Annotated in this window: 50 protein-coding genes (2 of these 50 only partly in view); 22 read left to right on the forward strand and 28 right to left on the reverse strand. The window is 68.1% G+C overall.

Annotated features, from left to right (window positions below):
* Positions 1-96: the beginning of a hypothetical protein gene (locus tag IPG50_10345; protein MBK6692590.1), read on the reverse strand. It extends 576 nt beyond the left edge of the window; 96 of the gene's 672 nt are visible here — the first part of the coding sequence; it begins with the start codon at positions 94-96; its stop codon lies off the left edge, out of view.
* Positions 97-391: 295 nt separating this feature from the next.
* On the opposite strand from IPG50_10345, the gene IPG50_10350 reads away from it, so the two are divergent.
* Positions 392-1,381 carry a hypothetical protein gene (locus IPG50_10350; protein ID MBK6692591.1) on the forward strand — a complete coding sequence of 330 codons (990 nt, stop codon included), beginning with the start codon at positions 392-394 and terminating at the stop codon, positions 1,379-1,381.
* Positions 1,382-1,385: 4 nt separating this feature from the next.
* Here IPG50_10350 and IPG50_10355 read toward each other — a convergent pair whose 3' ends face one another.
* From IPG50_10355 to IPG50_10375, 5 genes are all read right to left on the reverse strand, one after another.
* Positions 1,386-3,056, reverse strand: coding sequence for a hypothetical protein (locus IPG50_10355; GenBank protein MBK6692592.1), 1,671 nt, complete (start codon positions 3,054-3,056; stop codon positions 1,386-1,388).
* A 155-nt stretch (positions 3,057-3,211) separates the two neighbouring features.
* The gene (locus tag IPG50_10360) at positions 3,212-4,126 is read right to left on the reverse strand and encodes a hypothetical protein (protein MBK6692593.1); all 915 of its coding nucleotides are present in this window, start codon (positions 4,124-4,126) and stop codon (positions 3,212-3,214) included.
* Positions 4,127-4,150: 24 nt separating this feature from the next.
* Positions 4,151-5,734, reverse strand: a complete 1,584-nt coding sequence (locus IPG50_10365) for a DUF2088 domain-containing protein (GenBank protein MBK6692594.1) — start codon at positions 5,732-5,734, stop codon at positions 4,151-4,153.
* 52 nt (positions 5,735-5,786) lie between these two features.
* On the reverse strand, positions 5,787-6,494 hold the full coding sequence (locus tag IPG50_10370; protein ID MBK6692595.1) for an HAD-IB family hydrolase: 708 nt from the start codon (positions 6,492-6,494) through the stop codon (positions 5,787-5,789).
* A gap of 113 nt (positions 6,495-6,607) precedes the next feature.
* Complete coding sequence (locus IPG50_10375; protein MBK6692596.1) at positions 6,608-8,917, reverse strand: protein kinase; 2,310 nt, start codon at positions 8,915-8,917, stop codon at positions 6,608-6,610.
* A 91-nt stretch (positions 8,918-9,008) separates the two neighbouring features.
* Between IPG50_10375 and IPG50_10380 the strand changes: the two genes are divergently transcribed.
* Positions 9,009-9,749, forward strand: a complete 741-nt coding sequence (locus tag IPG50_10380) for an arginyltransferase (GenBank protein ID MBK6692597.1) — start codon at positions 9,009-9,011, stop codon at positions 9,747-9,749.
* A 77-nt stretch (positions 9,750-9,826) separates the two neighbouring features.
* A complete protein-coding gene (locus tag IPG50_10385; GenBank protein MBK6692598.1) occupies positions 9,827-10,501 on the forward strand; it encodes an alpha/beta fold hydrolase in 675 nt (224 codons plus the stop codon).
* An 11-nt stretch (positions 10,502-10,512) separates the two neighbouring features.
* Here the strand turns inward: IPG50_10385 and IPG50_10390 are convergent, their stop codons facing one another.
* From IPG50_10390 to IPG50_10400, 3 genes are all read right to left on the reverse strand, one after another.
* Positions 10,513-11,385, reverse strand: a complete 873-nt coding sequence (locus tag IPG50_10390) for a lamin tail domain-containing protein (protein ID MBK6692599.1) — start codon at positions 11,383-11,385, stop codon at positions 10,513-10,515.
* 35 nt (positions 11,386-11,420) lie between these two features.
* The gene (locus IPG50_10395) at positions 11,421-12,152 is read right to left on the reverse strand and encodes an endonuclease/exonuclease/phosphatase family protein (protein ID MBK6692600.1); all 732 of its coding nucleotides are present in this window, start codon (positions 12,150-12,152) and stop codon (positions 11,421-11,423) included.
* Positions 12,153-12,243: 91 nt separating this feature from the next.
* Complete coding sequence (locus IPG50_10400) at positions 12,244-13,779, reverse strand: serine/threonine protein kinase (protein ID MBK6692601.1); 1,536 nt, start codon at positions 13,777-13,779, stop codon at positions 12,244-12,246.
* Between the two features lie 220 nt (positions 13,780-13,999).
* Between IPG50_10400 and IPG50_10405 the strand changes: the two genes are divergently transcribed.
* From IPG50_10405 to IPG50_10415, 3 genes are all read left to right on the forward strand, one after another.
* Positions 14,000-14,716 (forward strand): SDR family NAD(P)-dependent oxidoreductase, encoded by a 717-nt coding sequence (locus IPG50_10405; protein MBK6692602.1) that lies wholly within the window; start codon positions 14,000-14,002, stop codon positions 14,714-14,716.
* A 54-nt stretch (positions 14,717-14,770) separates the two neighbouring features.
* Positions 14,771-15,058: a hypothetical protein gene (locus IPG50_10410; protein MBK6692603.1), complete on the forward strand. Its 288-nt coding sequence runs from the start codon at positions 14,771-14,773 to the stop codon at positions 15,056-15,058.
* Between the two features lie 109 nt (positions 15,059-15,167).
* A complete protein-coding gene (locus tag IPG50_10415) occupies positions 15,168-15,587 on the forward strand; it encodes a GreA/GreB family elongation factor (GenBank protein ID MBK6692604.1) in 420 nt (139 codons plus the stop codon).
* A 26-nt stretch (positions 15,588-15,613) separates the two neighbouring features.
* Here IPG50_10415 and IPG50_10420 read toward each other — a convergent pair whose 3' ends face one another.
* On the reverse strand, positions 15,614-16,192 hold the full coding sequence (locus tag IPG50_10420; GenBank protein MBK6692605.1) for an FKBP-type peptidyl-prolyl cis-trans isomerase: 579 nt from the start codon (positions 16,190-16,192) through the stop codon (positions 15,614-15,616).
* A 51-nt stretch (positions 16,193-16,243) separates the two neighbouring features.
* On the opposite strand from IPG50_10420, the gene IPG50_10425 reads away from it, so the two are divergent.
* Complete coding sequence (locus IPG50_10425; GenBank protein ID MBK6692606.1) at positions 16,244-17,404, forward strand: hypothetical protein; 1,161 nt, start codon at positions 16,244-16,246, stop codon at positions 17,402-17,404.
* Here IPG50_10425 and IPG50_10430 read toward each other — a convergent pair.
* Positions 17,391-18,128, reverse strand: coding sequence for a metallophosphoesterase family protein (locus IPG50_10430; protein ID MBK6692607.1), 738 nt, complete (start codon positions 18,126-18,128; stop codon positions 17,391-17,393). The two genes, IPG50_10425 and IPG50_10430, sit on opposite strands and share 14 nt — an antisense overlap.
* A gap of 99 nt (positions 18,129-18,227) precedes the next feature.
* Here IPG50_10430 and IPG50_10435 point away from each other — a divergent pair, with 99 nt between their 5' ends.
* Complete coding sequence (locus IPG50_10435; protein MBK6692608.1) at positions 18,228-18,902, forward strand: hypothetical protein; 675 nt, start codon at positions 18,228-18,230, stop codon at positions 18,900-18,902.
* A 27-nt stretch (positions 18,903-18,929) separates the two neighbouring features.
* Here IPG50_10435 and IPG50_10440 read toward each other — a convergent pair whose 3' ends face one another.
* From IPG50_10440 to IPG50_10450, 3 genes are read right to left on the reverse strand one after another with little or no spacing between them, the layout of a single operon-like run.
* A complete protein-coding gene (locus IPG50_10440; GenBank protein ID MBK6692609.1) occupies positions 18,930-19,721 on the reverse strand; it encodes a tetratricopeptide repeat protein in 792 nt (263 codons plus the stop codon).
* Complete coding sequence (locus tag IPG50_10445) at positions 19,718-21,142, reverse strand: protein kinase (protein MBK6692610.1); 1,425 nt, start codon at positions 21,140-21,142, stop codon at positions 19,718-19,720. The genes IPG50_10440 and IPG50_10445 overlap by 4 nt, the downstream gene beginning before the upstream one ends.
* On the reverse strand, positions 21,139-22,674 hold the full coding sequence (locus tag IPG50_10450; protein MBK6692611.1) for a hypothetical protein: 1,536 nt from the start codon (positions 22,672-22,674) through the stop codon (positions 21,139-21,141). The genes IPG50_10445 and IPG50_10450 overlap by 4 nt, the downstream gene beginning before the upstream one ends.
* 247 nt (positions 22,675-22,921) lie before the next feature.
* On the opposite strand from IPG50_10450, the gene IPG50_10455 reads away from it, so the two are divergent.
* A complete protein-coding gene (locus IPG50_10455; protein MBK6692612.1) occupies positions 22,922-24,115 on the forward strand; it encodes a hypothetical protein in 1,194 nt (397 codons plus the stop codon).
* Positions 24,116-24,139: 24 nt separating this feature from the next.
* Here IPG50_10455 and IPG50_10460 read toward each other — a convergent pair whose 3' ends face one another.
* Positions 24,140-25,462, reverse strand: a complete 1,323-nt coding sequence (locus IPG50_10460) for a hypothetical protein (protein ID MBK6692613.1) — start codon at positions 25,460-25,462, stop codon at positions 24,140-24,142.
* A gap of 237 nt (positions 25,463-25,699) precedes the next feature.
* Between IPG50_10460 and IPG50_10465 the strand changes: the two genes are divergently transcribed.
* Positions 25,700-26,383, forward strand: a complete 684-nt coding sequence (locus IPG50_10465) for a hypothetical protein (protein ID MBK6692614.1) — start codon at positions 25,700-25,702, stop codon at positions 26,381-26,383.
* A 328-nt stretch (positions 26,384-26,711) separates the two neighbouring features.
* On the opposite strand, the gene IPG50_10470 is transcribed toward IPG50_10465, so the two are convergent.
* Positions 26,712-27,416, reverse strand: coding sequence for an HAD family hydrolase (locus IPG50_10470; protein MBK6692615.1), 705 nt, complete (start codon positions 27,414-27,416; stop codon positions 26,712-26,714).
* Positions 27,417-27,502: 86 nt separating this feature from the next.
* Between IPG50_10470 and IPG50_10475 the strand changes: the two genes are divergently transcribed.
* Both IPG50_10475 and dnaJ read left to right on the forward strand, forming a co-directional pair.
* The gene (locus IPG50_10475) at positions 27,503-27,649 is read left to right on the forward strand and encodes a hypothetical protein (protein MBK6692616.1); all 147 of its coding nucleotides are present in this window, start codon (positions 27,503-27,505) and stop codon (positions 27,647-27,649) included.
* Between the two features lie 86 nt (positions 27,650-27,735).
* Complete coding sequence (gene dnaJ, locus IPG50_10480) at positions 27,736-28,854, forward strand: molecular chaperone DnaJ (protein ID MBK6692617.1); 1,119 nt, start codon at positions 27,736-27,738, stop codon at positions 28,852-28,854.
* A gap of 51 nt (positions 28,855-28,905) precedes the next feature.
* Here the strand turns inward: dnaJ and IPG50_10485 are convergent, their stop codons facing one another.
* Together IPG50_10485 and IPG50_10490 are read right to left on the reverse strand one after the other, a co-directional pair.
* Positions 28,906-29,349: an OsmC family protein gene (locus IPG50_10485; protein MBK6692618.1), complete on the reverse strand. Its 444-nt coding sequence runs from the start codon at positions 29,347-29,349 to the stop codon at positions 28,906-28,908.
* A 145-nt stretch (positions 29,350-29,494) separates the two neighbouring features.
* On the reverse strand, positions 29,495-30,547 hold the full coding sequence (locus tag IPG50_10490) for an MBL fold metallo-hydrolase (protein MBK6692619.1): 1,053 nt from the start codon (positions 30,545-30,547) through the stop codon (positions 29,495-29,497).
* A 214-nt stretch (positions 30,548-30,761) separates the two neighbouring features.
* Here IPG50_10490 and IPG50_10495 point away from each other — a divergent pair, with 214 nt between their 5' ends.
* Positions 30,762-32,360: a serine/threonine protein kinase gene (locus IPG50_10495; GenBank protein ID MBK6692620.1), complete on the forward strand. Its 1,599-nt coding sequence runs from the start codon at positions 30,762-30,764 to the stop codon at positions 32,358-32,360.
* Positions 32,361-32,371: 11 nt separating this feature from the next.
* Positions 32,372-32,896 carry a hypothetical protein gene (locus tag IPG50_10500; protein MBK6692621.1) on the forward strand — a complete coding sequence of 175 codons (525 nt, stop codon included), beginning with the start codon at positions 32,372-32,374 and terminating at the stop codon, positions 32,894-32,896.
* A 127-nt stretch (positions 32,897-33,023) separates the two neighbouring features.
* Here IPG50_10500 and IPG50_10505 read toward each other — a convergent pair whose 3' ends face one another.
* Both IPG50_10505 and IPG50_10510 read right to left on the reverse strand, forming a co-directional pair.
* Complete coding sequence (locus tag IPG50_10505; GenBank protein ID MBK6692622.1) at positions 33,024-33,191, reverse strand: hypothetical protein; 168 nt, start codon at positions 33,189-33,191, stop codon at positions 33,024-33,026.
* Positions 33,192-33,206: 15 nt separating this feature from the next.
* A complete protein-coding gene (locus IPG50_10510; protein ID MBK6692623.1) occupies positions 33,207-33,929 on the reverse strand; it encodes a hypothetical protein in 723 nt (240 codons plus the stop codon).
* 177 nt (positions 33,930-34,106) lie between these two features.
* On the opposite strand from IPG50_10510, the gene IPG50_10515 reads away from it, so the two are divergent.
* From IPG50_10515 to IPG50_10530, 4 genes are all read left to right on the forward strand, one after another.
* Entirely contained in the window at positions 34,107-35,165 is a 1,059-nt protein-coding gene (locus tag IPG50_10515) for a hypothetical protein (GenBank protein ID MBK6692624.1), read from the forward strand.
* Between the two features lie 177 nt (positions 35,166-35,342).
* Positions 35,343-35,663 (forward strand): thioredoxin, encoded by a 321-nt coding sequence (gene trxA / locus IPG50_10520; GenBank protein ID MBK6692625.1) that lies wholly within the window; start codon positions 35,343-35,345, stop codon positions 35,661-35,663.
* A 73-nt stretch (positions 35,664-35,736) separates the two neighbouring features.
* Positions 35,737-38,034 (forward strand): protein kinase, encoded by a 2,298-nt coding sequence (locus IPG50_10525; protein ID MBK6692626.1) that lies wholly within the window; start codon positions 35,737-35,739, stop codon positions 38,032-38,034.
* A 10-nt stretch (positions 38,035-38,044) separates the two neighbouring features.
* On the forward strand, positions 38,045-39,268 hold the full coding sequence (locus IPG50_10530) for a metallophosphoesterase (protein ID MBK6692627.1): 1,224 nt from the start codon (positions 38,045-38,047) through the stop codon (positions 39,266-39,268).
* A 16-nt stretch (positions 39,269-39,284) separates the two neighbouring features.
* Here the strand turns inward: IPG50_10530 and IPG50_10535 are convergent, their stop codons facing one another.
* The 3 genes from IPG50_10535 to IPG50_10545 form a co-directional block, all read right to left on the reverse strand.
* A complete protein-coding gene (locus tag IPG50_10535; protein MBK6692628.1) occupies positions 39,285-39,926 on the reverse strand; it encodes a hypothetical protein in 642 nt (213 codons plus the stop codon).
* 356 nt (positions 39,927-40,282) lie between these two features.
* Positions 40,283-42,835 carry a signal peptide peptidase SppA gene (gene sppA, locus IPG50_10540; protein ID MBK6692629.1) on the reverse strand — a complete coding sequence of 851 codons (2,553 nt, stop codon included), beginning with the start codon at positions 42,833-42,835 and terminating at the stop codon, positions 40,283-40,285.
* A gap of 23 nt (positions 42,836-42,858) precedes the next feature.
* On the reverse strand, positions 42,859-43,368 hold the full coding sequence (locus IPG50_10545) for a DUF2505 domain-containing protein (GenBank protein ID MBK6692630.1): 510 nt from the start codon (positions 43,366-43,368) through the stop codon (positions 42,859-42,861).
* Positions 43,369-43,499: 131 nt separating this feature from the next.
* On the opposite strand from IPG50_10545, the gene IPG50_10550 reads away from it, so the two are divergent.
* Entirely contained in the window at positions 43,500-44,138 is a 639-nt protein-coding gene (locus IPG50_10550; protein MBK6692631.1) for a hypothetical protein, read from the forward strand.
* 271 nt (positions 44,139-44,409) lie between these two features.
* Here the strand turns inward: IPG50_10550 and IPG50_10555 are convergent, their stop codons facing one another.
* Positions 44,410-45,963 (reverse strand): right-handed parallel beta-helix repeat-containing protein, encoded by a 1,554-nt coding sequence (locus IPG50_10555; GenBank protein MBK6692632.1) that lies wholly within the window; start codon positions 45,961-45,963, stop codon positions 44,410-44,412.
* 535 nt (positions 45,964-46,498) lie between these two features.
* Here IPG50_10555 and IPG50_10560 point away from each other — a divergent pair.
* Entirely contained in the window at positions 46,499-47,941 is a 1,443-nt protein-coding gene (locus tag IPG50_10560; GenBank protein ID MBK6692633.1) for a hypothetical protein, read from the forward strand.
* An 81-nt stretch (positions 47,942-48,022) separates the two neighbouring features.
* On the opposite strand, the gene IPG50_10565 is transcribed toward IPG50_10560, so the two are convergent.
* The 3 genes from IPG50_10565 to IPG50_10575 all read right to left on the reverse strand — a co-directional run bounded on the left by IPG50_10565 (position 48,023) and on the right by IPG50_10575 (position 51,423).
* On the reverse strand, positions 48,023-48,901 hold the full coding sequence (locus IPG50_10565) for a hypothetical protein (GenBank protein ID MBK6692634.1): 879 nt from the start codon (positions 48,899-48,901) through the stop codon (positions 48,023-48,025).
* A 256-nt stretch (positions 48,902-49,157) separates the two neighbouring features.
* Complete coding sequence (locus IPG50_10570) at positions 49,158-50,195, reverse strand: hypothetical protein (protein ID MBK6692635.1); 1,038 nt, start codon at positions 50,193-50,195, stop codon at positions 49,158-49,160.
* 304 nt (positions 50,196-50,499) lie between these two features.
* Positions 50,500-51,423: a hypothetical protein gene (locus tag IPG50_10575; GenBank protein MBK6692636.1), complete on the reverse strand. Its 924-nt coding sequence runs from the start codon at positions 51,421-51,423 to the stop codon at positions 50,500-50,502.
* A gap of 270 nt (positions 51,424-51,693) precedes the next feature.
* Here IPG50_10575 and IPG50_10580 point away from each other — a divergent pair, with 270 nt between their 5' ends.
* Positions 51,694-54,540 (forward strand): response regulator, encoded by a 2,847-nt coding sequence (locus IPG50_10580; GenBank protein ID MBK6692637.1) that lies wholly within the window; start codon positions 51,694-51,696, stop codon positions 54,538-54,540.
* 104 nt (positions 54,541-54,644) lie between these two features.
* Positions 54,645-57,512 carry a protein kinase gene (locus tag IPG50_10585; GenBank protein ID MBK6692638.1) on the forward strand — a complete coding sequence of 956 codons (2,868 nt, stop codon included), beginning with the start codon at positions 54,645-54,647 and terminating at the stop codon, positions 57,510-57,512.
* 30 nt (positions 57,513-57,542) lie between these two features.
* Here IPG50_10585 and IPG50_10590 read toward each other — a convergent pair whose 3' ends face one another.
* Positions 57,543-57,671, reverse strand: the 3' end of a protein-coding gene (locus IPG50_10590; GenBank protein MBK6692639.1) for an amidohydrolase family protein. It continues 1,179 nt past the right edge of the window; only the last 129 of its 1,308 coding nucleotides appear in the window; its start codon lies beyond the right edge, outside the window; it ends in the stop codon at positions 57,543-57,545.

A 57,671-nucleotide genomic window follows, 5' to 3' on the forward strand; every position in this document is an offset into this window, starting at 1 on the left:
CGGGGCCACGACGGGCGTCGTGGGCGCTGGCGTTGGTGTTACGCCCGGCTGCTCGGTGAGCGGCGGCGCGTTCGCCGGTGCGGAGCAAGCAGCCATCGTTGCAACGAGGGTGGCGAGGAGAGGCAGGGCCCGGTTCATAGAACTCGAGAGCTGCAAGCACGGGTCCATCGCTGAGCGCGACGGACGAGCGCGAATTCACCACGATTCCGTCCGCCGTGGCCTCGTGCACCGCGGCTCCACTGGATCAGGACTCCGAGGCCGTCGTGCATCGGAGACAGTTCCCGCAGAGAGCCTGCATGTCGTTGAAAGTCGACATAAAACCGATGTGTAGGGCGGCGTAAGCGAGCGACGCGCGACGCGCGAAATTTGGCCATTCTTCGGCAGATCTTAGATGTGTTCAAACATGCTACTTGGTCGCCGAACGGTACTGACGGGCCTCTTGGCGCTGGGGTTGGGCCTCGTCGCAGAGCGCGGAAACGCGGGCACCAGTCCCGTGCGCTCGGTCCACCGCGACGAGCGCGGAACCACGCTGTTCCTCGAGCTCGAAGCGGCGCCGTTCCCGCACGGCGGCGCTCCCTACCAAGACCGGACCGTCATCGTGTTCGTTCCCCGCTCCTTTCGCGTCGAGCGCGGCGGGCAAGCGCCGATGGTCGTCCACTTCCACGGCCACCGCACCACGGCGGAGCGCGCGCTCGCTTCCCATCAGCTCCGCGAGCAACTGAGCGATAGCCTCCAGAACGCCGTGCTGGTCGTGCCGCAAGGGCCGCTCGAAGCCGCCGACTCTTCCGCGGGCAAGCTCGAGGCCCCGGGCGGCCTCGCTCGTCTGCTCAACGACGTGACCCGCGTCCTTTCATCGGCGGAAGGGCGCGCGGCCTTGGGCGACCGGTCGCTGGGCGCACGGTTGCGGCCCGGTGTCGTGTGCCTCTCCGCGCACTCCGGCGGGTACCACGCCGCGGCCGTTGCGGCCCGCGTCGGCGGCATCGACGTGAACGAGATCTACTTGTTTGACGCTCTCTACGGAGACCTCGAAGCCTTTCGCGATTGGGTTTCCGAGCGGCGCGGCCGCCCGATGAAGAGTCGTCACAAGCTGGTGAGTTACTACGGCGCCGGTGCGACCGAGACCAACAGCCGCTGGCTCAAGACCGAGCTGGAGCGGCGCGGCGTCCAGTGCGCCTTCGAAAACGTCGAGGGCACGCTCTCGCGCGAAGAGCTCGTGCGCGCCGAGGCCATCTTCGTCCGCACCTCGCTCTCCCACAACGGCGTGACCCACGAGCTCAACGCCCTACGCGACTGCCTCTACGCGTCAGGCCTACCGCGCCACCAAAGGACCGCCTGGTTCGACGCCAAGGCCGGCGCGCGCCCACTCGAGCGGAGGCGCTAACGCGTCAGCGGCAACCCAAGACGGCCCAGCCGCCGACGTCCTCACCGGGGGCGATCCGTTGCCCGTTCATCCAGACGACGGCCACGCGCGCCCCCTCAGCGGCGACGCTCACGTAGCCGTCACGGAGCGAATCGAACACGCCACCCATGAACGGCTTCACGCGGGCGTCGCGCGCCAAGACCTTCTGCTTGAGGAGCACCGGCTCGCCCGAGAAGTGATCGAAGGCGGTCACCGAGACGCCACCCGTCGACATCGACGCGATGATCATGCGGTCGCCAGAAACGGCGACGTCAGCGGCGAGCGCTTGCCCCGTATCGCCGACGACGAGGCTCCCAGTCTTGAACGCCGTGTCACCGACGTTCAGGAGGTTGTAGTCCACCGGCGCTTCGAGCCCGCCGCTCGAGAGGACGACGACGCGCGCACCCTTCATCGCGAGCGCGCCAAAGCGTCCCGGGAGCTTGGCGTCCTGCATGGTCAGCGCTTGAACGTTGTCGCGGCGAGCGAGCTCAAGTCGCAGCTCTGGCCCCGTGGGCGCAACGCCCCCGTCCGCTGCCGCCGACTCGTCGCCGGCCGATTGCACCAAGACGGCGAGGGCCTCGGAGGTGGCGGCGATCCAAGAGCGCGCGTGTGGCGGTGGCCCGCCAACGGGCTGCGTCGACGATGATGGGCCCGCAGCGCTGAGAACCTGTAGATACGCCTGCTCGTCGATGACGCTGGTGAAGTAGCCGCCCGCCGAGAGCGAGCGATTGGAGAGCACGTGGCCCTTGGTGAGCGTGTTGACGAGCGGCGTCTTCGCCTCTCCGGATTGAAAGTGAGCATCGGGGAGCGTTGGAAAGATCGACAGCAAAGATGCCGACCCCGTGCAGCTCGGCCAACGTGGCGCGATCAAGAGCCCCGTCGGCGAGGTGGGCGCGTCGAACGAGAGGTCCAGCCCCTCGGTCTTCGCGTCATCGGCGCAGGCTCCGGGGAAGTCGTAGCCGTTGAAGGGCGACGCCGTCGTCTCGTTGGCCTCGACAGGACTTCCCTGAAGACCGACCTTCATCGTCGTGATGCGGTATCGGTCGCCGCTGAACTGGTTGTAGGCGATGACGAAGCCGTCGTTCACCGCGGCGATGGCCGGGCGACTGACGGTGACGCCCGTCTGCACCATCGCATCGAGGGGCCCGGCGCCGACGACCTCGAGGGCACAGCCCTCCATCGCGACCATCGGCGCCGGCACGCACTCCGCGTCCCTGCACGCGGAACCGACGGTGCACCGGCCACCCTTCGTGGTCACCGCCTTGAGATCAACGGTGACCTCTTGCGCGCCTGGCAGCTCGATGGCCGTGCAGCCTGCGGCCACGACCTCGCATTGCGAATTGCGAGCCGTTGCGGCGAACGAATACTGGCCCCCCGCAAAAGCGAACGTAGGAGGCGCCTGGCCGTTCTCGAAGCCCACGCGACGGAGCAAGCCCCCTCGCGGAACGCCGCCGCTCAATTGGCCGACCGTCGGGCACGAGCCCGACGCGTAGACGCCGAGCTCGAGCCACTGGGTGCTCTCTTTCGCATCGGCCGCGAGGTGGAGGACGAACGAGACGTCACTCGTCTTCGAGCAGGAGGAGGTAACGCCGAGCGCCACGCACCCAAAGAGGGCCGTTAGGCCCGCGAGGAAGTGTCGCGCCTTGAGCGAACGCATGGCCACTCAGCCTGCGCTGCGCCGGAGGCGAGCGCAAGCCCCGGAGGTCGTTGCCCCCTCGCTCCCGCAAGAGAGCTAGTCGAGCACAGCCGCTCGGCGAACGAGGGCGGCGCCTGCGGCGTTAGCCACCCCGCGGGACCTTGGTCGAGGCGTGGTTAGCGCGAGGACACGCGCCCGGTGCGTAGTTCGCTCCGCGCCACCCTCCACTCACCGCCCGACGGTCTCACGTAGAGCTCGATCCACGTTACCCGGCGCTCGCCCGAGCCGAGCGGGTCGTTCACCATCGCGAAGAAGGCAGCGGCCGCAGCGCCAACGCCCACGCTCGCGTAGCGGAACTGGTGATCGTGCGCGATCGGTCTGCCCGGCTCGGCAACCCGAGCGAGCGCAAGCGCTGGAAGCGCGAGGGTGCGCCAGGGCTCGACATCGAGTTCCTCGCGGGTGCTCAAGACAGAGAAACATCCGTGACACGCGCCGAGCTTGGTCGCGGCGATCCCTCCGGGAACCGGCATGGCGCCCAGCCAAGCGGCAAGATCGGGCGGCGCCGGCCTGCCTGCACCGGTCGCCAAGTCGTGCGTCCAGAAGCGAAAGGTGTTGCCATCGGCGCCCGCGAGTCTGCCCTGTTCGCGGTCTACCGCTTGGTCGGCCATGCTCGCGAGCCAAGCGGCCTCGTCGTCGAACTTCCGTTCGCGAGCACCGACCTCAAACTGCCTTCCCGACCGATAAAGCTCGCGATACTGGCGAGTGCTTTCGAACCAGCCCCAAGCGAGCACCCCGCTCAGGACTACGCCCGCGGCCGACAACGCGAGCAGGCTACCGATGGGACGCTGGCTTGCGAGGGTGGCCCGCCACGCGAGCCAGAGGGTCGCCACGAGTGGCCCGAGCGCGAGCCCCGCCAAGAGGACGTGGAATTCGAGGTCATTGAGCTTCTGCTCGAAGGGCAAAGACCTCAGCCACCACCACGCGGCGCCGGCACCGACGGCCACCAGCGTCGCCGACGCGGCCGCCACCGAAAGATCACGACGGCTCCGCGCGTCGGCGTGAGACTGTTCCACCGCCGTCTCTTTGGGCATCGACTGCACCGTTACGTGCGGCGCTCAGCTCACGTCAGCGATGACGATGGGCGGGATGCGCAAGCAGGTGATCTCCGGTGACGGGCCGTGCTTCTCGCGCGCCATGCTCAGCGCTTCTGCCATGGTGCGCGCGGTTTTGTAGCCGAGGATCTTGGGGATGTACTCGTTGTCGGCGCCGACGACGATGACCTGCCCGAGCCACTGGCGGCCGGCCTCGCCCCAGTACCACATGTAAAACGGGTGAGCCGGGTGGTACGCGTGGCCGGTGCGGTACATCTGGATGTACGCGGGGTTCGTCGCGAACTTCTCTTCGTAGCGCTTGTGCAGCTCGAGCGCGTCGCGCGTCTCGGGGAGCAGGTTGTGCACGAACTCGATGTACGGAGCGTGATGCTCCTTGTCGAACTTGTCGGTGCAGGGGTGCGTGATGATGAGCGTCCCGCCCTTTTTGATGAGCGGCTGCCCCCGGTACATGTTGAAGAGGTACCCCTCGGCCATCACCTGCACGAGCAGAGGGTTCAAGAACGAGTTCACGTTGTACGGCGAGATGTACGGGATGCCTGAGACGACGACGTCGGCCTGGCCCTTCACGGGGACGGCGTATTGCTCGAAACACTTCTCGAGCGTGGCCTTGTGCACCGCCTCCGTCTCGCCGGCGAAGACGCCGGTCATGCCGTAGGGCGCGGGGACGCGCTCGAAGATCGCCTGGCGCGCCGCTTGGGGCACGCGCTCCAAGGTACGCACGAGGGCTTTCATGGCCGTGCGCTCGAAGCCCGTGAGGTCGTCTTCGTTCTTATGCAAGAACTCGAGCGGTCGATCAAACATGCGGTTGTTGATCGTCGTCTCGATGGTGAAGACGTTGAGGGCCTTGTTGGTCAGCCGTCCCTGACGCTCGACGCTCGCTGCGAGGGCGCTCGTCTTGGGCGTCGGGTCCATGTAGCTGTGGCAAGCGCGCATGACGCGCGGGTTGTGGTGCGCGCGGAGGCTCTTGTACCCGCAGAGACCGACGGCGACGGACTTGTGGCCCCCGTCCATGGGGACGAGGTTCAAGTTCACGTAAATGAGCAAGTCCGACTCGACGGCGGTCTTGTTGAGCTCGACGATCTCGCCCTCTTCCGTGGTGCCCACGTACTTCATGCCGTGCGGGTCTTCGGCGTCGTGGTTCTTGAGGCGGTCGGGGTAATAGGCGTTGAAGATTTTGTCGCCGACGGCGTGCTTGATCTCGGCCGCGGTCATGCGGCGATGCACCGCCGTCGCGATGATCATCTCCACGTCCTCGACACCGTGGTCAGAGAGCATCTCGAGGACGATGGTCAAGACGCGCTCGCGAACGTCGGGACGACGCATCGGTGGCAGCGGCAAGGAGATGTCGTCGATGGCGATGACGACCTTCATGCCGGGCCGGAGCTTCGCGTGGAGCGGCTCGCTATTGAGCGGGTGATTCAGCGCGTAGCGGATCGCAGCGTCGGGATCCTTGAGCGAGGCGAGCGGCGGCTTCGGGTAGATGCAGCGCGTGCCCGGCGGCAGATCGACCTCGACGAGCATGTCGCCGGCGAAGAGGGTTCGGGGCGCACTCTTCTTGTCGAGCGTAACTACGGAGGGATGGCTCATCGCGGTCGGCCCATTTGCCTTGGGATCCGCACCGAGTCAATTGGTGGGCGAGCTACCCGAAAAATGCGCCCAGCGCGCCCTTCCGGGGCATCTTGTCTTGCGACTCGAGCTGCAGAACGGGCCACCCGTAGGTTCGCGCCAGATCAGCGAGCTTCGGCTCCGGGTTGACGGCCGCCGGGTGCCCCACGATGGAGAGCATGGGCACGTCCGAGTAGCTGTCCGAGTAGGCGAAGCAGTCGTCGAGCTGATGGCCGTGGGTGCGGGCGTGCTCGCGCACGAGGCGCGCCTTTTCCGGCCCTGCGACGACGGGCCGCAGGAGGCGTCCGGTGGCAAAGCCGTCCTTGAACTCGAGGTTGTTGGCGATGACGTGCGTCGCGCCGAGGGCCCGAGCGAGGTGCTCCATGACCTCCACGAGCGCGCCCGACACGATGACTACGTCTTGACCTTCGGCGCGGCAGCGAGCGACCAGCTCCTTGGCGAAGGGAAACATCGCGGGCCTGATGACCTTGTCGTAGACCTCTTCCGAGAGGACCTTCACGCGATCGCGACTCACCCCCTCGTAGGCCGAGAAGAGCACCTCGTTGAAGAGTCGGCGGTCACGAAGCTCGGCGAGGATCATCTCCGGCGTCTTGAGCGCAGCGCGCCCGAGCTTCCCGAGGCTCTCGAGCGGAGTTCGGAGGTTCTTCAAGTAGAAGAGCGTCGGATGAACGAGGTTCGTTCGGATGAGCGTGCCATCGACGTCGAAGTAACTGGCGGCCATGGTCTGGGTTCCGGTGCGGGGCGCGAGGGCCTCGAGCGGGCTCCTTTTCGCTCGCCGGCGGCGCCCTGTCAAACCACCCGGGCGGGACCGGGGGCGCGGCACGCGGGCAGGCGCTAGGCCGGCACGGCCACGACGACGACGGTCGCGTTGTGCCAGCCTTCGAGGCGGCCGCGGGCGCGGGCGATTTCGCCGTAGGTTAGGAACCCGCCCACGGGCACGTGGGGAAACACGCCGGCGATGGCGGCGATTTCTCGCTCGAACTTAGCCCCGAGAATGGCCTCGCGACACACGCAGTCGAAGACCAGAACGCCGGCCGCCGGCTGTCCCTTGAGCTGCTCGGCCGCCTCGAGCGCGGCCGCGCGAGCCGCCTGCAGCATCGACTCCGGGTCGCCCGTGAGAAAGCAGACGCTCGCGCCCTCGGGGACGGTGCCGGCGCACACGAGCGAGCCATCGCTCTCGACGCGAATGGCAGCGCGCGCGTGGCGCACGTTGTCGAAGTAGTAGACCCCCATCTCGTTTTGCACCAGGAAGGACGCGGCACGCTCCGGCGTGAGGTCGATCCCGTCTCGTTGCTTGGCGAACGCGCGGTAGGCCTCAAACGCGGGCCGCTTTTCGATCTCGTAGATGCGGTTGCCGCGGGCTTTGGTCACCCGCATGCGATCGGTCGCCGGCGAGAGCCCGTGCGCGACGCCGATGCCCCACGGCTTGCTCGCGAACACATGGGCCGCCGCGGCGCCCGAGACGGCGCTCCGCCCCTTCGCCGCCACGTGTGTCTTCTGAAATGCACCGTCGTCGCCGGCGGCGCCTCCAACGAGCCGTTGGTAGCCGCGCGTGTGCGCCAGAAGCCCTTCAACGAGCGGCTCACCGTTGGTCGAAAGCCCGTCGAGCAGGGCCACGGTCATCGATTGGGTGCAGCCGTCTTGCCGAGCCGCCAGGGCCGCCGCGTCGAAGCCTTCTGTGAGCTCGGCCACGGCGCGTTCGAGATCGGTCTCGAGGGCGTCGGTGAAGTTCACGAGCGTCCGCATGTCTTCGCAGGCGATGAGGAAGACCGCGAGGCCGCGATGCGAGAGCCCGCGCTCGGTGATCTCGCCGGCCGTGGTGCACGAGAGGACCGGCGCGTCGCCGGTGAGCGCGCCAAGCTCCGCCGTGGCGCGCCCGATGTCATGCCGCGACGACGCAAAGAGGAACGCGAGCGAGACGGGTCGCCCGGCGAGCGAGGGCTGTGCCCGCGCAAACGCTTCCCGCGTGGCTTTGACGGTGTCGGGGGCGAGCGACTGACCGGACGCGCACTTCGAGCGAGCGAGCGGAGCGGGCCGTAACGCGCTGACGCGGAGCGGCGTCAGCGGTGTCAGCGGGGCTCGCGGCGTCGCGACGTAGGTCTGCGGCGTGAGCAAGACCGTCGCCGCCGTGCTGTCGGTCGCGACGCGACGTGCCGGGTCGTCGTAGGTGGCGCTGCCGTTGGGCGGGGTCGGCGGCAGCGCTGGCTGAGGGCGCGAGGCGGCGGCTCCGCGTTCCACGAGCGCCGCGGCACGAGGTCCACCGAAAGGAGCGAGCGCCACGAGCAGGTCAACGGCGCTCGAGAAGCGCGTCGAGGCATCCTTCTCGAGGCAACGGGCCACGAGCGCAGCGAGGCCCGGCGACACGTCGCCGCGGCGATCGCGAAGACTCGGCGTGGCGTCGTGCAGGATCGCCGAGATGACGTTGTAGAAGTCGACGTTGAGGCCGCCAAAAGGTGGCGTCCCGGCGAGCAGTTCGAAGAGCACGGCGCCGAGCGACCAAAGGTCCGAACGAGCGTCGACGTGTCCCGCGGAGCGAAGCTGCTCCGGTGACATGTACGCCGGCGAACCCATGAGCTCGCTGGTGGTGATGACGGGGTTCGCCGCGCCGATGCCCAGCACCTTCGAAATTCCGAAGTCGAGCACCTTGATGCACTCGAAGCCCGGTTCGCGGGTGACGAACAGGTTCGCCGGCTTGATGTCCCGGTGAACGATGCCGCGAGCGTGGGCCTCAGCCAAGCCCACGGCGGCTTGCATGACGAAATCGACGGCGCGACTGATGGTCAGGCTGCCTTCGGTCGCGAGAACGCGAGCCAAGTCTCGCCCCTCGAGGTGTTCGATGACGAGGTAGGGTCGTCCGTCGTCCGTCTCGCCCACGTCGAGGACTCGAGCCACATGCTCCGAGCGCAGCGTAGCGACGGCCTTCGCTTCGCGCGCGAAGCGCGCGCGCACTTCGGGCTTCATGGCCGCTTCGGTCTTCATGACCTTCAGCGCCACCGGCATGTCGAGGCCCTCGTGGTGCGCCGCCACGACGACGGCCATCCCGCCTTCGCCGAGGATGCCGGTCAGTCGAAATCTGCCGCCGACGAGCACGCCAGGGGCTAGCGCGCTGACCGCCGGCGAGAGTGGCTGTTCGACCTTGGCCAAGGATCCAAAGTAGCAGCTAGAGCACGGTTGCCAGAGGTCTAACTCTCGTCTTCTCTTGCGGAGCGGGCCCAAGTTTGTCCACTCTTCGGACGTGGCGCGCGTGCTCCAGCAGTTCATCGAACCGCCTCGCAGCTGCGCCTACCTTTCGGGCGCCGTAGCCACGCTGGAAATTACCATCCTGGTCGACGTGAACGCGGCGGAGCTTGAGGCGCTTCTCGCCCATGGCTACAGGCACTTCGGCGCGACGTACTTCCGTCCCGTGTGCGAGCCCTGCCGTGAGTGCGTGACACTGCGCATCCCCACCACCACCTTCGCACCGAGTCGCAGTCAGAGGCGCGCGCTACGGGCGGCGGAGGCTTTCCGCCGCGTGGTCGGCCCACCTCAAGTCGACCACGAGCGACTGGCCCTCTACGAGAAGTGGCACGCCTCGCGCGAAGAGCAGCGCGGCTGGGAGGAGAGCCCCATGGATGCGGCGCGCTACCGCTCCGACTTTGCGCGGCCCGCGAAGACCACGCGCGAGGTGGCGTTCTATGACGACGCTGACGGCGGCCGCCTCGTGGGCCTCGGGATCGTCGATCACACAACGACTGCGCTCAGCGCCGTCTACTTCTTCTACGACCCAGCGATGGGGCATGCCTCGCTCGGAACGGCGCACGTCGTCATGCTCGTCCTTGAGGCTCAGGCGCTAGGGATGACGCACGTCTACCTGGGCTACCGAGTCGAGGGCTGCGCTTCGCTGAAGTACAAGGAGCGCTTCCTACCGCACGAGTTGCTCGAAGGGCGTCCGGCCCTCTCGGACGATCCGAAGTGGCGCCTCCGCGCGCGCGAGTGAGTCTCCCTGGCGCCCGCGAGGCCCCGTGGCCCCCGTTGACAGGCGCGTCCTCGGAAAAGCGCTGCTATGTTCTCCCCATGGAGCCCCGCGCGAGGAAGGTCTCGATCGGTCGCGGTGAGGACGTCACGGCGCTCCTCTACGCCGCGAGTCGCCAAGGGAAGCTCGACCAGACGCTCGTCTTGGCTCACGGCGCCGGGGCCGGCCAGAAGCATCCGTTCATGGTCGCGTGCGCCGAGGGCCTTGCGGCGCGCGGCGTTGACGTCGTGACGTTCAACTTTCTCTACACCGAGATCGGGAAGAAGAGCCCGGACCCGGAGGCGGTGCTCGAGGACTGCTTTCGCGCAGTCATCGCGGCGACTACCGATGGGGGCGTTCCGTTCCTCGGAGGCAAATCGCTCGGTGGACGCATGGCGTCACACCTCGCGTCGAAAGGCACCGCGGCGCGCGGGCTCGTTCTGCTCAGCTATCCGCTCCACCCGCCCGGCAAGGAAGATCTACGGACGAAACACTTCGGCGGTCTCGCTGTGCCCTGCCTCTTCGTGCAGGGCACACGCGATCCTTTCGGGACGCCTTCCGAGCTCGCGCTCCATGTAAAAGCGATCCCCGGGGGCGCGCGCATCGTGGCGGTCGAAGGCGGCGATCACTCGTGGGAGGTCCCCAAGCGCATGGGCATCTCCGACCAAGAGGTGATCGCGCGCGCCATGGACGCCACGGTGTCGTGGATGCGTCAGACGCTCGCGCCGGCACGGTGAGCGCCGAGCCGCTACAGCGCGTTGGCCGCGCCGGGCGTCGGGTTTAGGCTGAACTTCCAGTCGGTGTTGCCGCTGTTGGTGTCGGTGCCGTCGGGCGAGCGAACGAGCGAGCCCACCACGGTGTTGGAATCGGTAGCCGTCGGAACCGAGCCTTCCACGAGCGCGGGATTGGGCGGCGGCCCCGCGGCTGTTCCGTAGGTCAGCGTGTCGACGATGGTGGCACCGTTGACGATCGTGATGCTGTCGTTGCCGCCGTTCTGAATGTTGTTCTTCGCGGCTGCAAAATCGATCGTCATCGCGGCGCCATCGACCGCGAGGCCCGTCGCTCGAATGACCAGATATTGCCCCACAGCGATCGTCCCCGAAAGCGGCACCGTCAAGTACGGGGTCTGCACCGTCGACGCGTTCGAGCCGTTGTAGAAGCGAACCTCGTAGCCCGTCAGCGCCACAGGAGACGATGATTTGTTCAGGATCTCGACGAACTCCGCGACGTCGTCTGCGGCCCCGCCCTCGGGAGCCGGCTGATCGTAGTCCACCTCGTTGATGACCAGCGTCGTCGAGGGCGGCCCTGCTTCGAGAACGCCGGCGTCGACCACTGGCGCCGCATCGGACACAACGGTCACGTCGGGCGTGTTTGAGTCGAGGGCGGCCGAGTCTTTGACCGTGCCCGTGTCTTTCTTCCCGGCGTCCGGCAGCTCGGCGTCGAGCGGTGTATCGCTGCCGTCGGCCGCCGATGAATCGCGACGAGCCGCGTCGGTGCGCGTCGTGGTGGACGCGTCCAGGTCGTCCTCGATGCTCGGGGTGCCGATGCTATCGGCGCAGGCGGCGAAGGCGGCGACGCCTCCCAAAACGGCAAGGACGGCGGCGCGACGTTGGAAGCTCATGCGGGACCGTAGTTCTAGCCTGGTGGGCGGCGGGATCAAGTCGCGAGCGCGACCACGACGCCGAAGTGATCGCTGGCGTACACGCCCTCCACGGCCTCGTCGAAGCAGACGCGGGCCGAGAGCGGCTCACCTCGTCCGCGGTCGTCGGGTCCGCGAACGAAGACGTAGTCGATGCGCCGGTTCGGCTCGCGGAGCGGCGCCGCGTGGGGGTTTTCGCGGCTGAAGGTGTAACCCGGCAAAGCGCCGACAAGGTCGAAGGCGTCTGCAAAGTACACGCGTCGGCGACCGAGCGACGTGAGGCCTCTCAAGAAACGAATCTCATCGGAGGCTGGCTCCGCGTTCAGATCACCCACGAGGACCGGTGGGAGCGCGCTCGATTCGGGTGGCGCGAGCTCGAACACGGCGTCCGCCAGGAAGCGCACCTGCTCCTCGCGCACGTGCCCTTCGTCGAGCTTCCAGTTGAGGTGCGTCGAAAAAAACGGAAGGTCTCCGTGGGGCGTTCGCAGCTCCGCAAAAACGACGGTCCGTCGCTCGTCGGTGCCCCCCGCCGGCAAGGGCCGCGTCTCACTGCGCGCGATGGGAAAGCGCGAGAGGATCGCGTTGCCCATTGGGTGGAGCGCGTCGGGGTGCCGCCCATACGCGATCTCGTAGCCGAGGCCCTCGGCGACGAGGCTTGCTTGGTCGAAGGAAGCGCCGTCGCCGTCGAGACGAAGGACCTCCTGAAGCCCGACGACGTCGGCGTCGAGGGCGGCCAGTTGGTGGCGGATGGAGGGCGAGCCGGGCGTCCCAGTCGCCCATGCGGTTCCAGATGTTCAGCGTCGCGACTCGAAGCGCCATGGGCGGAGCAGTATAGGATGGCTATCGCTCGAGGCAGCGCTCCGATTCGTAGGGGTTGTCGCAGGGCGATGCCCGCCGCGCCCGCGCGGCGGCGTCATAGCTCTCGAACGCCTCGAACGTCTCGAACGACGGCTCCGCCGCCGCTTCGAGGGACACGAGCACCGACGGCGCGTGCTGCTCACTGGCGAGCGCGGGCTGCTCGCTGGCCTCCGCGGCGAGCGTCGGAAGAGGGATCGGGAGCCCCAGCCGCACCACGGCGACGAAGCCCGCCGCGCAGGCCGCGGCGAGCGCCACCGACACCGTCGCGACGCGACCCGGCCTGCGCCGCGCAGCGGTGGGCGGCTCGACCGAGTGCGCCGTCGCAGGCGCCGAGTCGAGGGCGCGCGGCACGAGCGACGCCTTCGCGCGAACGATGCGAACCGTCTTGGGTTCGCTGCGGTCCGTGGCGTTCGCCATCTGAGGGACGGGCGCCGGACGAAGCGCCGCGCGGTAGTCTGTCGCGTCTTCGCCGAGCGCGACGAAGAGCGGGTCCACCTCGCTGGCCGTGGGCGTGTACGCGCGCGCCGGCACCGGTGATGCGGGCGGTGCCTCCGAGCGCGGGAGCGCGATCCGCGGCTCCGAGTGACCCGTCGAACGAACGTGTGACACGGCTCGCTCCGCGGCTTCCCGTGAACGGCGCGGCGCGAAAGGCAAGAGCGCGACGGCCAGCTCGGCGGCGCTTTGAAAACGGAGATCGCGATCACGCGAGAGGCAGCGCGCGAGGACGCCGACGATGGCGAGGGGCAAATCGGGCCGCTTGTCCATCAAGGACGGGATGGGCCCCTGAAGCACCGCGCTTACGATTTCCGGAAGCGGCCGGTAGGGGTCGAAGAGCGGCGTGCCGGTGAGCAACTCGTAGAGCACCGCGCCCAAGGCCCAAATGTCCGTGCGCGCGTCGAGACGCGTCTGCGTGAGCTGCTCCGGCGCCATGTACGATGGCGAGCCCATGAGCTCGCCCGTCTCGAGGAGCGCCATCTCGTCTTCCGTCGCTGCGCTGCGACTCTCACCGCGCTCGCTCGGCGGCATCGGCTCCGGCGCCTTGGAGATGCCAAAGTCGATGAGCTTTACGAAACGGTAGCCGCCGCGCTCGACGAGAAACAAATTCTCCGGTTTCACGTCGCGGTGCACGATGCCGAGCGAATGAACCTCGGCCAAGGCGGAGCAGACTTGAATGAGGTACTCGGCGGCTTCGCGCAAGCTGAGCGGGCCATGCTGCGCGACCCAGCTGCCGAGGTTCTTTCCCTCGAGATGCTCAAGGACCATGAAGGGCACGCCGCCGACTTCGCCTACGTCGAGGACGCGCTCGACGTGCTCGCTCTTCACTTTGACAGCAGCGCGGGCCTCGAACGCGAAGCGGGCCACGAGCTCCGGGTACGCGAGCAACTCGGGGCGGAGGAACTTGAGGGCGACGCGCTCGCGCAGAAAGAGGTGGGTGGCCGCCACCACAAGCCCCATCCCACCTTCACCAAGGAGGCCTTCCACCCGAAACTTCCCCTCGACGACGTCGCCGGGGCTCAATGGGAGAGCTCGAGGGGGGGTACTGCGATGCGTCACGATTCACTCTACGACTGGCCAGCGGGATTCTTCCTGTGCCATGCGCCTTACCCGGAGGGACTTTGCAGACGCCCTCGGCGAGGACGCCGCGAACGACAAATTTCCCTTTGATTTCCAGAGTACTGAACAGGCGACAACGCGCCTCTCCGAAGCGTCCCCGAAGCCGATCGAGTAGGGTGGGGCGATGACAGACTGTGCCATTGTCACAGGCGCCGCGGGCGCCCTCGGTGGGGCCGTCACTCGCGCTCTCCGCGAAAGCACCGCCACCCGAGGCCTTGAGCTCTGGTTGGTCGACAGCCCGCGCCACCTCGCGCGAGCGGAGCAGCTCGCGACGGAGCTGGGGTCGGCCCGGGCGATGGGTGCCAACATTGCGGTTGCCGCCGAGTGGCGCTCGGTGCTCGAGGCCCTCGGTGCGGCCGGTGGCGTGCCCGTCGCGGCGGCGCTCATCGCCGGCGGATACCGCGGGGGCGCGCCCTTCTGGGCGAGCGAGGAGAGCTCGCTCGATGACATGATGAGCGGCAACCTGGGGACCGTCGCGGCGAGCCTGCGGGCCATCCTTCCGGGAATGGTGGAGCGCAAGTATGGACGCGTGGTCGTCATCGGCTCGCGCGCCGTGGAGCGACCGTGGACCGGCGCGGGGGCCGCGGCCTATGCCGCGTCGAAGGCAGCCGTCGTCGCGCTCGCACAAGCGGTGGCTGCCGAGTGCCTCGAGCACCAGGTCACCGTCAACGCGATCCTCCCGAGCACCATGGACACGCCGGCCAACCGGGCCGCCATGCCGGAGGCCGATCCGACGCGATGGGTGCCGCTGGCGGCCGCCGCGAAGCTCGTCGTCTCGCTGCTCGAGCCGGGCGCCGGGCACGTTACGGGGGCCGCAATTCCGATCTATGGGCGAGCCTGAGCCTTGCCTGCCTCACCTTCCCTTCGTTGGCTCTGGCCGGTGATGGCGTTGGCGATGCCGCTTTCTGGCTGCGACGCCAAGGAGCCGCCCACCGCCCATAGGCATCCGGCCCATGGGCCGGATGACGCTGTGCTCGATCGCGCGGGCGTGGTCACGCTCTTCGGTCGACAGCACTTCACCGACGAGCAGGTCGCCGACGGCTTCGCCGAAGCGCGGGCGCAGCGGCCGCGTGTGCCGGTGCTCCTCCGTGCGCACCGCGCTACACTCCACGGCCGCCTCGTTCGCGTCACTGACCTCGCGAAGGAAGCCCAGCTACCGCTCCACATCGTGGTCTACGATTGAGCGCGAATCTGAATCGACCTGAGATCGAGAGTGAACTTCCGTGACCACGTCCCGAAAAGCCGAGCTTCGGAAGACCCTTTGCAAGGACCTCGAGGCGGAGATCGAGCAGATGATCCGCATCGCGAAGGATGCCGCCGACGCCGTCACGCACGAAGACAACAAGCCCGAAGGCGATAAGGACATGCGCTCCACGGAGGCCTCCTACGTGGCCCGCGGCCAGGCGGGCCGCGTTCAAGACTTGAGTCGCTCATTGACCATGGTCGGCGGCATGGAACTCATCGCTTTTCGCGAAGGCACGCCGATCGAAACGTCGGCCCTTGTGGTCGTCGAGCAGGGCCAGAAGCGCACGACGTATTTCCTCGTTCCAGCCGCCGGCGGACGTCGCATCGCCACCGACCGTGGCGAGGTGTTGACGCTCACCACGACGAGCCCGCTCGGCGAGGCGCTCTTGGGTTCGGAGGCTGGCGACGACATCGAGCTGCAAACGCCGCAAGGCCTGCGCAAGACACGCATCGTGAGCGTCGAGTAGCGCGTCTTCGGCGAGCGCGACGCTCGCTACATGACGTCGATGAGGTCGAGGTCAAAGACGAGCGTCGCCTTGGGCGGGATGCGAGGCGGAGCGCCTTCGATGCCGTAGCCGAGCTGGTAGGGGATCGTGACCTTGCGGCGACCACCGACCTTCATGCCCAAGACGCCGCGGTCGAAGCCTTTGATGACCTGCCCCTGACCCACGCGGAACTCGAAAGGGGTTCCCTGCGAGCGCGAGCTGTCGAAGACCACACCATCGGCCAACGTGCCTGTGTAGTGCAGCTTGACGATGTCGCCGGCGCGCACCTCTCGTCCCGTTCCGACGTTGATGTCTTCGACGAGGAGCCCACCCTCGGTCTTTCGCTCGCGAACGTCCTTCTTCTTGTCCGCTGCCGCGGCGCGCTCGTCGTCGCCGGGAACGCACTTGTCGCTGGCCCAGCGAAATCCAGCTCCGCACATGGGGTCGGCGTTGCGCGCGATGAGCCCCTCCACGGCGGGAGGCCGGCCCGAGGGGTCGCTCGCACGAGTCTTTCCCGTCTCGGCGGCCCCCCCACAGGCAGTCGAGAGCGCAAGTCCAAAGGCCAGCGGGATGGAGAGCGTGCGCATGGATGGCGAGACCTGTACCACGAGGGTTCGGGCTCGGTAAGGTAGCGATTGATGCGGCTGCTGCGCGCGCTTCACGGACTTGTGGGCCTCGTCGCGCTTTCGGGCGTGGCTTGCGACGAACGAGGCGGCGCCGCGCCAACGCGCCCCGCCGCGACGACCGGCGCGACCGGCGCGACGGGCGCGACGAGAACACGGGACCTCGCGAGCCTCATCGATGCGGCCACGCTCGGCGAGCCGCCTCCCCGCGGCGGCGATCTGTTGGCAGACATCGCAGGCTTCACGACGCTCGACGCATGCATCCACGAGCGAAGCGGCTTCGACCCGGTCCTCGGAGACGCGATCCTCGCGCTCGGGTACGACGCCTTCGCGAGGGATGCGTGCCGCGTCCTGGAAGCGGCCAAGACAAAGAGCCGTGAGCCGTGCCGAGCCATCAGCGTCACCTCACTGCGGAAGCACTGCGAGGCGGTCTTCGCGGTGCACACCGGCGACGCCGACGCGTGCCCCGAGGAGCTCACGGGCCGCGGCCGCGAGGCGACGTGCCTCGCCTTGGCGCGCCGCGACGTGCGCCTCTGCGCCGGAGAGCTGGATTCACGCCGCGCGCGTTGCGAGGCCATTGTGACGGGCACCCGCGCGCGATGCGCGCAAAGCCGCGAGGGAATCGCCGCCTGCGAGCGCGACGTCGAACGATGGCGCGCGATGCTCGGGAGCGCGAAGGCGTCTTCCAAGACCGAAGCGCCAGTGGCCAGCTTCAACGTCTACGTCCCTGGCGGCGACGCCGGAGCCTCGGTCTTGCGGCCCCTCGGGTCGACCGACCTCGGCGTCAGCCGAGGGACGCTTGTGGTCATCGACAAGGCCACAGGCAGGCGGCGCGTGGAATTCGGCAACCTTACCGAGGGAGCCATTCCCATCGGTGTCCGCGAGCCGTCGCTTCGAGTGGTGGTCGACCTCGGCGCGGAAGCCGACGCAGGCAAGGCGTCCGCGACGGTGCGGTTGGCGGTCCTTGCGATTCCCGGCCGTGCGGTCACCGCTCCGCCGGCGAAGTCGAGCTTCACCCTAAAGGCGACGAAGCTCGAGCTCGAGCGCGGCGGGATCCTCGACCTCGAGATCGACGGCACCGCCGGCGAAGGCCCGGAGCAACTCGCCTGCCATGTGCAGGTGAAGACCTTTGTTCGCGACGTCGTCGTTCGCGAAGAGGCGGTCAGACGCCGATAAAGAGTCGATGGGCGAAGTTGCGTTCGAGCCGGCCGCGAAGCACCTTGGCGGCTGAGGGCTCGATGTCGTTCTCGACGCGCTTGAACTCGAAGCGCCGCGTCTCGGTGTCGAACACCGTGTAGCTGGCTCGGTTGTCGAAGTCGCGCGGTTGTCCCACCGAGCCCACCGACACGATGTACTTCTTGTCGGGCTCGAGGACGAAGTCGGCCGACGGCAACTCCTCAACGGCGGTCCGCGTGAGCGCGAACACCTTGCAGAGGTGAGAGTGGCCGATCATCGTGATGTGCCCGATGCGATCGTAGATGGCGAGGCACTCGCGCGCCTGCTCGGGTGCGAAGATGTACTCGAACTCCTCGAGGCGCACCGGCGAGCCGTGGCACAAGAGGACGCCGCTCTCGTCGAGGCGGTGCTCGTAGGGGAGCCCCTTAAGCCATGCCATGTTCTCGTTCGAGAGGACCGCCGCGTGGGCGTCTAAGGCGTGGCGCGCCGCCTCGTAGTAATACGAGTAGTCCATGCGGCCCGAGACGGCGGCGTCGTGGTTGCCCAAGATGGTGACGCGGGCCAGCTCGCGAACGAGATCGCTGCACTCGTTGGGAGAGCCGCCGTAGCCGACGGTGTCACCGAGGCAGTAGTACACGTCGATGCGTTCTTTTCGGTAAGACTCAAGCACGGCGCTCAAGGCTTCGAAGTTTGCGTGGACGTCGCTGAAGATGCCTAGGCGCATGCGGGGCGTACGAATGTAAAGGCAAGGCCGCGGCCGCGCCAGCAAGGAAGCCGGGACAGGCCTCTTTTCTTCGGCCCCGGGGAGAGGTAAGCCGTGGCCATGGGCGAGGACAAGCGGGGGAGAAACGGCCACGTTTCCGGCAACAACGGCAACGGGACGCCGGTAGAGGACGAAAATGGTCCTGATTCTGACGCGCCCGCCGATGCCGACGAAGACGCCACACAAGAAGCGGGCATGCCAGCGCCGGTCGTCGACCTGGCGGCTGCGTGCGTGCGTTTCGTGACCCAGCGCTACCGAGTTCCCCTGGACTTCACGCCCGACACGCTGTCGCTCGTCGACCAATACGTGAGGGACGCGCGGCTCGAGCTCAAGGAGAAACCGGAGACGCTGGCGCTGGTTCAGGGCGCCGTTGGCGCCTACCTCGGCGAGGTCATTCGCCTCGCACACGGCGGCGTGTGGCGAGCCGAGGGCGAAGAGAGCTCCTGGCGCGTCCTCATGACCCGCGTCTTCTTGTCCTTCAACCCGATCGGTATGGCGCGCGAGGCGCTGCTCTTGGAGGAGGCGGAGGGCTGGGGCGCGCACCTGGAGGTCGACGCGGCCGAGCGCGAAGTCGTCGATCGTCGACTGTCAGCTTTGCCGGAGACCGACTTGGCCGAATACTACCTGCCAACGACGCGCTTCGACGTCGTGCAGATCGCCGCCGACGCGCTCCGCGAGCGCATGCGCTCGAGCGGCCTCGGCGACGTGAAGTTTGACCAGGGTGACTACAAGTAGCCGGCGCGAACCGTCGCGCTCGGCGATTTAGAAGCGCAGCAGCGGCGCCGTCACGGTCCCCGGGTCGATGTCGCCGCGCGGCGGCTCCGTTGGCTTCGACAACACGACGACCAACGTCACCGTGCCGGCGGCGACGACCGCGGCGGCGCCGGCCCAGAACCAAACGTTGCCGAGGACACCGCCGTCGCGTTCCGGTGCCGGGGACGCTGCGTCCGTCGCGGCGGGGGTGGCGCTCGGTGCGGCGACCGGCTCCGCGTGACAGTTCGAAAGAACGAGATCAACGACGCGCTCTTCCCCGCCGCGGAGTTCGACCGTCCGCGTGAGCGGCAAGCACCCTTTGGCCGACGCCTCGAAGGTGACCACGCCGGCGTCAAGGCGCTGCGCCTTGCCAAAGGGTCCGCGCCCGAGGTCCGTGCCCTGCGCCACGACCCGCAACGAAGGCACGTCGGACACCTTGAGCGTCACCAGCGCCGTCTTTGCTCGAAGCTCCGCCACATGCGTGGGGAGCAGCGGCGTGCGCGCGAGCAACTCGGGAGGCGCCTCCGCCACGAATTGTTCGTAGGCGCGCACCGCGCGGGCGTAAAAGTTGAGACGCTCGAGCGCGCGGGCCCGGTTGTAGTGGAGCGCCGCGTTGCGGAAGAGCGCGAGGGCCTCGTCGTAGCGGGCGAGGGCCTCGGCGTACCGCGACTGGGCCATCGCGTCGTCGCCGCGCTTCTTCACGGCGGCGGACCGCTCCTCGTTGGTCTCGTCGGCCAGGGCGCCGGAAGCCGTCAGAAGGAGACAGAGAGCGAGAGCAAGACGCGAGAGGTGACGCCTCAAAGGAACTCCGGAAGGTTCGCTTGGTCGGGAGCGGGCGTCGACGAAGCCGGTGGGGTGGCTCGCCTCCGTGGCGCAGCGGGGACGGTCGTCGACCGAGGCGGCGTTGGCAAGGGCGCGGGAGTTAAAGGCACCGAAAATACCGATGGCACGAGGGCTGCGTCGACCGCCAAGGGCACGTTCATCGAAGCGCTCGGCGGTGCATCACTGGCGGATGGGGCCGCCGATACGACTTGGGGCGCCGCCGGCGCCGTCTTCGTCGGCGCCTCGGTCGCGATTGGACGAGCGTTGTTCACGAGCGCGAACAGCGCAACACCGCCGAGGAGGAAGACGACGAACAGCGCGAGCAAGATCGCCCAGGCCCCGGAGCGCGACGGCTCGGGCGACGCGGCGAAGGCGTTGGTCGCCGACGGCACGGTGGACGAAGAGGGGCCCGCGCCCTGCGCCTCCGGCACGCCATCGGGGATCGTGTGAGCCTCGCCGCGTGTAGGCTCGACGATGAGGGCGTCGTCGATGAGGGCGTGGTGGCCCGAGGGGGCGAGCCGCGTGTCGTCGCGGTCGCTCGCGAGGGCATCCTCTTCGCAGTAGGGAGCGAGCGCGAACATGAGCTCGCGCGCCGAGCCGTAGCGGCCCTCGGGCGTCTTCTGCAAGAGCCGCGTGACCACGTCGACGAGGCCGGAAGGAAGCTCGGGGACGAGCTCGGCGAGCGGCAGCGGCGCGTCGTTCATCACCGAGAGCACGGCACGCGCGTAGCCGTTGACGTTGAACGGAAGGCGGCCCGAGAGCGCTCGAAAGAGGATGACCCCGAGCGACCAAAGGTCAGAGCGCGCCTCGACGTCGCGGAGTCCGCGCACATGCTCCGGCGACATGTAAGCCGCGGTGCCGAGGGTGATGCCGGCAGCGGTGGTCTCGCCATCGTCGTCGTAGACCTTGGAGAGACCGAAATCGAGGAGCTTTACCGTCGTTCCGATGGCTGATGTGGCGAGGAACAGGTTCGACGGCTTGAGATCACGATGAACGATGCCCGCTTCGTGCGCCTCGGCGACGCCCTCGGCCGCCTGTTGAATGAGAGACACCGCTTCGCGCATCGGCAGGGCGCCGCGAGCCGCAAGCTCTTGCTCAAGGTCGCGCCCCGACAGGAGCTCCATGACCAAATAGGGAGCGTCGCCCTCGGAGACCACGTCGAAGACGCGGGTGACGTGCGGCCCCTTGAGCCGTGCCATGGCGCGACCTTCCCGTTCGAAGCGCGCGCGCAAGCCTTCTTCCCGAGCGCCCGTGACCGAGAGAACCTTGATAGCGACCTTCTGGTGAAGGCGCAGGTGGTCGGCTTCGAAGACCGTGCCGAGGCCGCCGCTGCCGATCTTCCGGATGAGGCGGTACTTGCCCGAGAGAACGTCGCCAACGTTGGGGCCAAAACGACTCATCGGCACGCGTGAAGGGGGCCACAGGTGTAGGTGCCGCCGCAGCCATTGGGAGCCCGCCCGCAAGGCTCGGGGCACGCCACCGACTTCGGGATCGGCGTGCAGCCGCAGCCATTTTGGCCGGCGCCGCCGCCACCGCATGTCTTGGGTGCGACGCACGTTGAGGGGCACGTGATCGACTCGCCGCAGTTGTTGGAAACGGGCGCGGGACCGCACGCGACGCCGACACACGGCGCCGCGTTGTCAGCCGTGCACCCGCATCCGTTCGCGCCGGCGCCGCCGCCGCCGCAGACCTGTGGCGCCTGGCAGGTATCGGGACACGTCACTGCGTCGCCACAGTTGTTGGTGGTGGTGCCGCAGGCCTTCGTTCCACAGGTCGTCGCGAGCGGCTCGGCGACGCATTGGCATTGCGTCGGCGCCCCGGCGCAGACCTGCCCCGCCGCGCAGGGCGAACAGGACGCGGCGTCGCAGCCGTTCGTGGCATCCGTTGGGACACAAACGTTGCCGCATTGCTTCGTGCCAGGCCCGCAGGTGCCGACGACACACGCGCCCCCGGCGCAGACGAGCGTCCCTGCTCCCGCGTCGGGGCACATGCTCATGGAGCACCCGGTCTCGCCGCAGCCATAGTTCGGGTCGTCGACGCGAACGCAGCGACCGCCGCAGAGCTTGCTGCCGGCGTTGCACACGAGAGAGCACGCGCCGGTCGCGTCGCAACCTGCCTTGCCGTTGGCCGACTCACAGGGTGCACATGAGCCGCCGCCGCAGCCGTGGAGCGGGTCCCGCGGGACGCAGTTGCCGGCGCAGCTCTTGTGGTCAGGACCGCACCCGGCGGTGGCGCAGGCAGCGCCGTTGCACACGGAGCTCGCGATGCCGAGGCCGGGACAAGGCGTGCATCCGACGGCGCCGCACCCGAAGGCCGCGTTGTCGTGCTCCACGCACTTGCCGTCGCAGAGCTTCTGGTTGGCGCGACAGCCCGAGGGTCCGAGCGCATCGGCGCCACCATCGACGCTTGGCGCTGGCGGTGTCGAGCCGGCGGAGAGCGCTTCGTCGCCGCAGCCCGCATCGCGACATCGTCCCGAGTCCTCGATGCGGGCCGAGAGGCAGGCGCCGTCGGCACAGGTGTGCGTCGCGTCGCAGGACACGCCCAAGCACGCCGCTGAAAGCGAGAGTCGCACCGTGAGCGCCTCGCCCGCGACGAAGCGAAGAATCCGCCGCGCCACCACGCAACCGGAGAAACCTTCAGCCGCGTCGCACCGTTCGACGCCTCGCTCAACGCCGGCGAGAACGCGCAGCCCAACGAGGGCGTCGAGCGCGCCGCCTGGCACGACGACGAGGCTCCCGACGCGCGTCGAGCCGTCGGGCCCCGGTGAACACTGAGCCGTCGTGATGCGCGGAGGACTCGTGTCGACGCTCTCGGGCGAAGTGACCGCGATGCTGACCCCACGCAGCGACTCGCAGGGGACGTCGCTCGTGATCTCGAGCGTTATCGTTGTGGGTGCCTTGGAACAGGCGCCCACGGACGCAGCGACGCTCACCAGAGCGAGGGCAAGCAGCACCGCCGCGGGCGAGCGCGTCGCCTTGACCGAAGTTGAGCGTCTTAGCGGCATCGGCGGGTCAATGTCGGGTCACAGAGGCGGCGGGGCCGGCACCGGACGACATGCGGCGTGACCGCTCCGGCAACGGGCCTTTAAGGTGACACACACGAAAGGGGCGGGAAAGGTTCGTCGCAATTTCCGCCGCGAAACCACGCGGGCGAGAGCGGTTCGAGTAAACTCGCCGCGCGTGCGCGTCCTCGCTCTCTTCGCCATCCTCCCGTGCCTCCTTGCGTGCCGCACGCCCACGAAGGACGAGCCGAAAGAGGCGCCTGCGAGCCCGCAGGCCAACGCCGTTCCGGCTCCGCTAACGACCCTTCCAACCAAGATCGGCGCGGCGCCAGCGATCGGCGATGCGGGGCCGCCGCCGGAGCTGGCGCGACCCCAAACGAGTCTGCCGGCCGATACGTCGCTCCGCGACGGACCTGGTTACACGCTGACCGTGGCGCTCCGCTTCCCAGAGGCGCCCGGCATCTTGCGCGGCGACTTGCCGCAAGCCACGCTGGAGGCGGCGCGCCGCCGCGTGGAACCGAGCCTCGCCGTGGAGTTGGGTCCGCAGCGAGCAAAGCTCACGCTCAAGGGCCGCGCGCATCTCCTCAGCGAAGGCACCGAGCTTCGCTTGCGAAGTGACTTCTACGGCGGCGCCCTCGTGACCGACGGCGGCTCCGTCTATCGCGTGCTCGTGCCGGGAACGTTGCGCGCCCTCTTCAACGATCGCCGCCTCGACGTGGGACCGCTCACCCCGGCGGAGATCGCGCTCGGGGGCGAAGGCGCGAGGCGCCTGGGCTACCGAACCCGAAAGGTCGAGGTTTGGACGCGCGCTGCGAAAGCGTCCTTCGAGCTCGCCAAGGTGCAAGACGCCGGCGAAGGCGGCGTCCTCTTGTGTCGCTTCCTGCTCGATTGGATGAGCGCAGCGCCAGCGACGCCGCTCTGCCAAGACGGTGAGGTCCCGCTCCACGCCGAGCTCCACTGGACGCCGCGTGGCGTCCTGGTGTTCGACGCGGTGTCGATCGCCAGACGACTCGACATGCCTGCGGCGTCGCTCGCGGCTCCGCCGGCTGCGAGTCGCTTCTCGACGGAGCCGCTGCCGCGGGAGGGTGGCGCGCTCTTCTTGTCACCTCAGGAGATCCTCGCGCTCCGGCCCGGCGGCGAAACGGCGAGACTGGTCTTGCAGAACGGCGGCGACGAGGTTCGCATGGCGTGGCTCGATGGCGTGCCCTTCGGGTGGGTCGCGCCCGGGGGCCGCGTCGAGATCACGCAGCTGCCCAAGGGCAAGATCGGGGTGGAGTGGCGCACGTTCTTGGACGACGCCGACAAGGTACCGCTCCAGTCGCTCACGCTGCCGGCGGCGAGCGACGCGAGCGGAGCCGACGCGGGACTCTAAGATACCGAGCGGTCCGTCGACCGGTCACGGCCCCGCGAACGTTCCCACGGAGCTGCCAACGTGGAACATGAACTCATGCGCCGTAACGTCATCGCGCTGAGGCTGAAGCTCGAAGAGCGCACCGCGCGGCGCGACGGCGAGGTTGCCCACGGAGCCCACGCCGACGGCATACGATATGGCGACGGCGGTGGAGAAGCGCAGGGTGCGAGGCTTCTCATCCCCATCGGCGAGGACGCGGTACGGCTTGCCTAGCTCGACCCCGATGGTTCCGCCGTAAAAGTCCAGGATCGTCGACGTACCCGAGCCCCGCGGCTGACCCGAACGATCGGTGAAAGCGCCGGCGCCGAGCCAGAGGTTCGTGCCGACCTGACGCCGCAGTCCAGCGCGGACGTCGGCCACGGGGACGACGCTGGTTTCGGCGCGCTCGTTGGCGAGTCGGCCGCGCAGGCGCAGGTCCGCGGCGACCGTGGTTCGCCCATCGAGATCGATGGCTGTGCCCACCTCGGCGCGTAGCGGAACGAGCAACAGGGTATCGGCGCCAAGCGCGCGCTCATCAAAGACGAGGCTCGCGTCAGCGGCGGAGCCGATCTGGGAGGAGGAGATGTTGGTGGCCTGCACTTGCGAGGCGAGCTGTAGCACCGGCGAGCGGAGCGTGAAGCCGAGCTCCACGGAGGGAGCCGCACGCCACGAGAGCCCCGTCACGAGCTGCGCCCCAATGCGCTGTCCGGCGACCGTACCGCTCGACGTGATGAAGCCCGCACCGACGCGGCGCGCACCGATGATCGTCGTCTCGATGCGGGACGAGTAGTAGCCGAAAACGGCACCTCCGACGCGAAGACGCGACGTGAGCGCGCGCCCGACGGCGAGCCCTCCGTAGTACTCCGTGAAGGTCGAGTTGCCGTCGATGGCGACTTCCGAAGGCGCGGAGCCATCGGCCGGTTCAGCACGGACCAGCGTGCGCGCGTAGACGACCGCTCGAGTCGGAACGAAGAGCCCCGCACCGATGTCGAGGCCGAGGAGCTTGCGACGAACGGCGACGGCCGTCGGCACTGCCGTGAGGTCCAGGGCCGCTAGCCTCTGACGCGTAGCGCGATAGCCGGGGGCCGCCTCGAGATCCGGCGTGCCGCCGAACCGGAGCAAATAGGCAGAGCCGCTCAGGTCAAAGTCGTCGGCGTTGCCCACGGCGACGCGGGCCGGGTTGTACCAAGTGGCGCTGGCGCCTTGCGCTGACGCGGTCGCCGCCCCGGCTAAGAGCGCGGCGTCATTCCCGAGGTAGAACGCCCCGTCGTTGCCGGCGTGGGCCTCGCCGATGCGCATCACTCCGCCACAGAGGCACGCGCCCGCCACGAGCCCGCGCGCGTAAGCGCCTCGACGAAGCGCACGGACGCTGCGACGCGGCCCGCGCCCGCCTCTTTTGGTGGGTCTTCCCTTCACGACTCGGCTCAAGCGCCCGTTCTAGACTTGAGCGCCCGTCTTAGACGGGCATGGGCCCCCGGTCGAGCCTTCTCGGTGAAGCCGCCGGCGACGGTTAACTCCGCCGCTCGCGAGCGGTGCGTGCCGCGCCCGTTCCGCGTAACTTGAGGCGTGCTCGCCACGTCACTCCTGATCGGCCTCGCCGTTGACCTGATCGCATTCATCGTCGCGCGACTGCTGCATCGTCGGCACCCCGACCGCGCCTTCGACGCGGTCTCCATCATCGCGCTTTTGGCGGGCGGCGTTCTCGCTGGCGGTCACGCGGTGTCCGTCCTGCTCAACGGTATGCGGTGGCTCACGTATCCGGGCCTCGGTCTCTCGGCGTTCGTCGCCTTCACCATGGCGTTGAAGACGCACAGGCCCATCCTGCGCGCGCTGAGCGGTGGCCGACTCGCCAAGATCGTGCGCTTCGCGCCAGCGGCGGTCATCGAGAAGCGCCACGCCGTCACCATCGGCCCTCGCCTGCGCCAATTCTTCGAGACGGAGTGGCAAGCGTTCGACGGGCAAGTGGTGCGCGAGCTGCCAAGCTACCAATCCGACACGGGCCTCGCGCTTCGCTTCGGTGACGGCGCCATCCTTGAGCAGGCGAAGGACTGGGAGGTCGACTGGAGTAGGCTCGCCGGTTGGCTGCCGTTGGCCGAGTTGGTCGATACCAGCGGCGAAGCCGAGGCGCAGTTCTTGGTCGTTCGGGCCGAAGCGCCTCACGCGGTGGGCATGTGGGAGCACGAAACGGGCGAAGTCGAAGACGCGGCCGACTCGCTCGACGAGTTCCTGGAAGGCTGCGAAGTGCGGTAGGCGACGATCGTCGAGACGAGCGCCGGGACCTACGGGAGCGTGACGACAGCAGGCGCGAAGCCGGGAGCCGTTGGGTGTCGGGAGCTCTTCGTGCCGTCGCCAAGCTCGCCGTGGCTGCCGTCGCCCCAGCATGAGATGGAGCCTGATTTTGGTGGACTCGCCCGTTTCGGACGCCGCGTACTGAGCGTTGTATCCCCAACATTGCGCGACGCCGCCAACCAGCGCGCACCCGAAGCTGGGACCAACGGCGGGGGCCGTCACGCTGGAGAGACCAGACACCTCGGTGGGCGCGTAGCGGTTCGTCGTCCGCCGATCCCTTCGGCCCGCGTCAGCGCGAGAACTCGAGAATGACCGGCACGCCGTCGGCCAGCGGCGGCGCGCCGGGCATGTGCTGCGTGTCGACGAGCACGCTCGCGCAGTCGGGGTAGGCCTCGCGAAACGCGTTGCAGTTGCCCGGTTCGTTGTCGAACGCTGCGATGACGCGGCCAATGCGGAGCAGCTCGGGCGCGACGAGCCGCTTGAACGCTTCATCCGCCATGTCGGCGTTGGGCTTCAAGATGACCTGCGTCCCGGCGACGCCGATGGGAAACCCGAGGTCCCGGATGCTCTTGAACGTGCCCGTTCCCATGAGCGGTAGGTCGCGGCCCGTCAGGTACACGAGCGTGGCGCCAGCGGCGTAGCAGTCCCGCGCGAATTCGACGGCGCCGTTGATGGCGATGTCGTGCACGAGGTGATCGTCGCGAAAGAACTTTGTGCGCCAGTAGGCCTCGGCCTCGATGACGAGCTCTTCGGCCGTCACGCCGAGGCGCCTGAGCGAATCGCCGACGAGGTACGTCAGCGCGTCGGGCGTGATGGAGGAGAGGCGCCGAGCCACGTCCGGGTGCCGAGCCTCCCAGGAAGCGGCCACCTCGCGCAGGATCGCGATGGACCGCGGCCGGTTGTCCATGAGCGTGCCGTCGAGGTCGAAGACCACCACCGGCGGCAGGCTGGACCCAGCGACGTGCTGCGAACGAGCCACGATGCTCGAGAGCAGCTCCGTCTGGGCCCGCCGCGAGAGGCGCGGATAGCGCGGTGCAAAAGAGTCTCGCTTCTTGGGCGTGCCCGCTTCGGCCGGAGTCGATGACATCATTGCTTCTCTCCCCCAAGACGACGACGTTCGCCGGGTACGCGGACGCGGACGCCGACGGCGCCGTGGCTCTACCAGACCCGGTGTCACTCGGCAACGACACATGGCATGTGCTATGGCTCCGTGCCTTCGCCCCGTGAACGTGCCCGTGCCCGTGGACGTGCACGCTCTTCGGGGGTTCGGCATGCACGAGCCACGGGCCCGTTAACCGGCCTCGCCAGGACGAATGAGCCATCGCGATCACTACGAAGTCCTCGGCGTACCGAAGGAAGCCTCGCCGGAAGAGGTCAAGAGCGCGTTCCGCAAGCTCGCGGCGAAGGTTCACCCCGACCGCAATCCCGACGATCCGACGGCCGACGCTCGCTTCAAGGAGCTCAACGCCGCGTACCAGGTGCTGAGCGATCCGCAGCGCCGCGCCATGTACGACCGCTTCGGGCATCGCGCCGAAGATCCCGGCTCGCCGTTCGGCTCCGGTGGCCCGTTCGCCGGCGGCGTCGTCGACATCAGCGACATCGCCATCGACGGCATTCTCGGTGACCTGCTCGGCGTCTTTGGCGTCGGTCGCGGTGATCGCGGCGAGCTCAAGCAGGAGCTGGAGCTGACCTTCGAAGAGGCGGCCTTCGGCTGCGAAAAGAAATACTCGTACCAACACCTCGATACGTGCGAGACCTGCCGCGGCAGCGGCGCCGCCGTCGGCTACGCGCCGGAGGCGTGCCAAGCGTGCCAGGGGCGCGGCCGCGTTCGCTTCCAGCAAGGCATCTTGCCCATCGCCGTCGAGCGGACCTGTTCACGGTGCCGCGGTTCGGGAAAGTTCGTGACGCACCCCTGCGGCGGTTGCAAAGGCAGCGGTCTCGTCGCCACGACGAGCTCGCTCCTTGTCACCATCCCTCCTGGCGCGGAAGAGGGGCAGACGCGACTCGTAACCGGCGGCGGCAATCGTCCGCGCCCCGACCGACCGGCCGGAGATCTCGAGCTCACGCTCCGCGTACGGCAACATCCGTTTTTCCGGCGCGCCGGTGACGACGTCGTCTGCCAAGTGCCGCTCACCTTTCCGCAGGCGGCGCTCGGCAGCGAGGTCGAGGTCCCCACGCTCGACGGCAAGGGGAAACTCCGCGTCCCGGCGGGAACGCAACCGGGCGCCACACTCCGCATCAAGCAGAAGGGCATCCCGAAGCGGACCGGTATGGGACGCGGCGATCAGCTCGTCGAGGTCACCGTCGAAGTGCCCACGTCGCTCACGCCGAAGCAGAAGGAGCTCCTCGAAGCCTTCGCGCTCGAGGTCGGCGCCGATGTGCAACCTCAGCAGCGGTCGTTCTTGGAGAAGCTCAAAGACCTCTTCGGCTGAGCCGGCCTTTGGCGCGAGGCGCGTTGCGCACGCGGAACGCGCGTGCGCTAGCTACCCGGTGAAGGACTTGACCACGAGGGTGATCTCGACGGCCGCGAGGGCCCTCGAAATGGGGCAGGTCTTCTTCGCGCCTTCCGCGAGCTCGCGGAACTTCTCCTCCGTGAGGCCCGGCACCTTCGCCTCGAGCTCGAGGGTGATGCCCTTCGGGAACCAGTGCACCCCGTCGCGATCCATGCTCATCGCCGCGCGCGCGCGGAGCTCCTCCGGTGCGTGGCCCGCACCCGTCAGCGCGAAGCTGAGCGCCATCGCGAAACATCCCGCGTGGGCCGCCGCGACCAGCTCCTCGGGGTTCGTCCCCGCGCGGCCGTCTTCCGACGCGAAGCGTGCCTGAAACGAGTACGGCTGGTTGTCGAAGACGCCGCTCTGCGTCGTCAGGGCGCCTTTGCCCTCCATCCCAGTGCCCCGCCAAACCGCCGTGCTAGTGCGCGTAAGCATCGCTTGCTCCTCCTCGTTGGGTGTTATTTGTGCCAGCGCAGCGCGCTGGATTCTGCGATCTAGAGGCGCCCGCGCCCCCTCGCAAGGGGCGCTCGGTTTCGACGTCGCATTCGACGTCGCATTCGACGGTGCAAGCGAGTTCCCGTCAGGACGGCAGCTCAAGCTCGCGCCAGTGCACCATGCCGCCAGCAAGGTTCGCGACGCGATCGATGCCGAGCTTCTGAAGAATCACCGTGGCCATGCCCGAGCGCTTCCCCGTCTGGCAGATGCACACGACGGGACGGGTCTTGTCGATCTCGCCGGCCCGCTCCCTCAATTCGTCGAGGGGAATGTGGCGCACCCCGCCGAGGTGACCAAGATCGCCGTCCAGCTCAGCTTTGCTCCGAACGTCGACCAGCTCAAGCTGGGCGCGGTGCTGGGCCACCCACTCGGCATCAATCTCCAAGAGACCCGCGTAGGTCAGCGTGAGCGGTGCCCAGTCGGGCCCGGCACGAAACGCGCCGTCCTCCGGTTCGCCGCACCGCATGTTGGCGGGAAGCGAAACGGCGAGCAGCTTGGGGTGCGGCAGCCCGAGGTTCTTCATGTAGCCAACAAAGTCTTCTTCGCGCGCTTCGCCGCCGATGCGCGGATTGTGGCGCTTCTCTTCGCCAATGGTGCTCGAGGTACGGCCCTCGTAGTCGTGCCCCGGGTAGACGACGCAGCTATCGGGCAACGTGAAGAGCTGGTCGCGAATCGAGCGGTAGAGCGCGCTGGCGTCGCCCCCCTGAAAGTCGGTGCGACCGGCGCCGCGCACGAGGAGGGCGTCGCCCGTGAGCACCTTGTCATGCGCGGCCGTGACCAACGAAACGCAGCCCGGCGTGTGCCCCGGCGTGGCGCGCACCTCGAGGAACGTTGCGCCGAGGGCGATGCGCGCGCCGTGCAGGAGCGGCAGGTCGACGTTCTTTGCACCGTAGAGGGGTGAGAGCCCCGTGCGCGTTCCGAAGGCCTGCTTCATCAGCCACGCACCGCTCACGTGATCCGCGTGGCAGTGCGTGTCGAGCGTCGCGACGAGCTTGATGTCGAGCTCGCGCACGAGCGCCGCGTCGCGGGCGTGCCGCTCGTAGACGGTATCGACGAGGACACCTTCGCGCGTGCTCTCGTCGGCGAGGAGATAGGTGTACGTCGAAGACGTCGCGTCGAAGAGCTGCCGAAAGAGCATGGCGTACCCCATCGCGTAACGCGCCGTCCGACGCAAGACCCCGTCACGCCTGACCACACAGGCGCGAAATTCCGCCTGCCGTGCCCCTTTCACACGCCCGTTGCACGAAGGCCCTATGTAGGTGCCGTTTATTTCAGGTTCGCGATGTCGGTCCGTAGGCTGCCCTCGATCCCAAGCGGTTCGAGGTCAATTCATGCACCCATCCGAAGCTCGAATGCCGAACCTGTCACCCGGAAGCCGTGTCGGAAAGTACCGCGTCGAGCGCGTCATCGGCGAAGGCGCCATGGGCATCGTCGTGGCCGCGACGAACCTCGACCTCGACGAGCGCGTGGCCCTCAAGTTCATGCGCGCCTCGGCCATGGCGAGCCCCGACATCGCCGCCCGCTTCGCCCGCGAAGCCAAGGCCGCCGCCAAGCTCAAGAGCGATCACGTCGCGCGCGTCTTCGATGCGGGTGCTCACGAGGGCGTGCCCTTCATCGTGATGGAGCTGCTCGAGGGGCGGGACCTTGAGACGTGGCTCGACCGGCGCGGCGCCCTCAGCGTCTCCGACGCGGTGCTCTTCGTGACGCAAGCCTGCGAAGCGCTCGCGGAGGCGCACGCGCGCGGCATCGTGCACCGCGACATCAAGCCGGCCAATGTCTTCATCGTCGAACGGGGGCCGTGGCGGAGCGCGAAGCTCCTCGACTTCGGCGTGTCGAAGATCATGCCGAGCGGGCGAGCGTCAGCCAAAGACACGAGCGGCTTCGTGGGCTCGCCGCTCTACATGGCCCCAGAGCAATTTGGTGGTTCGAACACCTCGCCGGCGTGCGACGTGTGGTCGTTGGGCATCCTGCTCTTCGAGCTCCTCACGAAGCAGACGCCCTTCGACGATCGCCGCGGCCTCGTCGCGTTGATGAATTCCATCGCGACGGAGCGGCATCGAGCGCTTGATGCGGTGCGGAGCAACGTACCGCGCGAGCTCTCGCGCATCGTCGACGCCTGCCTCGCGAAGAATCCGCTCGAGCGCGTGTCGTCGGTCGCCGAGCTGGCCGCCTTGCTCGCGCCTTTCGGGCCGCCGCCGGCGCAGGTCGCGGCCGACAAAGCTGCCGCCTATCGCGGGCGGGCGTCCAACCCGCGCTCCGTGCCGCCACCGCCGGTGGTCCTCGACAGGACGGCTGCGCTCTCCGGCGCGCCCCCCTTGCCGACGCCGCGCCGATCCCCCGTCGCGGGACTGGCGGTCCTGGCCGTGCTCCTCGCGGGGCCCGCGTGGTTCGTCGCTCGAGCCCACAAGAGCTCGCGCCCCCCGCTCCCGTTTGGAACGCTCGTCGCCGACAACGCGGCGGCCGCGCGCGTCGACGAGGCGCACGACGTCGACGATCGGGTGGTCACGCCGCGGGTTGAAGCCGCGTCGCCCTCACCGGACCGGCGCCCCGTCGAGATGGCTCGCCCGCCGCGCCGCACCACGCCGCGCGACGGCACGCGCGAGCTGGCGGCGCAGGTGGCGGCCGCTCCCTTTCAAGCGGCGCTCTTGGCCGCTGCGTCCACCTCGTCGACGGAGGTTCGCTCCATCAACGAAGTCGTCCGGGGCCATCAAGCGGAGCTCGCGCAATGCGTCGTCCGCGCCCGCGGGCCCGGAAAGGACTTGCGCGGCCGCTTTGCGGTGGTGATGACGCTCGATGCGACGGGCCGCGTCATTGAAGCCTCGCCTTTGGCGACGACGGTCCAAAGCGACGCCCTCGAGGGCTGCGTTCTCGGCCTCGCGCGAACGTTCCGCCTTCCGGCGCCGACAACGGAAGAAGGCCGGCGCGTCAACTACACGTTCGTCTTTCGTTGAAGGAGCTCCCCATGCACGGTCGATCCAAAGCTGACGTCGCGTTCCTCGTGGTCGTCCTCTCGTCGTTGACGGGCTGCGCGAGCCTTGCTCCAGCGTTGCCCATGGCGCCAATGGCGCCCCCGACGCAGGTGCCAGCCGAAGCGCCCGCGGCAACGCAGACCCTCGACACCTCGTCGACAACGATGAGCACCGACACTGCGGCGAACGCCTCACGAGAGCCGTCGACCGACGCGGCCGAAACCGACGTCCCCTCCGCCGGCGAGTCTCCCGTTGCGACCCACGCGAGTTCGCCCGAAGCGCCGCGCCCAGTGGAAGCCGCGGCGGACGCGAAGTCTTGCGGCGAAGGCGAGCTCGTCATCGAGATTCCCGCCACCGAACCGAGCGCTCCGCCCGCTGCCGTTGCCGAACGCGAGGAGGCGGACTCAGTGGGCCCGACGTCGCTCGAGGAGGTGGCCAACCCATTGACGCGGCCGTCGCCGCGCTCCGCGCTTCCCACGAGCGACGGCCTGGTCTTCGAGCTCAACGTCGGTCCCTGAGGCGCGCGGCCGGCGCCGCTCCGCTCCATTCAATCAGGCGCCGCGAGAAGCGGCCGCGGGTTGTTCGCTGACCCGGCCCCATCGGGTGCCGGAGGACAACCCTGGTCCTCTCCAAGCGAAGCGACCTCTAAGCCTCGGTTCCGTCGCCCTTGCGGCGACCGCCGGTGACGCGTCGTCCTTCGGGCCGCGGGAACACGCGGCGGTCGACGCCCGAGCGCCGGTCCTTGGGTTGGCGTGCCGCGGCGCCGGAGGGCGCTTCTTCCGTCTTCTTAATCGCGCGCTTTCGGGCGGCCATGGGGTCCTCCTGGCGTCACCGCGACGCGGCCTTGGTGGTCGTGCGCCCGCTTCCCGTCTCGACGACCTCGGCGCGGTAGATGATGCGGCCGTCGGTGCCGCGGATCTCACCGCCAACGTCGCCCCACGCGAAGGCGTCGCTGGAGAGCGTCGACAGGGTCGCCTGCCGCTTGCCCAGGGTGACCTTGTAGCTCGTCTTCTTCGCGTCAATGGACTGGTCGCCCACCGTAGCCTTGACGATCTCAGAGCCAATGATGTCGTCGTTGCGATCGGGCACGACGATCGTCTCTGCCATGAGCTTCTCGTAGTCTTCGAGCGTTCCCGGCTCCTTGCGCTCACCGACGACGCGGATGACCTCTGCTACTTCGCGGCGCGCGCCGGGCGTACGGTCGAATTTTACGCGCAGGTGCATCCCCGGCTCGACCTTCGTGCCGCGCTCTTCGGCGAGCATGAAGTCGATGATGATGATCGGCCCCTCAACGCTGACGACGCGTTCGGCGAGCAGCAGCGAGCGCTTGCGAAAGGAGCCGGAAAAGCGGTGCACCACGTAGTCGCCAGCTTTTCGCGGGTCTTTCAGTTCGACGGCAACGGGCGCCGTGACCTCCCCGCGGGAGGGAATCACGGCCCGCGTCGTCGAGACCACCGGCACGCGTATCGCGGGCGCTTCCGCAACGGGTCGAGGCGCCGAGGCGCAGCCAGCGAATAGGACGAGGGCGACCGGGAGGAGTGCAAGGCGCATAGCGTTCGCGTAACGGACCGACGCGAAGGGGGCCAAGTTTCCGTCGAGGAGCGGCCGGTGCCTCGAACTACTGGCGCGCGGCAGCGTTCGGTTATGGTTTGAGCAGGTCTTCGCCATGTTGCCCTGGCCCCCCTGCCCGCCTGCGACCCCGAAGCGCCGTCTGGCGGAGGAGAACCCATGGGCGACGTGACGCGCGCTCGTTCGCCGGCCTGGCCTATCACCCTCGCGACCGTGTTGGTCCTGGGGCTCATCGTCCTCATGCGGCGGTCGCCGACGCCGATGGGCGACGACCCGCTCTTGGCGTGCCCGTCGAGCTCGTTTCTGATCGCGCGGGTGGACCTGGCGGCGCTGCGCAAGTCGGCGCTCGGCGAAGCCGTCGATCCTTTGCTCCGCGCGCTGCTGCCGGTGCCAAAGGCGATGGAGGGCTGCGCCCTCGAGCCCGCCTGGGTTCAATCGCTGGCCCTGGCGGTGCCGAGCGGCGACGACCGGACCGACCTCGGCCTCGCGCTCCGCGTGGTGGCCTCGCGAAACGAACTCGAGCGTTGCCAAGCGGCGCTGACGCGTCACGCCTCGACCGCCAAAGACGCGGGCTCCGAGCGGTACCACGGCTTCGAGCTAATGAACGTCGGTGACGCGCGGGCCGATACGCTCGGCGCCGCGCCCAACGGGCTCGTGCTCTTGGCACCGCGACCTTGGGCGCGAACCATGGCGGAGGCAGTCACCGCACCTCAATTGAGCGCGGCTACCGCGGGGCCACACCATGTGCCTGGAGCGCTGACCGGCGGACCGCCGCCAACGCTCTTCGTGTCCGTCGTCCTCTCCGCGGCGACGCGCGAGCGCGTTCGCGCCGAGTTGGCGCGCGAGGAAGGCGGGGGGGCGCCGGAGGCGGGAGGCCGCAAGGCGGAGGCGCGCGACGAAGGCAGAACGATGGCGAGCGTCCTGGCCGTGGGAAGCGCATCCCTGTCGCTCATCGTGGCGGAGGAGACCGATGCCGAGCTTCGGTTGTTTTGCGACACAGCCAACGCGTGTGCCGACGTGGGACGACTCTGGGACAAGAAGCGCGGCGTGTGGTCCCAAAGTCCCGTCGTCAAGCTCCTCGGTTTGGGGCCGCTCGTGGACGGGCTGACGGCGACGGAGGCGGGGCAAACGCTCCTCATCCGCGCGCGCATCCCAACCTTGAGCCTGAAGAGCGCCGTCGAGCGGGCGCTCGCCTTCCGCCGAATGAAGACCGAATAAGGCCTCGTTGATGAACGGAAGCCTCTTTGGGCGGTGGCAGGCTCGGGCCAGGGTCGCCGGCCATGACGACGCGCAGCAGCGTGAAGGCCCCGAAACCACGCTCCAATTCGCTGGCCGTGACCCTAGATTTATGAGGCCACGGGCGCTAGGTTGAAGGTCCCTTCCGAGGAGACATCCATGGGCGCCAACATCATCGAGCTGACCGATCAGAGCTTCGACACAGAAGTCATCAAGAGCCAGGTCCCTGTGCTCGTCGACTTCACCGCGACCTGGTGCGGTCCCTGCAAGGCGCTGGCGCCTATCGTTGAGAAGATCGCGAACGAGACCGCGGGCAAATACAAGGTCGCGAAGGTCGACATCGACGACTGCCCCGGCGTCGCACAAAAATACGGCATCCGCAGCGTCCCGACGGTCCTCGTCTTCAAGGGCGGTGAGCGCAAGGCGCAACACGTCGGCCTGACGACCAAAGAGAACCTCCTGAAGCTCCTCGAGAGCTGAGGACCGTCGCGTAAGCTGGCTCGCTCCTCGACGGGGCGGGCCTAGCGCCAAGGGCTCGGAGGGGGCCCCGCCAATGCAAGGCACCGACGCCCGTCTCAACGAACTTCGCGATCGGCTCACGGGGCAAGTCCTCCGTGGGACGACGGGCGTGCAGTATTACCTGCGCGAGCTGATCGGCGAAGGCGGCCAGGGCTGGGTCTTCCGCGCCAACTGGGACGAGCCCGACGGTTTCGTCGTCATCGTCAAGGTCCTCAGGCCCGACGCCGTGAGCCACGACGCCTTGGCGCGCTTCGAACGCGAAGCCGATGTGCTTCGCATCCTTTCGCAGCAGGCGCGGCCGAACCCCTACATCGTTCGGTTCTTCGACCACGCCATCGCGCAAATGGCGTCGCCGGTCGGCGGCGAGCCTCTGGTGCTTCCCTTTACGGTCCTCGAGTTCGTCAACGGTCCGTCGCTCGAGAAGGTCCTCGAAGGCACGACGAACCGGGGGATGCCGCTTGATCGCGCGAGGCGCATTCTCAAGCAGATCGTGCAGGCCCTGGAAGCGGTGCACGCGCAGAAGGTCGTGCATCGCGATCTCAAGCCTTCGAACATCCTGATTACCCAAGAAGCGGGCATGGAGATCGCCAAGGTCACGGACTTCGGTCTCGTGAAGCTCGTCGACCCGAACATCCGCGCCACCGTCACGCTCGCCGGCGCCTCCGTTGGCTATGCGCCGCCGGAGCAATACGAGAAGGGCAACCAGCGCGTGAGCGCGCGGACCGACGTCTTCTCGTTGGCCGCCATCGCCTTCGAGTTGCTCACGGGCCGCATGGCCTTTCCGTTCCGCGATGGCGACAACCCGCTCATCGTCATCTCGCGGATCCTCGGCGGGGAGCGGCCGTCGCTCCGGCAGATCGGCTCGGCCAAGCTCTCGCCGGAACTCGAAGGTCGACCGGCGCTCATCGAAAAGCTCGACTCCGAGTTCGGCAAGGCGCTCGACGCCAACCCCGAAAAACGTCACGTCTCCATCGCAGAGTTCTGGAAGTCCATCGAGCCGATCTTCCGCGCCGCAACGGAGCGACCTTCTGTCGAGCCGGCGCCCGCGGCGGGCAACTCGCTCGCGTTCATCGAGACGATCCCCGCCTACGGCAACCGGGCCGCGGCCGATCCGCTCGGCTCGACACGCCCGAGTGCACCGGCCCCCGAGGGCCTCAACTCGGCGCGCCCCATCGCCGAGTCGCCCATGACCGGTGGCATTCATGCGAGGCGCACGCCTAACGCCACGCCCGCACAACGGGACGATGCGAAGGACCGCATCTCGGCGCTGTCGCCAGCCGGCGCGCAGCCGCTCACGCCCGCGCCCTATGGCGGCGCAAGCGCTCCCCGCATTGAGCGTTTCTCTAGCTCACCGCCGGGCCCCGCTCCCTCGCCGGCGGTCTTCGACAGCATGGTCCGCGTCCGCAAGATGGACTCGGAAGCCGCGAACCCGGGCTCGTGGAACTGGCGCATCATCACGCCGCCGCTGTCGCCGGGCGTTGCACGCGCCGCGTCCTTCGCCGCCGATGGCGCGTCGGCGGTGGGCGTGGGCCCCGGCGGGGTTGCCCGTTGGGACAACTTCACCTGGGTCGGGGTACGACTGCCGACCGGCGTCAGTCCTGCCCTCGCCCACGGCATTCGGAAGCTGCGCAGCGGTGACGTCATTCTGTTCGGTGACAACGCGCTCCTTGTTCGCATGGCTCCGAGTGGGGTCCACGAGGTCTTGCGCGGCACCGATCATCAGGCGAGCTTCCACGGGGCCCACGTCGACGAGATCACGGGCACGCTCGTCTTCGTGGGCGAGCGACCTCTGATGGGTCGTGGTGTGCGGCCGGGAGCCACCGTCGGCACGGCGCTCACGTTCGTCGAAGGCCGCCCTGGCGCCCACATCGACGTGCAGGGCTCCACGCGGCTCAACGCCGTCGCTAGAATCCTCTCGGGCTCGCTCGTCGCGTGTGGCGACTGGGGCGCGCTCGGCCGCATCGACGGCAACGAGGCGCGCTTCCTCGGGTCCATCTGTGGTGGGCACTTGCTGGCGCTTTCGGCGCTCCCCGATGGCGGTGCGTCGACGGTCGGCGCCGGCGGCTACGCGCTCTACCTGACGCCACGCCTCGAGGCGAAGCTCGAAGCCGTGCAGACGACCAAAGACCTCTCGTCGGTCACCATCGGGCCTGAAGGCACTCCGTGGGCCGGCGCGGCGCAGGCGCGCGTCCTTCGTCGCAACGAGGGCTCGTGGATCCGCATGACGCCGGAGCTCGGGCTCCAGTCGAACGTCCTCTCCGTTTGGGCCAGCGAGCGTCACGTTCGGGCCATCTGCGACGACGGCGCCGTGATCGAAGGCGTCCTCCCGTGAGCGCTCCTCGGTGACGGAGAGCACGGCGACGGCGACGGCGAGCGAGAAGCGCGAAGAACCGAAGCGACGACGAAGGCCGAGTCGCTTCCTCATGGTCCTCGTGGGGCTGACGGGCGCGATGCACGTGTTCTTCGGCGTCGCGGTCTTCGCCTTGGCCCGGCGACTCCACCCATCAGCGCTCGCGGCGGCGTTCGCGGGCGTCGCGCTCGCGGTGCTCGGGGTCCTCTTGTTCGTGAGCCGAATCAGGCTCGCGATGCCCGACCGGCGGCGCAACCCGCTCGCCGTTCGCTTCATCGACATCCCCTTCTACGTGCATTTTTGCGCGGCTTTCTTCACGCTACCCATCGGAATGGTGGCATCGCTCACGGTGCCGCTATGGGCCCTCGTCAGAGGCGAACGGGTGTCCTTGCCGGCAGACTTCGTGCTGGCGACGTACCTCGTGGGGCTCGCGCTCGCGTCCTACGGAATTCTGATCCGCCGCCGCTTCTTTCGCGTCGAGCGGCACGACGTCACCATCCCGAACCTCGCCAACGCGCTCGATGGCTTTCGCATCGTGCAGCTCTCGGACTTGCACATCGGCGCGCTTACACCCAAGTCGTGGGCCGACGCCTGGGTGCGCGCCGCGAACCGCGAAGGTCCACACCTCGCCGTCGTGACGGGAGACATGGTCTCGAGCGGCGTCGAGTTTCACGATGACATCGCCGACGCGCTCGCGGGCCTAACGGCCGTGCATGGCGCCTTCGTATCGATGGGCAACCACGACTACTTTGGAGAGGGGGAGCCGCTCATCTCGCGCTTGCAGGCGAAGGGCTGCACCGTCCTTCGAAACGAAGGCACGCGCATCGACCACGAGGGCGGGTCGCTCTACCTGGCCGCCGTCGATGACACCTGGACCGGTCGCGCCGACCTCGAGCGCACACTCGAAGGCCGCCCACCGGACGTTCCCGTCGTGCTGCTGGCACACGAGCCAGCACTCTTCGATCGGGCGAGCGAGGCAGGCGTGGCGTTGACGCTCGGGCCACACGCACGGAGGTCAAGTCGCCGTGCCGTTCTTGGCGCGCCTCGCGTCCTTGTCGCACCTGACGCATCAGTACCACGTGGGGATCTACCGGCGTGGCGACGCCGTGCTGCACGTGCACCCCGGCCTCGGCACCACGGGCCCACCGGTGCGCCTCGGTGTCGCGCCCGCCATCGTGGTGCTCACGCTGCGCTGCGGCGCGGCGGGCGCGGCTGACACGACCTGACGCTTCTCAGATATTTCCGCAGCTAAACGACCATCCGGGCGCGTCCTTGTCGTCGGAGAGCGCGGCGAAGGCGTAGTCGTTGGCGAAGGGCCCGTAGACCATGATCTCGTTCTGGCCGTCGCGGTTCACATCGGTGACCGCGACGATGCTGGCGCTGCGACCGAATTGCAGGAGTTCCTTGAGCGCTGGCGTCCAGCGGCCGCTGTCGAAGCGCACCAAAGCTCCGCCGCCGTTCTTGGCCGTCGCGTAGCGATGACCGCGAACGGTAACGCCAACGGCGCGCTCCGTCGGAATCGACATCGCGTCGGCGGCGGCCCGCAGCTCCGGTGCGGAGAGCGCCTCTTTGGCGCCAGGCACGACGAGGTCCACGTTCGCCTCCGCGGGCCACACGGCGACGGTGATCTTCTTGGCAATCCACGGCGCGCCGGCCGGGGTGAACGGCACCGTGACCCCGCGACAGCCGTTGTACATGCAACATGCAGGTGCTTCTGGGGCCTTCAGCTCCGTCTCGTCGAGTGGGAGGCCGCCTCCCTGCACGAGGGTCATCTTCGCGCCGCCCAACACCTGGACCGCAGCCCGTGGCGGAAGGAGAGACGCACAGGCCGCGCCGAACACGAGGGCGCCCTGCTTGGAGCACACGACGGGCATGAAGGGCGTCGGCGCGACGAAGGTGCGTTGCCCCTTATCGGTTAATCCTTCTCTGGGAAACGCGATGAGTACGACGGCGTCGGGCCCCTTCCGTCGGCGTAGGCGTCGGCGGCGGCGGCGAGGTCGGGGTCGGGGTCGGGGTGACTAGGGTCCTAGCGGCCCCGTCGACACGCCTTTCCTCCGTCCCTTCGGGACTCCGTCCAGTCATGTTCGGGGTCGAACGCTGCGCGGGCGCCGCGGCGTCCGCAACGGTTGAATGACGGACGCTGGGGCGCTCCTGTGCGCCACAGGCCGCGAGGCCCGCGGCAACCGCGACCAGCCTTACCGCAGCGAGACGCCGCGACGCTGAGCGAGCCTCACGGCTCATCGTCGTCGCGGGCCGCTTCTTCACCTTCCGGTGCCCACTCGAGACGAGCGAGAGGCGTCTCCCCCTTGTGGGCGACGAAGGGCGCGAGCCCCTGGGCGGCGTCGCGCAGTTGCGCGGGCAAAGGCGGCAAGATCGACAGGCTTCCGAAGCCGGCCGCCGAGAGCGCTTGCTCCACCAACGTCTTGTCCGGCGGCGGCACCTCGAGGATGGGCGCGTCGTAGGGCAAGCCACCGGCTTCGCGAGCGGCAGCGAGCGCCTCGCGCAAGCCCCCCAAACGATCGACGAGACCGAGCTGTTTCGCTTGTTGTCCCGTCCACACGCGGCCCTGCCCGACGGCGTTCACTTGCTCTTTGGTCATGTGACGGCCCTCCGCCACGCGCGACAGGAACATGTCGTAAAACTGGAGAATCTTCACGCGGAGCGCCTCGCGCTCGTCGTCGGTGAAGCCGCGGTAAAAGGACTCGGCGTCGGCGCGCGGCGTCGCCTTGTAGGTTTCGACGTTGACGCCGATCTTGCGCAGCAGCTCGCTCACGTCAGCCTTGCCGTAGAAGATGCCGATGCTCCCGGTGATCGTGAGCGGCAGCGCAAAGATGGTGCGGCCCGGCGACGCGATGTAGTAGCCACCGCTCGCCGCCGACGAGCCCATGCTCACGATGAGCGGCTTCTTCTTGGCCAACTCCGACAGCTCGCGCCACATGACGTCAGCCGCCATCGACGAACCGCCGGGGCTCTCGATGCGGAGCACGACGGCCTTCACCGTGGGATCATCCTTGAGGCGCTTGGCCTGCTCTTGGATCGTGTAAGAGCCGAGGAGGCGAATGTTGAGCAGCGGCACCGTCTCGGAGCGGCCGTCGATCATGTCGCCCTGCACGAGGAGCACGCCGATCTTGGCGCGCGGCCCAAAGGCTGCCGGCGCCTTCTTTTCGTCCTTCCACTTCTCGAGCGAGACCTTGCGGCCGAGCATCTCCGACACGACGTCGTCGATCTGATCATCGTGCGCGTAGCCATCCACGAAGCCCGCGTCGCGCGCCTCCGGTGCGATGAAAGGCCCGCGCAAGGTGGCGGCGCGGACGCGCTCTTCGCTGATCTTGCGACCTTGCGCCACGCTCTTGGTGAAGACCGCTTCGAAATTGCGCAGCAGGTCTTCCTTGTCGGCGCGTGCCGTGTCGCTGGCTCGCTCGTTGGTGAACTGCTCGGGCGCGGCCTTGTGATCGCTGATGCGAAGGATCTCGGCCTTGACGCCGAGCTTGTCCAAGAGGCCTTTCAAGTAGAAGTACTGGAACTTGAGGCCCGAATACCGAATGCCGCCGGCGGGGTTGATGACCGTTCGGTCCGCGTGCGCGCACACGTAAAGAGAGCGCGGCCCGCCAATCTCGAGGCTGCACAGGACCTTCTTGCCTCGTGCGCGAAGGACGCGAATGGCGTCAGCGACCTCCTCGGCGTGCGCGTACGAGCTCGCCGGCTCGTCGCGGACGATGAGCGCAAGCGCCGAGACGCTCGGATCGTCGGCCATGGTCCAGAGACTGCGCAGCAGCTTCATGTGCCCGCGCGCCCCCGGTGTCGATTCGATGCGGATGGAGACGGCGCGCTCGGGGCGGAGCACGCCGGGAACGGAGTAGCCACGGATGGCGGCGCTGCCGAAGGCGCCGAGGCTGCTCGGTCGTCCGAGACCGTTGCCGAAGGCGAGGCCGCCACCAAAGGAAGCATGCCCGCCAAAGCCAAGCTCGAGTCCGGCCGTGGCCACGACACCGCGCCGCTGATCGTTCGGAAGGTGCGCGATCTCGACGTCACCGCGGGCGCGTCCCACGTACGGCACATCGATGCCGAGCGACGCGCGCGGAATCCATTGATCGGTCCCCTGCAGGTACTTCGCGTCAATCGCCAGCTCGAGGTCGCGGCGCCCCGTCGGCCTTAGGGCCGCCGAGAGCACGTAGCTCTGATCGAGGATGGGGAAGCCCGCGGCGATCTTCACGATGCTTGGGCCGTTGAAGTCGTGGGCGACGGCGGCGAGCGCGAGCTGCGAGAAGGGGCGAACGCTGAGGCCCGCCGACACGCCGAGGAGGGCGTCGGTGAAGATGTTCGACGAGTAGGAGCGCTGGATGCTCGCGCCGAAGGACGCGCGATCGCCAAAGCGGTAGGCGAGGGCCCACGTCAGCCAGCTGTAGTCGACGCCGTTGTACGGAAGCCCCGCCGCCGAGGGCGGCTGCACGTAGTCGAAACGAAGCCCCGTCGCGAGGCCGAACATGAGCGGCGTGGCAGCCTCGAAGGCGTGGCCGCAGTTGACCTTCGCGCGCGGCGGCCCGCCCGCCGGCGCCTCCACGTCGAAACACCCGAAGCCGGTCCAGCGTGTTTCCCACGAGGGCATGTTGGCCACGTTCGCGGGGTTGAGGACGATGGCCTGCGAGGTGTCGTCGGTAGACGCGGAGCGACCGGGCGACGAGATCCGCTCCGCCCGCGGCGCCATCGGCTCACCGGCTTCGGCGGTCGCGGCCAACGTGAGGCCCGTGCAGAGCGCAGTAAAAGCAAGCTTCGAGGTTCTCATGGTCCGGCTCCCGTTCGGTCGTATCAAGCAAGCGTGGCGAGATCAGTGAGCGTGGCCGCTTCGGCGGCGAGGGTCTTTTGCACTTCGGCGAAGATGAGGCGCTCGCCGAGCTGGCGAAGGCCTTGCGGCACGAAGAGCGAGAGGGCGCCAAGGACGACGCGCCGCGTGCGACCACCGGCAAGGGGCAGGAGGCGGTATTCGCCCTGCGCGGTGAAGTACTTCGCCCACTCGGGCTTCTTGTGGGGGCGAATGCTCCACGACGACGCGTGATCGACGACGCGGTAGACGGAGCGCTCCTCCCAGGAGCACATCTCCTTGGTGACGTACGGACGAGCGAAGGCCGGGAGCTTCACGTTGGCCTGGTAGGCCCACACGCGTTCGAGCTCGGTCCCGGTGAAGTGGTGTGCCGTTTGCTCGACCGACTCGACCCCCGAGAGTCGCGGCTTCAGGTTGTCGACGAGCATCGGCGAAAGCACGGCGAGCTCCACCGCGTCGAGCGGGATGTCGAACTCGTGCGCCACCTCAAAGTCCATGGGAGCCGGGAGAATAGAGCAAGTCGCGCCGCGCCGTGGTGGAAGGACGCGGCTGGGACGCACGGGCCCCGGCGGTGCGCGCCCCGCGGTCGCATGACGCTCACCGAATCAACGTCAACGACTCAGGATCGGTGGACCTGAGTTGGGGGTCAGTTCAAGGTCATGACGACGACACCAAACGGGAGCAGACGATGAGCCTGGGTGAAGGTCTCGCCAGAAAAATGAAACCGGTAAGCCGCGAACTGCGGGTGGCGTTGGCCGCCGAATGCGCCAGCCGCGTGGCCCCCGTCTACGTGGAGTACCCCGTTGGATTCTCCTATTCGGAGGTCGAGCGCGCCGTGGACATCGCGTGGCAGTTCGCTGCCGGAACCCCGTACGACGACGCTGAGATCCAGGTTTGCGTGGCCAACGTCACGAAGCTTGTCGAGTACTACTACGACGACGGCCTCGACGTACTGGCCGAAACGACCACCGCGGTGTTGCGCGCGCTGGAATGCGTCCTCGGCAACGACAAGGAATCCCTGCGCGCCGTTGGCCGCGGCATGGTGTCAGCGCGCGCCGCTGCGCAGGCTGCCGAGGCCATGGCCAACGACGGCCAGCATTCCACGTTCACCAAGGAAGCGGCCCTGAACGAGGAGGCACGTTGGCAGGACAAGGCCATCGCCATCGCCTGCACCTGGCAGGGCCCGGTTTCGACCACGATGTTCGCTGCGGCAGGCGCCAAGCCGCCCGAGTGGTTCACCGACTGGCTGAAGCGGAGCGACCGCTGAGAGGCGCACCTGCGGCGACGCCCGCCGTTCGCCAATCGATTGGCCAGCACGTATTCGGGCGGGACGGGACCGGGCCCGGGCTTTCTGGCCGTCGCGCATCTCGGCTGCGGCGTCTACGACGCCATCGTCTCGAAGGGCGAGCTGCGTGGGACCATGTGGTGTTGCGACATGGCGTGGCGTCCGTACACATCCAGCGATCGACCGATTGGCTTTCTCGATTGGTACGAGAGCTGGCTGGATAGGAATTTGACCCGGTGAGTGATGAGGGCGCTCACTGCGGCACGAGAGCGCAGTTCGTGCTGTCGACGTTGGTGGCCCAGCCGGTGATGACCGCGGTGTTGGGCACGAAGAAGTCGGGGGACGCCATGTTGATGACGTTCTTCTGCACCGTCACGCCGACGAAGATGCCCGAGTAGTTGTAGGCCTGGATACCGGCCGTGAAACAGTTCTTCTCGAGCACCGTGTTGCCGCTCGAGCCGAAGACCCCGGCCGCACTGCCGCCGGTCTGGCGCACCGTGTTGTAGGCCACGTAGTTGTTCTTGCCGGGGTCGTGACCTGAGCCGGGCCGCATGTCGCCCATGGTGAAGCCGGCCGAGGACGGCTCGGAGATGCCGACGTTGATGTCGTTGTTCGTCAGCCGAATGTTGCTCGCTTCGAAGAAGCTGACGGCGTCGCTAGCGTAGTTCTGCCCACGCACCTGGTTGCCGTCGATGGTGCCGCCGGTGGCATAGTCGTATTCGATGGCCGAGCCGCACCCTTCGCAGCCACCTTTGAAGGTCGTGAGCTTGTTCTTGCTGGTCGTCACATTGGTGCTGTTGTCGACCAAGACGCCGCGGAAGCCGTCGTGGATCGAGTTGTATTCGAGAACGACCCCGTTCGCGCCGCTCGTAACCGCGATGTTGGCTCCGCCACCGCAGGGACCGATGTCGCTATCGCGAACGGTGACGTTCGCCACGGTGATGACGATGCACGGCCCGTTGGGGTTCGAGATGCGAACGCCCGAGATGACCTGCCCTGGCGTAGCGGTGATCGGAGCCGAGCTCGTGAAGGTCGTGACGCGCGGCCCGGGGGCGCCGGTTGCGGGTGGGGGCGAACTCGGCGGCGGAGTGGCGGGAGGGGTCGTTGCCGGCGGGGGCGTGGCCGGAGGCGGCGACGACGCGCCGCTCAGGTCGGCGGAGCTGTAGTCGCAGAAGTTCTGGTACGGCGTGGGCACGGTGACGCCGAAGGCGCCGTCTTCACACTTGATCGCTCCGGTAGCGACCTTCACGGTGTACGCGCCGGGCACGCCGTAACGGACCTCGCGACGGCCGGTGAAGGTGCACGTGTCGCCCGGCGCGGGTGCCGCCTCAGCCGCGCAGCGCGTCCAGGTGACGGTGGCCGGCGGCGTGACCGGCGGGGGCGTCGTGGTCGGCGTCGGCGTTGGGGTTGGCGTTGGGGTTGGGGTTGGGGTTGGGGTTGGCGTTGGCGTTGGCGTTGGCGTTGGCGTTGGCGTGGACGGCACCGGCGCGGGTAGCGTGTCGCCGCTGTAATCGCAGAAGTTCTGATACGGCGTGGGCACCGTCACGCCGAAGGCGCCGTCGCTGCACTCGATGCGGCCAGTGACGACCTTCTTCGTGTATTTGCCCCGCGCGCCATAGCGCACGGTCCGCGTCCCTGGCACCGTACAAATATCGCCCGGCGTCGGTGCCGCCTCGGCAGCGCAACGGGTCCACGTCGTCAGCTCCTGCGTAAGCTGGCCCGCTTCTTCGTCCTCGACGTTGCAATGCGCCACGGCGAAGGGCGATGACACGGCGAGGAGGACGAGCGCGAGGCGGCGAGCTGACATGGAGTTCTCCTTGGGCCGGCGAGCCGGGCGCGATGGACAAGGCAGAGCGCATGCCGTCGTGGGGTACCGTCGGGAGCGGACAAGCCGCAGGTGCACCGCAAGAAGCGGGCACTTGGACGCGCTTTGGGCCGACCTTGATGCCGAGAGGCCACACCTCTGTGGACCCGAGGAGTCGACCTCGTGCGCCCGCGCTACGCCAGCTCGGTAAAACTCGTCAGGCTGATACGGCCGCTTGCTTCACAACGACACGCGCCTCGGCGTCCCAGCTCTCGAATCCGATGCAGGCCGCAACGACACGGTCGCATCGGTAGTCGACATTTGCTGGTGGACTTCTTGAGGCCCGGTCGCGTCGTTTGGGAATCGCCGGTCGGTGCAGCCTGTGGTTCCTCAGACCGCGTTCCTCAGATCCGGGGATGAGCGTCGGTTGCCTCGGGGGCCGTGTGACGCAATGTGGGTTCCGCCAGTATTTACTTCAGCAAGACGAAGGATCTAGCGACACATCGCAGGTGGCACCATGTTCGCAAACGGTGACGGGGTGCGAACCGTGATCGTGCGAAAGGCCTGCCGGAACACGCTCCTCGATGCCGCCTTCGGCGGCGAGGACGAGTATGCCGACACCTCCAACACAGACACTTCGTACGCAGACGCTTCTTACACGGACACGTCGACGAACACTGGCTCGAACGAGATGGAGACGCTCAACGAGGCCTACACGGGCACCGAGAACTACGGTGCGGCAGCCAACGAGATGGAGACGCTCAACACGGCGTACACCGGCACCGAGAACTACGGTGCGGCGGCCAACGAGATGGAGACGCTCAACACGGCGTACACCGGCACCGAGAACTACGGTGCGGCGGCCAACGAGATGGAGACGCTCAACGCGGCGTACACCGGCACCGAGAACTACGGTGCGGCAGCCAACGAGATGGAGACGCTCAACACGGCGTACACCGGCACCGAGAACTACGGTGCGGCGGCCAACGAGATGGAGACGCTCAACACGGCGTACACCGGCACCGAGAACTACGGTGCGGCAGCCAACGAGATGGAGACGCTCAACGCGGCGTACACGGGCACCGGTGGGTGGGGCGTGCCCCAAGAGGGCGTCGTTCCGCCGAACGAAATGGAGACGCAAAACGCAGCGTTCACGCAACCTGGAACCGATCCGGTCACGGCGCCGGGCGTGATACCGCAAGAGGGTGTCGTTCCGCCGAACGAGATGGAGACGCTGAACGACGCGTTCACGCAGCCTGGGACCGATCCGGTCACGGCGCCGGGCGTGATACCGCAAGAGGGCGTCGTTCCACCGAACGAGATGGAGACGCTGAACGAGGCGTTCCCCGGCGATCAGACGCGGGACCAGCCGGCCGCAGACACGCCGCCGGATCCGCTCGCAGACGTCAACCTCGCCCAGCACAACCTGAGCGAACAACAGCTCGCGACGTTGCGCGACCACCTGGCCGGGCGTCCCGTCGATGACGGCGCGCTCAACAACATTCCGAACAACGTGTGGGCGGACCTCGAGGCGCAGCGCCAAGGCGGCTCGCTCGAGCTCGCGGCCGATCGAACGCCGTCGCCCGCATTGCCTGGCTCGCCGTACCATCCCGATCAAGTGCAGCAGCGCGTGCTTCCGCCGTACGATCCGGTCCACGAGCGCGACGGGTACAAGGCCAACCCGAACAAGACACCCGAGCCGCCCGACGCTCGCCGGGTCTACGAGCAAGGGCGCGACCAAGGGCGACTCTTCCGCGCCAACACGGGCACCTATTTCGGTGTCGGCGACCGGGGCGAGATCTACCGCTACCAAACGTCGCAAAGTGGGCCAGATGGCCAGATGCGAAGCCACTTCAACGGCGTGGTGCCGGTGAACCATCCGGACATTCCCAACGAGCTACGCCGTCAGATCGGAAATAGCGCGTTCCAAAGGGCGTTCCGATACGGCCTCGGCCGCGGCCCGGCTCGCGGCGCCGAGTGACCCGGACGCGGGTCAGTCTTCGCGCAGAGGTCGACGGGTCGGGGCACGCCGAGTGCCGACCCAACACGCCGCGCCGCAGCGTCACAAATCGGCGACGCGCGTCAGCTGGACCGTCGTCTCGCTCACGTCGAGCGCCCCCTGGCGATGATGACGGATCTTCCACGAGCGCGGCCGTTCGCTCCGCTCGAAGGGCCCCACGACTTCGAGAGCATCCACCGGCTGGGAAGGCCGTTCTCCGTTGAGCTCGCCAACGCCTCCAGCGCCCGTGACGATCACGTCGACGACGTCCTTGTGGCTCACGCTCCAGTCACCGAGGTGCCCATCGAGGAACGTGAGGCAATAGCCGTCGACGTACTGACGCGGCGCCTCGTGTTTCTGCCTCGCGGTGTCAACGAGCCGAGTCCTCTGTCGCTCGAAGGCGCCTTTGCAGCGACTCGCGTGCTCGACGCGGACGCGCTGTTGGGCCTCGCCGCTGGGCCGCGTGATTCGGTAGACGCCCTCGGCAGGCACGAGAGCCATGGGCGTCGTGGCCGCATCCACGGTGATGACAACGGGAGCGCTCGCGACGCCGTCGCTCTTGAGCATGACGCGGTAGGTGCCGGCGGCGAGTCCGTTCATGCGACCGAACTTCCAATCGATCGCCGGTGTGGTCCACGAGATGGGGCCCGCAGCGCGATACTCGCGGACAATGGGCACCGAGTAGCCGCTCGCCGTCGTGACGCGTAGCTCCTGTGCCGAGCCCATCACCGAGAGCACCACGTTCTGTTTGGAGGGCACCTTGAACTCGACGGCGCTCTCGTTGCCACGATCCACGTAGACCAGCTTGCGCTGTCCGAGCGTGACGGTATCGCCTCCGGTGACGAGCGCGCCCTCGTGGGTGGCGGCATCGTCGGTGGCGGCGTCCGCGGAGCAACCCATCACCATCAAAAGCGCGAAAATAAGCCTATTCTTCGTTCCCATGACGGACGTGGACGCACACCGCGTGCCCGCGCGAGCGTCGGGCCGCGCCCCCACGTGCGCTCCAACGCCAGCCCTTCCGCGGCGAACCAGACCCCATAGCGCCGCCGCGCGCGCGGTTCACTCCTCGCATCGCGACCGCGGCGCGACGACGACGTCGTCGGGCCAAGGTGTCGTGGTGCCGCGTCGCGAGCGAAGGGGATCCACCTTCAGTGGTCCGCGGCGACGCGGCCGGTCTCGGACCAGCCCTAAGGCCGAATCACTCGTCGGCGGGGTTCGCCAGCTTGCGCGAGAAGATCATCGCGTCTTTGCGCGCCGCGCCGACGGCCATGTGGCTCTGGAGCAGGCCCGTACGACGGAAGCCGTTGGCGACGAAGGCCGTCGCGAGGGTCACGTCGTCGCTCGGCACGAGCGAGAAGCAGCTCACGACGCCGTCGGCGATGAGCTTGGCCACGAGCGCCGCCAGCGCGGCGACGTAGATCGGCTTGTCGGCTTCGCCCTTGGGAGCCACAAGCAGCTCCACGAAGGCGTTGCCGAAGCACGACTGCGACTCCGTCGACACGACGAGCTCAAAGCCGCCGCGCGCCGTGAGGGAGAAGTAGCGGCGCTCGAAGTCGCGACCGAAGGGCTCGAAGGCTGTGAGCGCGCGGCCCGCCTTCACGGCGGCGGCGGCGGCCTTGCGCGCGTCAGCTTCGCTCAGCGACGCGATCTTGACGGGAACGTTCGCGCCCTTGCCAGCGAGCTCCTTGGCCCGCTTCTTCGCGACGACGAGCGTCTTCTCCGCGAGATCGTGGGCGCGCGTGTCGACGGGCCCCGTTTCGTCTTCGTCCTCGTCGTCGAGATCCGGCGGCGGCGGGGGCGCGAGGTCTAGGTCCGGCATCGCGAGACGCGCCATCTCAAGGCGAGTCTTCTTCTTCGCGACGGCGATGCGAACCTCACTCGTCGTGGGCTCTGCCGGCGGCACGTAGGCCGAAGGCAAGCAGCCGAGCATGAAAGCATCGCTCCGCTTGTAAAAGCCGGGGATGTTGCCTTCCTTGATGAAGCCCAACTTCGCCCACGTCCCGACCTCGTCGCGCTCCACGAGCGTGTACATCTTCTCCACGCCTTCGCGCTTGGCGAGCGCATGGACGAACTTGCGCTTCGCCTCCGAAGGCCCCGCGCGGAAGTCGATCACGCGCATCGTCTTGGCGCGTCGATTCACGAGCAGGCAAAGCGACACGGACTCGTTGGAGAAGAAGAGCTCGTCGACGGCCTTCTTCTCTTTTTCCTGCGCAGTAGCCCAAGCTTTTGCAACCATGACACCCACCTCGATCCGAGTAAGATCGCGCCCCCCACGAGCGTCGAAAAGCTCTGCCCCACGCCCAAGCCGGGAGTGAGGATCCGATGGCGATCCCCTTTGCGTCGGGGGCGCCTTCGGAGGCGCACCTGCTTCCGCCACTCGCGTGGCGGATGCGATTGAACCCCGACCAAGGCCGGAGCCCTTAGTTAGGCAGGCGGTTACCATTCCCCGACGTGGCGGTCAACGAATCGGACCCCGGTTTTCGCTGCAAAAACACTTACATGTATGTGGTCAGACGACCCGTGGCGGGGTCCTGACGGCGCTACTCGAGCGGAAGCTCGTCGGCCCGGACCCCCAGCCAATCGAGCGCCACGGCAAGCCGACTCAAAGGGACCGACACAAGCGTCGGCATACCACCTGAAAGACCAATCATTTCAAGAAAGTTGAGCCCGCTATCGAAAGCCGCCGCGAGCGTGACGTTGTCGCCGTCGCGAAGGATGGCGACCTTCGCACGCTCCTGCCCCATGAGCAGCAGCTCGGTGCGATCGTAGTGGCCGTGTTCCGGCGTTGCGTCGACGAACGCGACGCGCAGCGAGGAGCGGCCCTCGACGATGCGGCCATCGACGACGCGGTACCGCGAGGCGATGCGCCGCGTCGCCGCTTCCCGCTCCCGAAGCTCTGACGCTGCCGCGTCGATGGGCTCCCACAGCGACGCGTCGGCGAGGCCCGTCGAGAGGTGGCGGACGACGAGCCCGTAGAGGGCCGTGTCGCGTGGTCGCGCGCGGAGGGCTCGATCGAAGCGCGTCCCGATAGGCCCCGGCTTTCCGATGCGCGTGTCGATGGCGCGCGCGTCGTCGTCGGCGCCGGCATACGGCTCTTCACCCCCGCGCATCCACTTCGCTGCGGCGCAGAGGCCGTCGAAATCTCCGTGGCAAACGATGGTGTCGACGAGCCCCACGCGCTGGACGAGCTCTTGCGTGATCATCTCGGGGCACGCGCCGTGTTCGGCCTTGGTGCACAGGACGAAACGCGGATCGCTCGCAAATTCCGCGTGCGCGACGTGGTCGTGGTGATCGACCCAGGCCGCAAGCCTCGCGCCGAGGCCGTCGATGAGCGGTCGCGTGATCTTTTCGAACCCTCCGCCGGACGCCTCGGAAGCGAAGGCGAGATCGAGGACCACGACGCGCCCCGCAAGGTCGCGCGCTTTCGGGAGCTTGCGAGGAGTCCCGAAGACGACGGTGGGCACGGGCGCGAGGGTACCGGCATTCGCTGCGCCCCCGCACGACGGAGTGACCCCGGGGCCAAAAATCGCCGACACCTACAGACAGCGCGTCGCTCGACCGGCGAGCGCGCCAGCGAAAACCCGGGCCCGGGGGCCCCGGTGGTCAGGAACGCTGACAAACGGATTTCAAGCGCGGTACTCTTCCCGTCCTTTCAGCACTCTGTGACTTGACGCCGTTTTTCACCGGCAGGTTCGTCCGACGGGATGAGCCGCTGACCGGGCCCCGTGGAGATCATGGCCACCAAGGTTCTCGTCTTCGAGAGCGACAACGCGTTCGCGACCGAGCTCCGAAGCGAGCTCGGAAAGTTGGGATGTGCAACGACCATCGTCGACGACGGCAACGTCGGACTGCAGGCGGCGGCGACGGAGCGACCCGACCTCATCCTTCTTTCCATCGAGCTGCCGCGCATGAACGGGTTCTCCGTCTGCAACAAGCTCAAGAAGGATCCCACGCTACGCGAGGTCCCGCTCATCATCATGTCGAGCGAGTCGAGCGAAGAGACCTTCGAGCAACACAAGAAGCTCCGCACACGCGCCGAAGACTACGTGCACAAGCCCATCGCCTTCGGCGAGCTCATGCGCCACATTCAGCCGTTCGTTCCGCTGACGGGCGGGGACGCGGGTGAGGGCGAGGGCGGCATCGTCGTCGACGACGAGGTGCAGATCGATGACTCGGTGGCGATGTCGAGGCCCCCGGCCGGCATCTCAGGGGCGCCGCGCGCCCTCAGCAATCATCCGAGCCATCCCAGCTTGCGTGCCGTCGACGCGGAGGTCGACGCCTTCGCCGAGTCAGCCTTTGGTCGACTCACGGGGAGCGATCCTCCGGCGCCTCCAGTGCAACCCACGAGCGCGAGGCCCAGCGTAAAGCCCCCGCCAAGCGTGCACCCCGCGCCCATGGACGCCTACGCGACGGAGGAGCCGCCGCTGGCGCGTCCCCAGAGCGCGCGCCCCGTCTCGGCGCCGATCCCTGAAAGCGCCCGCCGTGACTCGGGCTCGCTCGCTGCGGCGCGGAGCGCCGAGCTGGAACACGCGGCGGAGCGCGAAAGCGCAAAGAGCGCCGAGCTCGCTCGCGAGGTGGAGCGACTGCGGCGCGACAACGAGCGCCTCTCGGGCGATCTCGACTCCATGAGCCGGAGCGTCGAGTCCGCGGGACGCGGGGCTCAGGAAGCGGAGGACAACGTCGGTCGCTTGCAGCGGGAGCTCGAAGAGCTGCGCGGAAAGCTCGCGACGGCAGGCAAGTCCGGCGGCGTGTCGGCGCGCGAGTTCCTAGAGCTCCGCGAGAACCTCAACCGCAAGGACAAGGAGATCCTTCAGCTCAAGGAGACCGTCAGCCGCCGCGACAAGGAGCTCATCGAGAGTCGCGATCGCACCCTCGGCCTCGAGCGCACCAAGCAAGAGGGCGACGACAAGATCCTGGCCGTGGAACGGCAGCTCGCCGACGTGCGCGAGAAGAACGAAGCCCTGGCCGCCGACCGCGAGCAGGCGAAGAAGATCACGGAGGAGACCCGCGCGAAGGTTCAGAAGCTCCACGGCGAGCTCGAGGGCAAGAGCCGCGAAATCGACGAGCTGCGCGCGCGCCACGCGGAAGAGATCGCGAGGAGCGAAGCCACGCTCGCCGACATCAAGAACGAGATGGGCGAGTCGTGGGCCAAGCGCCTCGACGACGCGCGCGAAGAACACCGTCGCGAGCTCGACCTGGCCAAAGAAGAGCACGGCAAGGCCCTCGAACAGGCGACCTTGCAGAAGCAGCGCGAAGCGGAGCGCGTCCAGCGCGACCACGAAGCGGCGCTGCGCGAAGAGACGCAGCGGGGTGCGCGCGAGCGCGAACGCGCAGTGGCGGAGCGCGAGGCGGAGCTTAGCGAGCAATACGCCACGGAGCTCGCGTCGCGCCAACAGGAGCACCAGGACGAGCTCGCCGCGGTACGGGCCGAGCACGCGCGGCAACTCGATCAAGCGTCGACGACGCGTCAGGCGGACCTCCAGGCCGCCGAACGGGCCGCCGGGGATCGGCTGGCGGTCCGCGAGCGCGAGCTCGAGCGTCAACACACTGTGGCCATCGCGGCCATCACGGTGACGAAAGATCAGGAGCTCGCTCAAAAGGACCAGGCGCTGGCCGACGCCATCCGAGAGAAGGACGCGATGCTGGTGGCCGTCGAGCGCGATCGCGATGAGCGCATCGCGTCGGTGCAGAGCGAGCGGGATCAGCAGATCGCGCGGCTCGAACGAGAGCGGGCCGAACAGATCCAAGCCATCGAACGCGATCGCGACACGCTCGTGGCGGCCCTCGAGCAAGACCGTGAGAGCACCGTCGCTGCCGTCGAGGCGGAGAAGAATCGACACATCGCCGCCCTCGAGGCGGAGCGCGACCAGAAGGTCGCGGCGGCCGAGCGTGACCGCGACGAGAAGGTCGCCGCCGCCATCGCCGAGCGCGATCAGCGCGTGGGCGCCGTCGAACGCGAGCGCGACCAGCGCGTCGCGGACCTGGAGCGCATTCGCACGACGGAGCTCGCCGAGGCGGGACGCCAGCTCGAGGAGCGACTCGCGTCGCAGAAGGCGGAGCATGAAGGCGCGATGGCGAGCCTTCAGGCGAGCCACGGCGCCATGGTCGAGGAGCTCGAGAGCGATCGCGACGAACGGCTCCTGCGAATGACGCGAGAGACCGACGAGCTTCGCGCCACGGCGACGAGTGGCCAGCAGCGAATCGCTTCGCTCGAGACGGAGGTGGCTCGAACAACCGACGCTTTCGCCACGCTCGCCATTCAAAAGCGGGAAGCCGACACCCAGAACGCGGCGCGCATCACCGCCCTCGAGTCGGAGCTCGCCGCCGCCGCGCAGCGACAGGGTGACGTGGATCGCGAGCTCTTGGGCGCCCGCGAGCGCATCGCGACGCTCGAGAACGACCTCGGTGACGTCAAGACCGAGCTCGACGCGCTCAAGCGCCGCCTCAGCTTCGAAACGGGACGCGCGAACCGGGCCTTCGCGAAGTGGGAAGAGGATCGGGTCTCTCTCGATCGGGCAAAGGACGCGCTAGCCATGGTGCTGGCGCAAATCGAAGACGCGGAAGCGCGCTCGATCGACTGACGCTGTCTGCGGAGAAGCGCGCGTGGCGCCGGCCGCGGCCCACGCCGATGGGCGCTGAGTCATAGCCAGGGGTGAGCCGCACGCCCATGGGACGCGGGGGGGACATGTTTCAACAAGGTGAGCTGGTTGGGGACCGCTATCGCGTCGTGCGCCAGTTGGGCCATGGCGGGTCGGCCACGACCTACGAGGCCGAGCTCTTGGCCGATGGACGTCACGTCGCGCTGAAACACATCGGCTTGCGGTCGCTCGACGATTGGAAGGTCCTCGAGCTCTTCGAGCGAGAGGCGCGCGTCCTCGCACACCTGACGCACCCGTCGATCCCGCGCTACATCGATCACTTCTCCCTCGAGACGCCGAATGGGCCGTCGTTCTTTCTCGCTCAGGAGCTCGCACCGGGGCGTTCCCTTGCAGCCTGGCGGCGCGACGGTTGGCATCCCGGCGAAGACGAACTCAAGGAGCTGGCGCTCCGGTTGCTTGAGGTGCTCCGCTACCTTCACGGCCTAAACCCGGCGGTGATTCATCGCGACATCAAGCCGGAGAACGTCCTGCGCGACGACGGCGGCAACCTTTGGCTCGTCGACTTCGGCGCCGTGCGCGACACGCCGAGCTCGACCTTCACGGCAGGGAGCACCATCGTCGGGACCTTCGGTTACATGGCGCCGGAGCAGCTCCATGGCAGCGCCAGGCCTGCTAGCGACCTGTACGGCCTCGGGTGCACGTTGCTCTTCCTCATGACGGGGCGGCCCCCCAACGATCTGCCGCACCGGGAACTCAAGATCGACTTTTCGAAACACGTCTCCACGTCGTCGACGTTTAACGGATGGCTCGAGCGAATGATCGAGCCGGCGCCGGAGCGACGCTTCGCGTCGGCGCACCTCGCGTTGGTGGCGCTGCGTGACGGCAAGGGAAGCGGCACGGCGAAGGCGGCCCCTTCCAAGAAGCGCGTCGCCGTGCTCGCCGTTCTCCTCGCGGTGCTGGCCGGCGCCTCGGTGCCGATCTTGCGAGCCTTGCGCGTTGCCCCCATGCCGGAGGCCGCCGGCCCCAAAGAAGGGGTCCGCGGCATCACGGCGCCGCGGCCACGACTTCCGCGGTACGCGCTGCTGAAGTACGTCTCCGCTTTCCCCGCGCACGTGAGCGCGATCCTCGATATTGGGTTCACCCGCGACGGCAGCGCGCTCCTTACGGCGAGTGTGGATCAGTCCGTCAAACAGTGGAGCGCGCAGAACGGCACCCCGATCCGCGTCTTCGGCAGCCACTCCGACAAGGCAGGCTCGGTCTTTTCCTCGGTCGACGGCCGACACGTCGTCAGCGGTGGCGATACGACCGTGAAGGTTTGGGACGCCGCCACCGGAGCCCTCGTGCGAACGATGAACGCCGGTGGCGCGGTGCGCGCGGCAGCGCTCTCGCCCGATGGCAAGACGGTGGCCGTTGCGCGACTCGACGGTGTCGTCGCCATGGTGGCTTTCGAAGACGGCAAGACGCTTCGCACGCTGGAGCACTCGAAGGCGCGCCTTCATACCGTGGCCTTCAGCCCCGATGGCAGGTTCTTGGCGAGCGCCGGCGACGACAAGCTGATCCTTCTGTGGGACGCAGCCACCGGCGCTCGCAAGGCGACCTTCGGCGGTCACACCAAGACCGTGGGTGAAGTGGTCTTCGCCCCCGACAGCCTGACCTTCATCAGCGCCAGCGACGACCGAACGGCGCGGATGTGGAACGTCGCTGCCGGCCGTGCGCTCCAAACGATGAACCTCCACACGGACGAGGTCTGGGCCGTAGCCTTCTCACCCGACGGCGCCGTCGCCGCGACAGGCGGCAAGGAGGGCAAGATTGGCCTCTGGTCGACCCTCACCGGCAAGCTCCTCGAGGAGCACAACGGCGCCGAGCGCGGCACGTTGGCCATGGCCTTCTCACCCGACGGCTCGCGCCTCGCGACGGCCCATGGAACGGGAAACGTTCGCTTGTGGAACGTGAATGGCAAGCGCAAGACGACGGTGCCAGCCTTCGCAGCGCTCGCCAAAGAGACGACGCCGAGCCCCGCCGAGAGCAAGGAGACCGCGCTCTATGCAGATGCGATGGTGCTCGTCGACGAGTGGCACGGCCGGCCCGAACCCCTCGCCAACGCAGAAGCCAAGCTGAAAGAGGCGCTCACACTGACGCCCACCTTCGCGCTTGCACACGCGGGGTTAGCCCGCATCGCTCTGAAGCGCGCATACGTGGGCGGGAGCGAGTATCGGCCCGAGGGCCTCACGGCAGCGCACGCCATGGCCGACAGGGCATTGGCGCTCGACGCGCGCTGTGCCGAGGCGTTCGTGGTGCGGGCTTGGCTTCATCGCAACGGCGGAGACCTCTCACGGGCCAAAGCGGCAGCTGCCGAGGCGGAGAAGCTCGCGCCCACAGCTCCGAGCTACCTGCTCCTCAAAGCCGACCTCATGAGCAAGGGCGGCGACCTGGACGGTGCGGAGGCCCTCCTCGGACGACTTATCACCACCACCAAGGACCGCACCGTAGCCGCGCGCGCCTACGGCACGCTCGATACCATCTATCGCGAGCGGGACGACGCGCCGGCTTTGGACCAAGTCTACCGGCGCGTCGTCGACTTGGAGCCGGAATCGGCGTGGGCAAAGGGGAACTACGCAAACTTCCTCGTAGACAATGGCAACTTCGACAAGGCCCTCGAATACGGCCAGGCAGCGCTGCGCCAAATGGACTACGGGGCGGGCCGCCGCACGGTGGCACAGGCACACACCGGCAAGGGCATCGAGCTCTTGTGGGATCAGGGCGACCTCGAAGGCGCGAAGCTCGCGTTCTCCCGCGCCGCGGCCATGGACGACACGTACTTCCTCGCGCACTACGGGCTCGCCGCTCACGCGCTCGCGGTCGGCGACCGAGACCAGGCCAAGCGACACCTCATGCTGACGTTGGCCCAGAAGGCCGACTACGCTCCCGCAAAGACGCTCTTCGATTCGCTCTAAATCGCGCTGGGCGAGCTCGACGTCGAATCGCTACAGGCGAGCGCGGCCGCGGAGCTTCTTCGCTTGCTCCCGTGCGCGACCGAGAACGCGATCGCGATCGAGCCGCTGATGCTCGCCGAAGCGGACAACGTGGTCGCCGTCGACGAACACGTGCCGTAC

The sequence above is a fragment of the Myxococcales bacterium genome (assembly GCA_016703425.1).
GTDB lineage: Bacteria > Myxococcota_A > Polyangia > Polyangiales > Polyangiaceae > JADJCA01.

Bases quoted from the DNA above. Each gene is read 5' to 3' on its own strand.
- IPG50_10500 (MBK6692621.1), top strand. From the start codon at position 32,372: ATGCACGGTCGATCCAAAGCTGACGTCGCGTTCCTCGTGGTCGTCCTC.
- IPG50_10485 (MBK6692618.1), bottom strand. From the start codon at position 29,349: ATGCTTACGCGCACTAGCACGGCGGTTTGGCGGGGCACTGGGATGGAG.
- IPG50_10565 (MBK6692634.1), bottom strand. From the start codon at position 48,901: ATGGGAACGAAGAATAGGCTTATTTTCGCGCTTTTGATGGTGATGGGT.
- IPG50_10580 (MBK6692637.1), top strand. From the start codon at position 51,694: ATGGCCACCAAGGTTCTCGTCTTCGAGAGCGACAACGCGTTCGCGACC.
- IPG50_10495 (MBK6692620.1), top strand. From the start codon at position 30,762: ATGCCGAACCTGTCACCCGGAAGCCGTGTCGGAAAGTACCGCGTCGAG.
- IPG50_10510 (MBK6692623.1), bottom strand. From the start codon at position 33,929: ATGCGCCTTGCACTCCTCCCGGTCGCCCTCGTCCTATTCGCTGGCTGC.
- IPG50_10570 (MBK6692635.1), bottom strand. From the start codon at position 50,195: ATGGTTGCAAAAGCTTGGGCTACTGCGCAGGAAAAAGAGAAGAAGGCC.
- IPG50_10420 (MBK6692605.1), bottom strand. From the start codon at position 16,192: ATGCGCACGCTCTCCATCCCGCTGGCCTTTGGACTTGCGCTCTCGACT.
- IPG50_10490 (MBK6692619.1), bottom strand. From the start codon at position 30,547: ATGCTCTTTCGGCAGCTCTTCGACGCGACGTCTTCGACGTACACCTAT.
- IPG50_10385 (MBK6692598.1), top strand. From the start codon at position 9,827: ATGGAGCCCCGCGCGAGGAAGGTCTCGATCGGTCGCGGTGAGGACGTC.
- IPG50_10390 (MBK6692599.1), bottom strand. From the start codon at position 11,385: ATGAGCTTCCAACGTCGCGCCGCCGTCCTTGCCGTTTTGGGAGGCGTC.
- sppA (MBK6692629.1), bottom strand. From the start codon at position 42,835: ATGAGAACCTCGAAGCTTGCTTTTACTGCGCTCTGCACGGGCCTCACG.
- trxA (MBK6692625.1), top strand. From the start codon at position 35,343: ATGGGCGCCAACATCATCGAGCTGACCGATCAGAGCTTCGACACAGAA.
- IPG50_10365 (MBK6692594.1), bottom strand. From the start codon at position 5,734: ATGAGCCATCCCTCCGTAGTTACGCTCGACAAGAAGAGTGCGCCCCGA.
- IPG50_10445 (MBK6692610.1), bottom strand. From the start codon at position 21,142: ATGAGTCGTTTTGGCCCCAACGTTGGCGACGTTCTCTCGGGCAAGTAC.
- IPG50_10405 (MBK6692602.1), top strand. From the start codon at position 14,000: ATGACAGACTGTGCCATTGTCACAGGCGCCGCGGGCGCCCTCGGTGGG.
- IPG50_10430 (MBK6692607.1), bottom strand. From the start codon at position 18,128: ATGCGCCTAGGCATCTTCAGCGACGTCCACGCAAACTTCGAAGCCTTG.
- IPG50_10535 (MBK6692628.1), bottom strand. From the start codon at position 39,926: ATGCCCGTCGTGTGCTCCAAGCAGGGCGCCCTCGTGTTCGGCGCGGCC.
- IPG50_10505 (MBK6692622.1), bottom strand. From the start codon at position 33,191: ATGGCCGCCCGAAAGCGCGCGATTAAGAAGACGGAAGAAGCGCCCTCC.
- IPG50_10555 (MBK6692632.1), bottom strand. From the start codon at position 45,963: ATGTCAGCTCGCCGCCTCGCGCTCGTCCTCCTCGCCGTGTCATCGCCC.
- IPG50_10435 (MBK6692608.1), top strand. From the start codon at position 18,228: ATGGGCGAGGACAAGCGGGGGAGAAACGGCCACGTTTCCGGCAACAAC.
- IPG50_10415 (MBK6692604.1), top strand. From the start codon at position 15,168: ATGATCCGCATCGCGAAGGATGCCGCCGACGCCGTCACGCACGAAGAC.
- IPG50_10425 (MBK6692606.1), top strand. From the start codon at position 16,244: ATGCGGCTGCTGCGCGCGCTTCACGGACTTGTGGGCCTCGTCGCGCTT.
- IPG50_10475 (MBK6692616.1), top strand. From the start codon at position 27,503: ATGACATCATTGCTTCTCTCCCCCAAGACGACGACGTTCGCCGGGTAC.
- IPG50_10360 (MBK6692593.1), bottom strand. From the start codon at position 4,126: ATGCCCAAAGAGACGGCGGTGGAACAGTCTCACGCCGACGCGCGGAGC.
- IPG50_10585 (MBK6692638.1), top strand. From the start codon at position 54,645: ATGTTTCAACAAGGTGAGCTGGTTGGGGACCGCTATCGCGTCGTGCGC.
- IPG50_10410 (MBK6692603.1), top strand. From the start codon at position 14,771: ATGCCGCTTTCTGGCTGCGACGCCAAGGAGCCGCCCACCGCCCATAGG.
- dnaJ (MBK6692617.1), top strand. From the start codon at position 27,736: ATGAGCCATCGCGATCACTACGAAGTCCTCGGCGTACCGAAGGAAGCC.
- IPG50_10370 (MBK6692595.1), bottom strand. From the start codon at position 6,494: ATGGCCGCCAGTTACTTCGACGTCGATGGCACGCTCATCCGAACGAAC.
- IPG50_10545 (MBK6692630.1), bottom strand. From the start codon at position 43,368: ATGGACTTTGAGGTGGCGCACGAGTTCGACATCCCGCTCGACGCGGTG.
- IPG50_10515 (MBK6692624.1), top strand. From the start codon at position 34,107: ATGGGCGACGTGACGCGCGCTCGTTCGCCGGCCTGGCCTATCACCCTC.
- IPG50_10350 (MBK6692591.1), top strand. From the start codon at position 392: ATGTGTTCAAACATGCTACTTGGTCGCCGAACGGTACTGACGGGCCTC.
- IPG50_10525 (MBK6692626.1), top strand. From the start codon at position 35,737: ATGCAAGGCACCGACGCCCGTCTCAACGAACTTCGCGATCGGCTCACG.
- IPG50_10355 (MBK6692592.1), bottom strand. From the start codon at position 3,056: ATGCGTTCGCTCAAGGCGCGACACTTCCTCGCGGGCCTAACGGCCCTC.